This is a genomic window from Bradyrhizobium sp. CCBAU 21365 (assembly GCF_015291305.1).
Classification (GTDB): Bacteria; Pseudomonadota; Alphaproteobacteria; order Rhizobiales; family Xanthobacteraceae; genus Bradyrhizobium; species Bradyrhizobium elkanii.
This window is the reverse complement of sequence record NZ_CP030036.1, coordinates 7,941,159-7,996,413: the sequence shown is the minus strand read 5'-3', so window position 1 is coordinate 7,996,413 and position 55,255 is coordinate 7,941,159. Positions and strand designations below refer to the sequence as shown.

57 protein-coding genes (2 of these 57 only partly in view) are annotated in these 55,255 nt (G+C 65.4%); 32 read left to right on the top strand and 25 right to left on the bottom strand.

Annotation, left to right across the window (positions count from 1 at the left end; translation table 11 throughout):
- The 10 genes from XI02_RS37670 to XI02_RS37630 all read left to right on the top strand — a co-directional run.
- On the top strand, positions 1-33 hold the 3' portion of the coding sequence (locus XI02_RS37670) for an outer membrane protein (protein WP_172646855.1). Its footprint begins 816 nt before the window's first position; 33 of the gene's 849 nt are visible here — the last part of the coding sequence; the start codon falls outside the window, past its left edge; it ends in the stop codon at positions 31-33.
- 200 nt (positions 34-233) lie between these two features.
- The gene (locus tag XI02_RS37665; protein ID WP_172646856.1) at positions 234-1,055 is read left to right on the top strand and encodes an outer membrane protein; all 822 of its coding nucleotides are present in this window, start codon (positions 234-236) and stop codon (positions 1,053-1,055) included.
- Positions 1,056-1,127: 72 nt separating this feature from the next.
- Complete coding sequence (locus XI02_RS45675) at positions 1,128-1,718, top strand: glutathione S-transferase family protein (RefSeq protein ID WP_172646857.1); 591 nt, start codon at positions 1,128-1,130, stop codon at positions 1,716-1,718.
- Between the two features lie 18 nt (positions 1,719-1,736).
- On the top strand, positions 1,737-2,207 hold the full coding sequence (locus tag XI02_RS45670; protein WP_172646858.1) for a GNAT family N-acetyltransferase: 471 nt from the start codon (positions 1,737-1,739) through the stop codon (positions 2,205-2,207).
- Between the two features lie 170 nt (positions 2,208-2,377).
- Complete coding sequence (locus XI02_RS37655; RefSeq protein WP_016846671.1) at positions 2,378-2,590, top strand: hypothetical protein; 213 nt, start codon at positions 2,378-2,380, stop codon at positions 2,588-2,590.
- A gap of 78 nt (positions 2,591-2,668) precedes the next feature.
- Positions 2,669-3,841, top strand: a complete 1,173-nt coding sequence (locus XI02_RS37650) for a phosphoserine transaminase (protein WP_172646859.1) — start codon at positions 2,669-2,671, stop codon at positions 3,839-3,841.
- A 208-nt stretch (positions 3,842-4,049) separates the two neighbouring features.
- Positions 4,050-5,639, top strand: a complete 1,590-nt coding sequence (serA, locus tag XI02_RS37645; RefSeq protein ID WP_028340546.1) for a phosphoglycerate dehydrogenase — start codon at positions 4,050-4,052, stop codon at positions 5,637-5,639.
- Positions 5,640-5,900: 261 nt separating this feature from the next.
- Positions 5,901-7,073, top strand: a complete 1,173-nt coding sequence (locus XI02_RS37640) for an acetyl-CoA C-acyltransferase (protein ID WP_016846668.1) — start codon at positions 5,901-5,903, stop codon at positions 7,071-7,073.
- Positions 7,074-7,423: 350 nt separating this feature from the next.
- A complete protein-coding gene (locus XI02_RS37635; protein ID WP_172646860.1) occupies positions 7,424-9,097 on the top strand; it encodes a mucoidy inhibitor MuiA family protein in 1,674 nt (557 codons plus the stop codon).
- A 169-nt stretch (positions 9,098-9,266) separates the two neighbouring features.
- Positions 9,267-10,103, top strand: a complete 837-nt coding sequence (locus XI02_RS37630; RefSeq protein WP_016846665.1) for an enoyl-CoA hydratase-related protein — start codon at positions 9,267-9,269, stop codon at positions 10,101-10,103.
- Positions 10,104-10,380: 277 nt separating this feature from the next.
- Here XI02_RS37630 and XI02_RS37625 read toward each other — a convergent pair whose 3' ends face one another.
- The 5 genes from XI02_RS37625 to hemP form a co-directional block, all read right to left on the bottom strand.
- Entirely contained in the window at positions 10,381-11,733 is a 1,353-nt protein-coding gene (locus XI02_RS37625; RefSeq protein ID WP_172646861.1) for an esterase-like activity of phytase family protein, read from the bottom strand.
- A gap of 238 nt (positions 11,734-11,971) precedes the next feature.
- Positions 11,972-12,763 carry a heme ABC transporter ATP-binding protein gene (locus XI02_RS37620; protein WP_194483270.1) on the bottom strand — a complete coding sequence of 264 codons (792 nt, stop codon included), beginning with the start codon at positions 12,761-12,763 and terminating at the stop codon, positions 11,972-11,974.
- On the bottom strand, positions 12,760-13,860 hold the full coding sequence (locus XI02_RS37615) for an iron ABC transporter permease (RefSeq protein WP_172646862.1): 1,101 nt from the start codon (positions 13,858-13,860) through the stop codon (positions 12,760-12,762). Before XI02_RS37615 ends, XI02_RS37620 begins: the two co-directional genes overlap by 4 nt.
- On the bottom strand, positions 13,857-14,807 hold the full coding sequence (locus XI02_RS37610) for a hemin ABC transporter substrate-binding protein (RefSeq protein WP_172646863.1): 951 nt from the start codon (positions 14,805-14,807) through the stop codon (positions 13,857-13,859). Before XI02_RS37610 ends, XI02_RS37615 begins: the two co-directional genes overlap by 4 nt.
- A gap of 8 nt (positions 14,808-14,815) precedes the next feature.
- Positions 14,816-15,022 (bottom strand): hemin uptake protein HemP, encoded by a 207-nt coding sequence (gene hemP / locus XI02_RS45665; protein WP_016840569.1) that lies wholly within the window; start codon positions 15,020-15,022, stop codon positions 14,816-14,818.
- A 252-nt stretch (positions 15,023-15,274) separates the two neighbouring features.
- On the opposite strand from hemP, the gene XI02_RS37600 reads away from it, so the two are divergent.
- The 6 genes from XI02_RS37600 (at position 15,275) to XI02_RS37575 (ending at position 20,695) form a co-directional block, all read left to right on the top strand.
- Positions 15,275-17,620 carry a TonB-dependent hemoglobin/transferrin/lactoferrin family receptor gene (locus XI02_RS37600; RefSeq protein WP_172646864.1) on the top strand — a complete coding sequence of 782 codons (2,346 nt, stop codon included), beginning with the start codon at positions 15,275-15,277 and terminating at the stop codon, positions 17,618-17,620.
- A 135-nt stretch (positions 17,621-17,755) separates the two neighbouring features.
- Complete coding sequence (locus XI02_RS37595) at positions 17,756-18,088, top strand: antibiotic biosynthesis monooxygenase (protein WP_172646865.1); 333 nt, start codon at positions 17,756-17,758, stop codon at positions 18,086-18,088.
- Positions 18,088-18,609, top strand: coding sequence for a heme utilization cystosolic carrier protein HutX (gene hutX / locus XI02_RS37590; protein WP_172649056.1), 522 nt, complete (start codon positions 18,088-18,090; stop codon positions 18,607-18,609). The genes XI02_RS37595 and hutX overlap by 1 nt, the downstream gene beginning before the upstream one ends.
- Before the next feature lie 58 nt (positions 18,610-18,667).
- Positions 18,668-19,420: a tonB-system energizer ExbB gene (gene exbB / locus XI02_RS37585; protein ID WP_244981127.1), complete on the top strand. Its 753-nt coding sequence runs from the start codon at positions 18,668-18,670 to the stop codon at positions 19,418-19,420.
- A gap of 3 nt (positions 19,421-19,423) precedes the next feature.
- The gene (gene exbD, locus XI02_RS37580) at positions 19,424-19,870 is read left to right on the top strand and encodes a TonB system transport protein ExbD (RefSeq protein WP_028333496.1); all 447 of its coding nucleotides are present in this window, start codon (positions 19,424-19,426) and stop codon (positions 19,868-19,870) included.
- A 3-nt stretch (positions 19,871-19,873) separates the two neighbouring features.
- Positions 19,874-20,695 (top strand): TonB family protein, encoded by an 822-nt coding sequence (locus tag XI02_RS37575; RefSeq protein WP_069276555.1) that lies wholly within the window; start codon positions 19,874-19,876, stop codon positions 20,693-20,695.
- Between the two features lie 168 nt (positions 20,696-20,863).
- Here XI02_RS37575 and XI02_RS37570 read toward each other — a convergent pair whose 3' ends face one another.
- From XI02_RS37570 to XI02_RS37555, 4 genes are all read right to left on the bottom strand, one after another.
- Positions 20,864-21,706: a carbohydrate ABC transporter permease gene (locus XI02_RS37570; RefSeq protein WP_016840579.1), complete on the bottom strand. Its 843-nt coding sequence runs from the start codon at positions 21,704-21,706 to the stop codon at positions 20,864-20,866.
- 46 nt (positions 21,707-21,752) lie between these two features.
- Entirely contained in the window at positions 21,753-22,709 is a 957-nt protein-coding gene (locus tag XI02_RS37565; protein WP_172646867.1) for a carbohydrate ABC transporter permease, read from the bottom strand.
- Between the two features lie 128 nt (positions 22,710-22,837).
- A complete protein-coding gene (locus tag XI02_RS37560) occupies positions 22,838-24,184 on the bottom strand; it encodes an ABC transporter substrate-binding protein (RefSeq protein ID WP_069276553.1) in 1,347 nt (448 codons plus the stop codon).
- Positions 24,185-24,337: 153 nt separating this feature from the next.
- Positions 24,338-25,381: a C-terminal binding protein gene (locus XI02_RS37555; RefSeq protein ID WP_172646868.1), complete on the bottom strand. Its 1,044-nt coding sequence runs from the start codon at positions 25,379-25,381 to the stop codon at positions 24,338-24,340.
- A 283-nt stretch (positions 25,382-25,664) separates the two neighbouring features.
- Between XI02_RS37555 and XI02_RS37550 the strand changes: the two genes are divergently transcribed.
- Positions 25,665-27,350: a methyl-accepting chemotaxis protein gene (locus XI02_RS37550; RefSeq protein ID WP_172646869.1), complete on the top strand. Its 1,686-nt coding sequence runs from the start codon at positions 25,665-25,667 to the stop codon at positions 27,348-27,350.
- Between the two features lie 222 nt (positions 27,351-27,572).
- Here XI02_RS37550 and XI02_RS37545 read toward each other — a convergent pair whose 3' ends face one another.
- Positions 27,573-28,550, bottom strand: a complete 978-nt coding sequence (locus XI02_RS37545; protein WP_026193342.1) for a tripartite tricarboxylate transporter substrate binding protein — start codon at positions 28,548-28,550, stop codon at positions 27,573-27,575.
- Positions 28,551-28,807: 257 nt separating this feature from the next.
- Complete coding sequence (locus tag XI02_RS37540) at positions 28,808-29,191, bottom strand: nuclear transport factor 2 family protein (protein ID WP_172646870.1); 384 nt, start codon at positions 29,189-29,191, stop codon at positions 28,808-28,810.
- Between the two features lie 135 nt (positions 29,192-29,326).
- Here XI02_RS37540 and XI02_RS37535 point away from each other — a divergent pair, with 135 nt between their 5' ends.
- On the top strand, positions 29,327-30,283 hold the full coding sequence (locus XI02_RS37535; RefSeq protein ID WP_172646871.1) for a LysR family transcriptional regulator: 957 nt from the start codon (positions 29,327-29,329) through the stop codon (positions 30,281-30,283).
- A gap of 119 nt (positions 30,284-30,402) precedes the next feature.
- Here XI02_RS37535 and XI02_RS37530 read toward each other — a convergent pair whose 3' ends face one another.
- Both XI02_RS37530 and XI02_RS37525 read right to left on the bottom strand, forming a co-directional pair.
- Entirely contained in the window at positions 30,403-31,356 is a 954-nt protein-coding gene (locus XI02_RS37530) for a DMT family transporter (RefSeq protein ID WP_172646872.1), read from the bottom strand.
- 228 nt (positions 31,357-31,584) lie between these two features.
- Positions 31,585-32,430, bottom strand: coding sequence for a metal-dependent phosphohydrolase (locus XI02_RS37525; RefSeq protein ID WP_172646873.1), 846 nt, complete (start codon positions 32,428-32,430; stop codon positions 31,585-31,587).
- A 115-nt stretch (positions 32,431-32,545) separates the two neighbouring features.
- On the opposite strand from XI02_RS37525, the gene XI02_RS37520 reads away from it, so the two are divergent.
- On the top strand, positions 32,546-32,947 hold the full coding sequence (locus XI02_RS37520; RefSeq protein WP_028333485.1) for a DUF1330 domain-containing protein: 402 nt from the start codon (positions 32,546-32,548) through the stop codon (positions 32,945-32,947).
- 135 nt (positions 32,948-33,082) lie between these two features.
- Here the strand turns inward: XI02_RS37520 and XI02_RS37515 are convergent, their stop codons facing one another.
- On the bottom strand, positions 33,083-33,703 hold the full coding sequence (locus tag XI02_RS37515; protein WP_069276549.1) for a TetR/AcrR family transcriptional regulator: 621 nt from the start codon (positions 33,701-33,703) through the stop codon (positions 33,083-33,085).
- A 74-nt stretch (positions 33,704-33,777) separates the two neighbouring features.
- Between XI02_RS37515 and XI02_RS37510 the strand changes: the two genes are divergently transcribed.
- Entirely contained in the window at positions 33,778-34,182 is a 405-nt protein-coding gene (locus tag XI02_RS37510; protein WP_172646874.1) for a hypothetical protein, read from the top strand.
- Positions 34,183-34,338: 156 nt separating this feature from the next.
- Here the strand turns inward: XI02_RS37510 and XI02_RS37505 are convergent, their stop codons facing one another.
- The 5 genes from XI02_RS37505 to XI02_RS37485 form a co-directional block, all read right to left on the bottom strand.
- Positions 34,339-35,493, bottom strand: a complete 1,155-nt coding sequence (locus XI02_RS37505) for an alpha-hydroxy acid oxidase (protein WP_172649057.1) — start codon at positions 35,491-35,493, stop codon at positions 34,339-34,341.
- 208 nt (positions 35,494-35,701) lie between these two features.
- Positions 35,702-36,511 carry an MlaD family protein gene (locus XI02_RS37500; protein WP_172646875.1) on the bottom strand — a complete coding sequence of 270 codons (810 nt, stop codon included), beginning with the start codon at positions 36,509-36,511 and terminating at the stop codon, positions 35,702-35,704.
- Positions 36,512-36,591: 80 nt separating this feature from the next.
- Entirely contained in the window at positions 36,592-37,521 is a 930-nt protein-coding gene (locus tag XI02_RS37495) for a DMT family transporter (RefSeq protein ID WP_016842685.1), read from the bottom strand.
- Positions 37,522-37,918: 397 nt separating this feature from the next.
- Positions 37,919-38,305 (bottom strand): hypothetical protein, encoded by a 387-nt coding sequence (locus XI02_RS37490; protein WP_069276548.1) that lies wholly within the window; start codon positions 38,303-38,305, stop codon positions 37,919-37,921.
- A gap of 412 nt (positions 38,306-38,717) precedes the next feature.
- A complete protein-coding gene (locus XI02_RS37485; RefSeq protein ID WP_016842683.1) occupies positions 38,718-39,491 on the bottom strand; it encodes a LuxR family transcriptional regulator in 774 nt (257 codons plus the stop codon).
- Positions 39,492-39,569: 78 nt separating this feature from the next.
- Here XI02_RS37485 and XI02_RS37480 point away from each other — a divergent pair, with 78 nt between their 5' ends.
- The 3 genes from XI02_RS37480 to XI02_RS37470 are packed head-to-tail and all read left to right on the top strand — an operon-like array spanning position 39,570 to position 41,807.
- Complete coding sequence (locus XI02_RS37480; protein WP_172646876.1) at positions 39,570-40,226, top strand: acyl-homoserine-lactone synthase; 657 nt, start codon at positions 39,570-39,572, stop codon at positions 40,224-40,226.
- Positions 40,186-41,550 carry a cytochrome P450 gene (locus tag XI02_RS37475; RefSeq protein WP_244980999.1) on the top strand — a complete coding sequence of 455 codons (1,365 nt, stop codon included), beginning with the start codon at positions 40,186-40,188 and terminating at the stop codon, positions 41,548-41,550. Before XI02_RS37480 ends, XI02_RS37475 begins: the two co-directional genes overlap by 41 nt.
- Before the next feature lie 38 nt (positions 41,551-41,588).
- Entirely contained in the window at positions 41,589-41,807 is a 219-nt protein-coding gene (locus tag XI02_RS37470) for a hypothetical protein (RefSeq protein ID WP_016842680.1), read from the top strand.
- A 9-nt stretch (positions 41,808-41,816) separates the two neighbouring features.
- On the opposite strand, the gene ybaK is transcribed toward XI02_RS37470, so the two are convergent.
- On the bottom strand, positions 41,817-42,311 hold the full coding sequence (gene ybaK / locus XI02_RS37465) for a Cys-tRNA(Pro) deacylase (RefSeq protein ID WP_172646877.1): 495 nt from the start codon (positions 42,309-42,311) through the stop codon (positions 41,817-41,819).
- A gap of 347 nt (positions 42,312-42,658) precedes the next feature.
- Between ybaK and XI02_RS37460 the strand changes: the two genes are divergently transcribed.
- The 5 genes from XI02_RS37460 (at position 42,659) to XI02_RS37440 (ending at position 47,559) form a co-directional block, all read left to right on the top strand.
- Positions 42,659-43,951 carry an adenylosuccinate synthase gene (locus XI02_RS37460; protein ID WP_016842678.1) on the top strand — a complete coding sequence of 431 codons (1,293 nt, stop codon included), beginning with the start codon at positions 42,659-42,661 and terminating at the stop codon, positions 43,949-43,951.
- Positions 43,952-43,986: 35 nt separating this feature from the next.
- A complete protein-coding gene (locus XI02_RS37455; RefSeq protein WP_194483269.1) occupies positions 43,987-45,531 on the top strand; it encodes a hypothetical protein in 1,545 nt (514 codons plus the stop codon).
- Positions 45,532-45,729: 198 nt separating this feature from the next.
- Positions 45,730-46,164, top strand: coding sequence for a DUF5413 family protein (locus tag XI02_RS37450; RefSeq protein WP_172646879.1), 435 nt, complete (start codon positions 45,730-45,732; stop codon positions 46,162-46,164).
- A gap of 263 nt (positions 46,165-46,427) precedes the next feature.
- Entirely contained in the window at positions 46,428-46,907 is a 480-nt protein-coding gene (locus XI02_RS37445; RefSeq protein WP_069276544.1) for a Crp/Fnr family transcriptional regulator, read from the top strand.
- A gap of 94 nt (positions 46,908-47,001) precedes the next feature.
- Positions 47,002-47,559, top strand: a complete 558-nt coding sequence (locus XI02_RS37440) for a DUF4112 domain-containing protein (RefSeq protein ID WP_172646880.1) — start codon at positions 47,002-47,004, stop codon at positions 47,557-47,559.
- Between the two features lie 301 nt (positions 47,560-47,860).
- On the opposite strand, the gene XI02_RS37435 is transcribed toward XI02_RS37440, so the two are convergent.
- The 5 genes from XI02_RS37435 to XI02_RS37415 all read right to left on the bottom strand — a co-directional run bounded on the left by XI02_RS37435 (position 47,861) and on the right by XI02_RS37415 (position 51,375).
- Positions 47,861-48,151 (bottom strand): hypothetical protein, encoded by a 291-nt coding sequence (locus XI02_RS37435; protein WP_016844322.1) that lies wholly within the window; start codon positions 48,149-48,151, stop codon positions 47,861-47,863.
- A 224-nt stretch (positions 48,152-48,375) separates the two neighbouring features.
- A complete protein-coding gene (locus XI02_RS37430) occupies positions 48,376-48,540 on the bottom strand; it encodes a DUF3309 family protein (protein ID WP_016844323.1) in 165 nt (54 codons plus the stop codon).
- 198 nt (positions 48,541-48,738) lie between these two features.
- The gene (gene msrB / locus XI02_RS37425; RefSeq protein ID WP_016844324.1) at positions 48,739-49,152 is read right to left on the bottom strand and encodes a peptide-methionine (R)-S-oxide reductase MsrB; all 414 of its coding nucleotides are present in this window, start codon (positions 49,150-49,152) and stop codon (positions 48,739-48,741) included.
- Between the two features lie 21 nt (positions 49,153-49,173).
- The gene (msrA, locus tag XI02_RS37420) at positions 49,174-49,890 is read right to left on the bottom strand and encodes a peptide-methionine (S)-S-oxide reductase MsrA (RefSeq protein ID WP_018273556.1); all 717 of its coding nucleotides are present in this window, start codon (positions 49,888-49,890) and stop codon (positions 49,174-49,176) included.
- A 375-nt stretch (positions 49,891-50,265) separates the two neighbouring features.
- Positions 50,266-51,375, bottom strand: a complete 1,110-nt coding sequence (locus tag XI02_RS37415) for an ATP-dependent RecD-like DNA helicase (RefSeq protein ID WP_069276541.1) — start codon at positions 51,373-51,375, stop codon at positions 50,266-50,268.
- Between the two features lie 218 nt (positions 51,376-51,593).
- Here XI02_RS37415 and XI02_RS37410 point away from each other — a divergent pair, with 218 nt between their 5' ends.
- The 4 genes from XI02_RS37410 to ssuD all read left to right on the top strand — a co-directional run.
- Positions 51,594-52,799: an LLM class flavin-dependent oxidoreductase gene (locus XI02_RS37410; RefSeq protein ID WP_069276540.1), complete on the top strand. Its 1,206-nt coding sequence runs from the start codon at positions 51,594-51,596 to the stop codon at positions 52,797-52,799.
- Positions 52,800-53,016: 217 nt separating this feature from the next.
- Entirely contained in the window at positions 53,017-53,967 is a 951-nt protein-coding gene (locus XI02_RS37405) for an aliphatic sulfonate ABC transporter substrate-binding protein (protein WP_026193336.1), read from the top strand.
- A 40-nt stretch (positions 53,968-54,007) separates the two neighbouring features.
- Positions 54,008-54,961: a sulfonate ABC transporter substrate-binding protein gene (locus XI02_RS37400; protein ID WP_018273555.1), complete on the top strand. Its 954-nt coding sequence runs from the start codon at positions 54,008-54,010 to the stop codon at positions 54,959-54,961.
- A protein-coding gene (ssuD, locus tag XI02_RS37395) for an FMNH2-dependent alkanesulfonate monooxygenase (protein ID WP_016844330.1) crosses the window boundary here: on the top strand, positions 54,943-55,255 show its start. Its footprint extends 869 nt past the window's final position; the window shows 313 of its 1,182 coding nt (coding positions 1-313); it begins with the start codon at positions 54,943-54,945; the stop codon falls past the right edge of the window. Before XI02_RS37400 ends, ssuD begins: the two co-directional genes overlap by 19 nt.

Genomic DNA, 55,255 nt, shown 5'->3' with positions numbered 1-55,255 from the left:
CCGCCGCCGCCGCCGCTGATCCGCAAGGGTTAATTTCCAGCGTTCACGGTTAACGATTGCAACGGCGCGGGACCATCCCGCGCCGTTTTTCTTTGCCGCGTCATGTCGCGAACTTGCCGCGCCATGTGCGCACTTCTGCAACTTGTGTGCTCGAAAACGGGCGGCGACAACGATTGGTTAAGGTTAACAGGCGATGATCAACGCGAAATCGGTGCGGTGGATGGAGCGTTGCAATGCGTAGGTTGGTGCTGGCGGCGATGATGATTGGAACGGTGACCGGCGCGCAGGCTGCCGACCTGCCGGACTTTCCGATCCTGCGCGGCGGCTTCAGCGACGCGCCCAGCACACCGGTTAACTGGCGCGGCTTCTACATCGGCGGGCAGGGCGGCTACGGCTCGTCCGATGAGAATTTCCGCGGCACGAATACCAGCCTGCTCGCAGGCTTGCTGGATCACAATGTCATCCAGCAGATGGACGTCGCGAACTGGAATCTCGGGCTCGGCAAGGCATCCCAGCGCTCCTCGGCGTGGGGCGGCTTCGCCGGTTACAACTGGCAATACGACGACGTCGTTGTCGGCATTGACGCGAGCTACATGCACGGAAAGTTCGGCGGCGCTTCCGTCGCCAACAAGGAACTGGTGAGCGGGAATGCGCTCACCGACGGCAATTTCCATGACGTGCGGGTCGATTCGTCGGCGTCGATCCGGATCAACGACATGGCGACGATCCGCGGCCGCGCCGCCTATGCCTGGGGCTGCTTCCTGCCCTACATCTTCGGAGGCGTCGCGTTTGGCAATGCCGATATCTCGCGGTCCGTCACCGTCAACGACGCGGTCAGCACCAGCCAACTGGGGCCATTCACGCAGCTCGCACCACTGACCGCATCGGATGTTCAGCATAATCATCTGGTGTATGGCTACACCGGCGGTCTCGGTTTCGACGTCAATATCACGGGCGGGCTGTTCATGCGCGCCGAGTGGGAATATGTCCGCTTCACGTCCACCGTCGATACCAGCATCAATACCGTGCGCGCCGGTCTCGGTTACAAGTTCTGAGGCAAAGCCGCCCAACTTGACAGCCCATGGCGTGACTGGTCGGATATCGCTCCGCAAGCGGAGCAATCTCACATGAAAATCTACGGCGACGCCAATTCAGGCAACTGCCTGAAGGTGAAGTGGGTGTGCGACAGGCTGGCGCTGCCGTACACATGGGTCGAGATCGACACCATGAAGGGCGGCAGCCGGACCGCGGAATTCCTCAAGCGAAACGGCTGGGGCCAGGTGCCGACGGTGGAGCTGGATGACGGCCGCACGCTGGCGCAATCCAACGCCATCATTCGCTACCTCGCGCGCGGCAGCGACCTGATCCCGAGCGATCCCTATCGCGCGGCGCAGATGGATGCCTGGATGTTCTGGGAGCAGAACAGCCACGAGCCTTATGTGGCCGTCTGCCGCTTTCAGGCCGTGTATCTCGGCAAGGCCATCTCGGAGATCGATCCGAACCTCGTCAAGCGCGGCTATGTCGCGCTCGATCATCTGGAGCGGCATCTGGCGGGCACGCAATTCCTGGTCGAAGACGCGTTCTCGCTCGCCGACGTCTCGCTGCTCGCCTATACGCGTGTCGCGGAGGATGGCGGCCTCGCACTCGCGCGTTATCCCGCGATCCGTCGCTGGATCGCCGATGCCGAGCGCGTGCTCGCGCTGCCGCCGGTCCGCTGACCTCAAGCGAATGCCGCCATGACTGAAGCCTCATCCATCACGATCCGCCGCGCCCGCCGCGAAGACATCGCCGCCATCGTCGGCATGCTTGCGGACGATCCGCTCGGCAGTGCGCGCGAGCGGATCGAAGACCCGTTGCTGCAACGCTATTACGAGGCTTTCGCGCGGGTCGAGCGCGATCCCAACCTGCAACTCGTCGTCGCCGTCGACGGGGAGGGCGTCGTCGTCGGCTGTCTGCAGCTCGCGGTTCTGCCAGGCATCAGCTCGCAGGGCGGCTCGCGCGGCCTGCTCGAGGACGTTCGCGTTGCAAAGCATTGCCGCAGCCGCGGCATCGGCGAGAAGCTCGTGCAATGGGCGGTCACGGAGGCGCGCGCGCGAGGCTGCATGCTCGTCGAATTGCTGACGCATCAGACGCGGGTCGATGCGCAACGGTTCTATGAACGGCTTGGGTTCGCACGCAGCCATGTCGGGATGACGATTCGATTTTGAAAACGCGCGCGGGAAGGTTGTGCCATCTACCGGGGCAATGCCTGCGGCAGCCGTTGCTCTGCGATCCGGTTAACAGGCGATAAACTAAGCTGGCCTCCGTGATTTTACGGGTCGGAACGAGTCCGCTATGTCGGACGTCTCCCACGGGGCGCTGGCAACTGGGGATTGGAATGTCGGATTATTCGATCGTGCGGGTCGGCAACGAGTATATCGTGCAGGTCGGCGAGAAGAGTATTTTGAAAGTATCGAGCCGGCGCAGGGCGGTTAAGATCATGACTCTGGCGGCAGATTTGCTCGATCAGGAGACGATCCAGCAGGTCGAGGATGCCCCATCAATCAGCCGTGATGCCCGGATCGTTCCAGACGAGTCCGAACTTTCTTGACGTTTGGGTACCTTTCCACTATCCCCGACCGCGGGAAACCTCTCCCCACCGAGAGGCAGCTATCTGGAAGGGTAGACTATGATTGCAGCGAAGCCCGCTTCGCGGCCTGAAGTGCCGCATTTTTCCTCCGGCCCCTGTGCCAAGCGCCCCGGCTGGAACCCCAACAATCTCAAGGACGCCGCCCTCGGCCGCTCGCATCGCGCGAAAGTCGGCAAGGCCAAGCTCAAGCTTGCGATCGAACTGACGCGCGAGGTGCTTGAGGTGCCTGCCGATTACAAGATCGGCATCGTGCCGGCGTCGGATACCGGCGCGGTCGAGATGGCGTTGTGGTCGCTGCTCGGCGAGCGGCCCGTCACCACGCTCGCCTGGGAATCCTTCGGCGAGGGCTGGGTCAGCGATATCGTCAAGGAATTGAAGCTGAAGGACGTCACCAAGCTCAACGCGGCTTATGGTGAAATCCCCGATCTCTCCAAGGTCGATCCGAAGTCGGATATCGTCTTCACCTGGAACGGCACCACCTCAGGTGTGCGCGTTCCGAACGCCGACTGGATCAGCGCGGATCGCGAAGGCCTGACAATTTGCGACGCGACGTCGGCCGCCTTCGCGCAGCCGCTCGATTTCGCCAAGCTCGACGTCGTCACCTTCTCCTGGCAGAAGGCGCTTGGCGGTGAAGCCGCGCACGGCATGCTGATCCTGTCGCCGCGTGCGGTGGAACGGCTCGAGACCTACAAGCCGGCCTGGCCGCTGCCGAAGATCTTCCGCCTCACCAAGGGCGGCAAGCTCAACCAGGGCATCTTCGAGGGCGAGACCATCAACACGCCGTCGATGCTCTGCGTCGAGGACTATCTCGATGCGTTGAACTGGGCGAAGTCGATCGGCGGCCTGAAGGCGCTGATCGCCCGCGCCGATGCCAACACCAAGGCGCTCGCCGACTGGAAGGCGCGGACGCCGTGGATCGACTTCCTGGCCAAGGATCCCGCGATCCGCTCCAACACCTCGGTGTGCCTGAAGTTCACCGACCCCGCGATCACTTCGCTTCCATCCGACGCACAGGCCGACTTCTGCAAGAAGCTGGTCGCGCTGGTGGAGAGGGAGAACGCCGGCTTCGACTTCGCGTATTACCGCGACGCGCCGGCCGGTTTGCGGATCTGGTGCGGCGCCACCGTCGAAGCCAAGGATGTCGAGCTGCTGACGCAGTGGATCGACTGGGCCTTCGCCGAGACCAAGGCAGCGTTGCCCAAGGCGGCTTAAGTTTTCTTGTCACCTCTCCCCGTTCTTACGGGGAGAGGTCGGATCGCGCAGCGATCCGGGTGAGGGGCCCTCTCGGCTTGTTCCTCGCCCGTGGCTGCCCCTCACCCCAACCCTCTGCCCGCAAGAGCGGGGAGAGGGAGAAGTGATCAGAGACTTCACCACATCGGTCCAGGAGACCCGCCCGCCGCAGGGCAAAGGAACAATCGAGATGACAAAACCCAAAGTTCTGATTTCCGACGCGCTGTCTCCCGCCGCCGTGCAGATCTTCAAGGATCGCGGCGTCGAGGTCGACTTCCAGCCCAACCTCGGCAAGGACAAGGAAAAGCTCGCCGAGATCATCGGCAATTACGACGGCCTCGCGATCCGCTCGGCCACCAAGGCGACCGCCAAGCTCATCGAGAAGGCGACCAGGCTGAAGGTGATCGGCCGCGCCGGCATCGGCGTCGACAATGTCGAGATTCCGGCCGCGACCGCCAAGGGCATCATCGTGATGAACACGCCGTTCGGCAATTCGATCACGACCGCCGAGCACGCGATCACCCTGATGCTGGCGCTGGCGCGCGAGATCCCGCAGGCCGACGCCTCGACCCAGGCCGGCAAGTGGGAGAAGAACCGCTTCATGGGCGTCGAGATCACCGCCAAGACCCTCGGCGTGATCGGCTGCGGCAATATCGGCACGATCGTCGCCGACCGCGCGCTCGGCCTGCGCATGAAGGTGATCGCGTTCGATCCGTTCCTGTCGCCGGAGCGTGCCAAGGACATCGGCGTCGAGAAGGTCGAGCTCGACGATCTCTTGAAGCGCGCCGACTTCATCACGCTGCACACGCCGCTGACCGAGAAGACCCGCAACGTGATCGATGCGGCCGCGATCGCCAAGATGAAGAAGGGCGTGCGCATCATCAACTGCGCGCGCGGCGGCCTGGTCGACGAGCAGGCGCTGGTCGACGCGCTGAACTCCAAGCACGTCGCGGGCGCCGCCTTCGACGTGTTCGTCGAGGAGCCGGCGACCTCGAACGTGCTGTTCGGCCATCCCAACGTGATCTGCACTCCGCATCTCGGCGCCTCCACCACCGAAGCGCAGGAAAACGTCGCGCTGCAGGTCGCCGAGCAGATGTCGGACTATCTGCTGTCGGGCGCGATTTCCAATGCGGTCAACTTCCCTTCGATCACCGCGGAAGAGGCGCCGAAGCTGAAACCGTTCATCGAGCTCGCCGAAAAACTCGGCTCGTTCGCCGGCCAGCTCACCGAGAGCGGCATCCTCAAGACAGAGATCACCTACGAGGGCCACGTCGCCGAGATGAAGATCAAGGCGATTACCTCGGCGGTGCTATCGGGCCTGCTGCGGCCCATGCTGGGCGAGGTCAACGTCGTCTCGGCGCCGGTCGTCGCCAAGGAGCGCGGCATGGTGGTCGACGAGGTCGTCCGCGCTGCGCAGAGCGACTATGAAAGCCTGATCACGGTCACCGTCACCACCGAGCGTCAGGAGCGTTCGGTGTCCGGCACCGTCTACGCCGACGGCAAGCCGCGTCTCGTCGACATCAAGGGCATCCGCGTCGACGCCGAGTTCGGCAAGTCGATGATCTATGTGACCAACGAGGACAAGCCGGGCTTCATCGGCGCATTCGCGAGCCTCTTGGGTGATGCGAAAATCAATATCGCGACCTTCCATCTCGGCCGCGTCAAGCAAGGCGGCGACGCCATTGCGCTGGTCGAGGTCGACGGCGCGGTGCCGCCGGAGCTGCTCGCCAAGGTGCAGACGCTGCCGCAGGTGAAGCAGGCCAAGGCGCTGACGTTCTGAGCCGCTGACGTTTTAAAGGCGCTGGCGTTTCAAACGCTGTTTGAGCGGTCCTCGTCATCGCCCGGAACACCCGGGCATGACGGAGGGAAGATACCGCTCAAGCAGTCCATATTCCGATCTGCGGAACATGACGCCGTCTCCGGTCGCGGAGGCGGCGTTTGTCGTTCCGGGACGTCCGGTATTGCTGTTGCGCCCGACGAAAAATGTGTACGAACGGGCCACGACGCGCCACAATGACCGTCATCTCAGAGGGAGAAAACAATGCGTGAAGCTGTAATCGTTTCCTACGCGCGCACAGGCCTGGCGAAGTCCGGCCGTGGCGGATTCAACATCACCCCGCCGATGTCGCTCGCCGCGCACGCCATCAAGCACGCGGTCGACCGCGCCGGTGTCGACAAGGAATATGTCGAGGATTGCTATCTCGGCAATTGCGCGCATGGCGCGCCGAACATCGGCCGCCAGGCGGCGCTGCTCGCGGGCCTGCCGAAGTCGACCGCCGGCGTCTCCGTGAACCGCTTCTGCTCGTCGGGCCTGCAGACCATCGCGATGGCCGCCAACTCGATCCGTTCCGACGGTTCCGATTGCATCGTCGCCGGCGGCGTCGAGAGCATCTCGATTCCCGGCGGCGGCTCGCCGAAGGAATCGATCGATCCCGAGCTGCTCAAGACCGCGCCCGACATCTTCATGGCGATGATCGATACCGCCGATATCGTCGCCGAGCGCTACAAGCTTAGCCGCGAATACCAGGACGAGTATTCGCTGGAGTCGCAGCGCCGCATGGCGGCCGCGCAGCAGGCCAACAAGTTCAAGGACGAAATCGTCCCGATGAAGACCAAGATGAAGGTGGTCGACAAGGCGACCAAGGCCGAGTCGATCGTCGACTACGTGGTCGATCGCGACGAGTGCAACCGCCCCGAGACCACGCTGGAGGGCCTCGCCAAGCTCGAGCCGGTCAAGGGCCCGGGCAAGTTCGTCACCGCCGGCAATGCCAGCCAGCTCTCCGACGGCGCCGCCGCCGTGGTGCTGATGGAAGCCAAGGACGCCGAGAAGCGCGGCCTCAACCCGCTCGGCCGCTTCGTGGCCTGGGCCTCGGCCGGCTGCGAGCCCGACGAGATGGGCATCGGCCCGGTCTTTGCCGTGCCGAAGCTGCTCAAGCGCCATGGCCTGAAGATCGACGACATCGATCTCTGGGAGCTCAACGAGGCGTTCGCCAGCCAGTGCCTCTATTCGCGCGACCAGCTCGGCATCGATCCCGAGAAGTATAACGTCAATGGCGGCTCGATCGCGATCGGCCATCCCTTCGGCATGACCGGCGCCCGGCTCACCGGCCACCTGCTGCAGGAAGGCCGTCGCCGCAAGGCCAAGTGGGGCGTCGTGACCATGTGCATCGGCGGCGGCCAGGGCGGCGCCGGCCTGTTCGAGATCTACAGCTGAGCGCAACTCGGCTGACCGCTCAGGATTTGCAGCACGGCGCCTCAAGGGCGCCGTGCTTTTTGCGTACTCTCTCCCGCCGTCATTGCGAGCGAAGCGAAGCAATCCATTGTCACCGCACATGCGGACGGATGGATTGCGTCGTCGCTTCGCTGCTCGCAATGACGGTAATGGAGACCTTCCGACACCGCCGCGCCATGCGGCAGCCGTCGCGGCGCCATCGTCGTGCCGCAGGGAAACCTCAATCGAACCAGTCCCTTCCTCGCTGCGTCTCACCACGAGAAACGGCGCGCCGTCGAGCCCGGCGCGCCGTTCGTCTCGCGCGCCATGCGGCGTTTTTCCGGAGGGATGTCATGTGTAGGATTGCGAATTATCTTGTGACCACCAGCCTGGTGCTGGCGGGTACGCTGGTTGCCGGGCCGCTGCATGCGGCCAATCTCGATGCGGCCTCGCAGGTCGATGCCGTGACCGTCTATCCCGATGGCGCGAGCGTCACCCGCGTCATCACGCTGGATCTGCCTGCCGGCGACAACACGCTCATCGCCAGGGATTTCCCGATGGGGCTCGATCCGTCCTCGCTGCGGGTCGAGGGCGAGGGCGGAGCGAAGCTCACGATCGGCGCGATCGATACAAAGCTGCCGCAGCCCTTGCTGCCGCCAAACCTTTCCGAGATCGACAAGCGCATCGAGGCGCTGAACGATCAGCGCGCCGATTTGCAGGGACTGATCAGCGCGGCCGAGGCGCGGCGCAAGTTTGCCGAGCGGTTTGCCGAGGCGTCACCCGCGGGCCTCGGCGAAAAGGGCGAGGCGCGTCCGCTCAGCGAGTGGCGCGCGGCGTTCTCGGCGGTGGCCGACGAGGTCGCAACCGCCGACAGCGCGATCCGAGACGCCGAGCGCAAGATCCGCGTGATCGATCGCGATCTTGCGCAGCTCGCAGCCGATCGCACCAGCAAGCCGCCGAGCAGGGTCGAGGTGCGGATCGACGTCGCCTCGCAGGCGGCGACCAAGGCGACCTTGCGGGTCACCTATGCGGTTCCCAACGCGCGCTGGACGCCGCTCTATGACGCCCGGCTCGACACCGGCGCCAAAGACCGCAAGCCCGCGATCGAATTAGTGCGCCGCGCCGAGATCACCCAGTCGACCGGCGAGGACTGGTCGAACGTGGCGCTCGTCGTCTCCACCGTGCGGGTCGCGCGCGGCGGCAATGCGCCCGACCTCCGCTCGCTGATCGTGCAATATCCGCAGCCGCCGCGGCCGCTGGCGAAGCTTTCGGGAGAGGCCAGCATGCGGTCGCGCGAGGCGCTGGCACCCGCGCCGGCCGCCGACGCGGTTCAGCAGTTCCGCTTTGGTGGGGGACGCATGGACGAACTGGAAGCCACCGCCGAGGTCGGCGCCTTCCAGGCCACCTTCAGGATCCCCGGCCGCGTCAGCGTTGCCGCCAATGAGGGCGCCAAGAGTCTGCGCATCTCGACGGCGACTATCACGCCCGATCTCGCGGTTCGCGCCGTTCCGGTGATCGACCCGACCGCGTTCCTGGAAGCGAGCTTCGTGCAGGCCGACGATGCGCCGCTGCTGCAGGGGCAAATCTCGATCTACCGCGACGGCATCTTTGTCGGCCGCAGCCGGATGGCCACCGCCGCCAAGGACGAGACCGTGCGGCTCGGTTTCGGCGCCGACGACAAGGTCAAGATCGAGCGCACGGTGGTGAAGCGCAACGAGGGCTCCGCCGGCCTGATCGTGACCACGTCGAAGACCGACGAGCGCGCGTTCAAGACCACGGTGCGCAACGGCCACGACTTCCCGATCAAGGTCGCGATCCAGGATCAGCTCCCGGTCAGCGAGAGCGACGATATCGTGGTCGAGATGCTGCCGCCGTCGACGCCGGCGACGACGACCAATCTGCGCGACAAGCGCGGCGTGCTGGAATGGGCGTTCGAGGCCAAGGCCGGCGAAGTCCGTGACGTCAATTTCGCCTGGCGGATGCGTTGGCCGAAGGACAAGGGCGTCGTGATGGTGCCGGCGGGCTAGAGCCCGTGCCGGGCTCTTGCGTTGTTGCTTGACGCGTTTTCTTCACGCGAACCGGAACCCACCTCGCGTGAAAACGCTATGAGGGACCTGCGTCATCTGCCGATGACAACCCTCCCGATCTCGGGCATCACTTTGCCAAAGGCAACAAAGCCTGAGATCGGGAGGATCCATGAGCTACCAGCACATCATCGTCGATGATCCGCGTCCGCGCGTCCGCCGCATCACGCTGAACCGCCCCGAGAAGCGCAACGCGCTGAACAACCGCCTGCGCGGCGAGATCTTCGAGGTGCTGGAGCAGGCCGACCGCGATCCCGGGATTTCGATCTCGATCCTGCGCGGCGCCGGACCCTGCTTCTCGGCGGGTTACGATCTCTCCGCCGACAACCGCGTCGACCAGCCCTATCATTCGGCATCCGGCCCCGGCCAGTGGTCGCGCCATGTCGTCGAGGGCTGGTTCTCGATCTGGGATCTCGCAAAGCCCGTGATCGCGCAGGTGCACGGCTACTGCCTCGCCGGCGGCACCGAGCTCGCGACCGCCTGCGACGTGGTCTACGTCGCCGACGACGCCCAGATCGGCTATCCGCCGGTGCGGCTGATGAGCCCGCCCGACATGCAGTATCACCCTTGGCTGGTCGGCATGCGGCGCGCCATGGAATTGATGCTGACGGGCGACGCGATGTCCGGCCGCGAGGCCGCCGATTGGGGCTATGCGACCCGGTCGTTTCCGCTCGCCGAACTGGAGGCGAAGACGCTGGATTTCGCCGAGCGCGCGGCCAAGGTGCCGATCGAGCTGCAACAGCTCAACAAGCGCAGCGTCCACCGCGCGATGGAAATCATGGGCGCCCGCGCCGCGATCCGCGCCGGCACCGAGATCCAGGCGCTGGCCTTCACGACCGAGGCCAGCAAGGCCTACATGGCGGGCTTCCGCCGCGATGGCGGCAGTGTGAAGGCCCAGCTCGACCAGCGCGACACGACGTTCGGGGATTACCGGACGAAGAAGGAGTGAGGATCACGTAAGCCGCGTGCTGAGCTGTATCACCGTCACCCTGAGGCGGCCGCAAAGCGGCCGTCTCGAAGGGCGGCGGCCCGGCTGTCTCCGTGCGGCTGCATCGTGGCCCGTGCATCCTTCGAGGCTCGCCCAGCGGCGCAATTGCGCCGCAAGGCTCGCACCTACAGCGACAAAGGCGAAGCCTTTGCTTGTCCCTTGAGCTCGGGCGCCTCTGGAATACTGGGTCGCCCGGTCGAGCCGGGCGACGACACTGTTGTGGGTGGCGAGCGCCCCTTCACTTCGCCTTCAGGAAGTCGCCGACCTCGAGCAGCATGAACTCGTCGTCATCGGCCTTGTTCGGGTCGCGGCTCGACGAGAATGGCAGGTTGTTGTCGTTGCCGACGATGATGTGGGTCTCGTCGACCCGGTCGACATTCTCGATGGTGAAGAACGGGAAGGTGTAGACGCCGTCGTTGAGCGGCTTGCGGGCCTTCTTGTTGGGATCACGGATCTTCATCAGGTCGATATGGGCGATCTTGCGCACCGGCTTGCCGACGTTGGCGTCGGACAGCTCGATCTTGTAGACGCGCTTGAACTTGGCGAGGTCGGGAAAGCAGTTCTCGCCGCGCTGGCCTTGCGGGCAGGCCTTGTCGGCGGTGCCTTCGCCATTGTCGCGTTCGATGACGAGGCCCTGAGCCGGATCGATCATGTTGAAGTCGCCGATCGCATTGCCGTTCTGCTCGAACACGTACTGCCAGTAGCGTCCGGTGAACTTCTCCGCCGCGACGTCGAATTCCAGGATGCGCGAGGCTTCCTTGCCGTCGACCTTCTCCCAATCCTTCTTGTCGGCATCCCACAGCGGGCCTTCGAGCAGGCCGTAGAGGAACTTGCCGTCCTTGGAGGAAGCAAAGCCTTCATAGCCCTTGGAGCGGCGCAGGTTGACGTTGGTATAGGAGGCGCCGGGCGCGCCGGGTGACTGCACCGCCCAATGATCCGGCGAACGCACCGGCTTGCCGTCGGCGACGGTCTCGAACACGGCGAGGATCTTGCCGGTCTTGTCGGCCTTGAGGATGTAGGGCCCGAACTCGTCGCCGATCCAGAAAATGTCGTTGATGATCTGGAAGCCCTCGGTGTCGAAATCGGCACCGGTCAAATAGCGCTTGGCGGTGTCCTCGTGCACGATGCGGAACGGCACCTTCCTGTCGGGATCGTGCAGGAACACGGTCTCCTGACGCTCGATCTTGCCGTTCGCCCAGTCGATCTTGTGCCGGTTCAGGTACAGCATCGAGTCGGCCGAGTTGTAGCGCGAGCCCATGCCGTTGTCGGTGATCACCCAGAACGAGCCGTCGGGCATCACCTTGATGCCGGAATGGCCCTGCAGCGGCTGGCCCTTGAACGGTAGCGACACGCCGGTCGGCCGCTCATAGGACTTGCCCATTACGGTGCCGATGGCGTCGACGCGCTTGCCGGTGGTGTATTTTCCCGAAGTCTTCAGATCGTTCGGGGCGTCGGCGGGGGCGTCGATGAAGCTCTCCGCCGGCATCACGGCATGTCCTGCCAGTGTCGCCGGGAATTCGCCCTCGCTCTGCGCGAACGCCGATGTGGCGAGCAGGATCGAGGCGACGGAGCAGAGCAGGGACAGGCGCATGGTTGATCTCCCAAAGGATAAACGATGCGGTGTTCTCCGAGCCGCCTGTTACAACCGGCTGACAGTTTTGTGAACCGCGGATGTTGCGGCGGGATAAGGCTTGCGGCGTTACGTCGCCTCTCTCCGTCATGCCCGGCCTTGTGCCGGGCATCCACGTCTTTGTTGCAGTTAGAGAGGTAAGACGTGGATGGCCGGGACGAGCCCGGCCATGACGAATAACGGGACCATCGTGAGGCGGTTAGATCGGCCGCGTCGTTTGCGGCAGCAGGAACGGCACGCCGTCTCCGGTGTAGGCGATCGCGGCGTCGATCTCGAAGATCTCGCGCAGCGTCTCGGCTTTCATCGCCGCCGCGCGGTCGCCGTCGACGGCCAGCCGGCCGCGGTGCAGCAGCAGGACCCGGTCGGCGAACCGCATCGCGAGGTTGAGGTCGTGCAGGATCGCGATCACCGCGGTGCCGCGCGCGGCGCGCCGTCGCGCCGTTTCGACCAGGTCGATCTGGTGCCGCAGATCGAGGCTCGAGGTCGGCTCGTCCAGCAGCAACAGTCCGGGTCCATGCAGCGCTTCGCCGCAGGCGAGCTGCACCAGCACGCGGGCGAAATGCGCCCGCTGCTGCTCGCCGCCCGACAGCGTCGGCAATTGCCTGAAACGGAAACGCGCGAGCCCGACCTCGTCGAGCGCCGCCTCGACCAGCGCCCGCGCCACGGCGCGCGGGCTTTCGCCGGCGCCCATGCCGACGATTTCCTCGACGGTGAACGGGAAGGTGACGTTGACGTGTTGCGACAGCATCGCGCGGTGCTGCGCCAGCGCGCGTGGTCCGTAAGTTTGCAGGTCGCGCTGCCTCAGCCTGATCGTCCCGCGCGACGGACGCAGGTCGCCCGACAGCATCCGCAGCAGGGTCGATTTGCCGGCGCCGTTGGGACCGACGATCGCGAGCATCTCGCCGGCACCGATCTGCAGCGACACCGCATCGACCAGCGTCGTGCCGCCGACCGTCATCGACACCGACTGCGCTTCGAGCAGGGCCGTCATAGCGACACCAGTCCGCGCTGCCGCAGCGGCATGGCGAGGAAGAACGGCGCGCCGATCGCCGCGGTCAGGATGCCGATCGGCATTTCCGCGGGCGCCACGATGGTGCGCGCCACGGTGTCGGCGCCGACCAGGAGGATGGCACCGAGCAGTGCGGACGCCGGCAGCAGCAGCCGATGCGCGGGCCCGATCACCAGCCGCAACAGATGCGGCACCACGATGCCGACGAAACCGACCACGCCGCAGACCGAGACCGCGACGCCGGTCATCGCCGACACCAGCACGATCGAGATCCGCTTCAGCCGTTCGACGTCGACGCCGCTGTGAAACGCCTCGGCCTCGCCGAGCACCAGCACGTCGAGCCTGCGCGCGATCGAGAGGCAGGCGACCAGCGCCACCGCCAGCACCGGCGCCAGCGCCGTGAGCTTGCTCCAGGTCGCGCCGCTGAGCGAGCCGAGCAGCCAGAAGGTGATGTCGCGCAGCTGGCGGTCGTCGGCGACGAACACCAGAAGGCCGATGCCGGCATTGGCGATCGCGGCGATCGCAAGCCCGGCCAGCAGGAAGATCGCAATCGATGTCCGGCCGCCGCGGCTGGCGATGCCGTAAAGCACGATGGTCGTGATCAGCGAGCCGGCAAAGGCCGCGATCGGCAGCAGCTGGTGCTGCAGGAAGCGCAGGCTTTCGCCGAGATGGCTGTCGGTGAACACGATCGCAGCTGCCGCGGCGAACGCGCCGCCGGAGGAGACGCCGACCAGTGCGGGGTCGGCGAGGGGATTGCGGAACAGGCCCTGCATGATCGCGCCTGATACGGCAAGCAGTCCGCCGACCATCGCCGCCGCTGCGATCCGCGGGATGCGGATCGACCACACCACGAGCTGGTCGCGTGCGAGCTGCGGGTTGGCGACACTATCAGCCCATAGCCCAAGCGCTGCCGGAAGCCGCGCCATGGGAATGCCGGCGGCCCCGACCGTCAGGGCGACCAGCGCGGTCGCTGCGAGCGCCGCAAGCAGGCAGAGCAGGGTGAGTGTCGCCGCCGGCCGCAGCGACATGCCGGCGCGCCGTTGTTTCGCTCGTCCGCGGCGATCGGCGAGCCCGCTCATTGCCGGCAATTCGCGGTCAGCGCTGCCGGCTTGAAGCTGTCGGCCTCCGGCGCCAGCGCCGGATAGAGCTTGACCGAGAGGTCGCGTGCCGCGGCCGCAGTGCGCGGTCCGAAGCCGAGCAGATAAAGGCCTTCCATCGAGATGAAGGCCTTGTTGGCCGCGACCGGCGTCAGCGCGAAGGCCGGATGCGCGAACACGGCATCCGACGTCAGCGAGTCCTTGCCGCGATCGATCGACAGCACGACATCCGGTTTCGCCGCCACGATGGCCTCGTCATTGACCGGCTTGTAGCCGTCGTAACCGTCGATGGCGTTGACGCCGCCGGCAAGCCGGATGATCTCGTCCGCGGCGGTCTTGTGGCCCGCGGCCATCGCCCGGCCATTCAACAGCGACATCACGAACATCACGCGCACCGGCTTCGTCACCCTGGCGCGCAGCGCGCGCAGTTGCGCGAGATCGCTCCCCACCGCCGTGGTCAGGCAGGCAGCGCGCGGATCGGCACCCATGGCGTGGCCCACCAGCCTGATCTTCTCGACCAGCCCGGCCTCCGAGAACGTCTCCGGCACCAGCACCAGCGGCACCTTCGCCGCCTCGAGCACGTCCATGGTCTCCTTCGGCCCGGAGCCCTGCACTGCGAGCACCAGCGACGGGTGCAGGCCGAGCACCCCCTCCGGCGACAGCTGGCGCATGTAGCCGACGTCGGGCTTCTCGCGCAGCGCGGCCGGCGGGTAGAGGCTGGTCGCATCGACGCCGGCGATGCGGTCCTCGAAGCCGAGCGCATAGAGGATCTCGGTGATCGCGCCGCCGATCGAGACGATCCGCGACGGATTGTCGATCACGACGTCGCGGTCGCGTGCGTCATGCACGGTGATGCCCTCGGCCGTCACGGCTTCGATCGGCAGCAAGCAGGAGAAGGCGAGCAGAGCGAGCGTGCGACAAATTGTCATCGGGGCCGTCACTTCGTGAGGATCAGCTTGTTCTGCGAGGTCAGCCGCAACCGGTAATGTTCTTCGCCATGCATGATGATGATCTCGCGCTCCGCCGCGAACAGGTCGCGACTGTCGAGACGATTTCCGCGCATGATCAGCGTTTTGGCTGCGCCGGATGCAGGCTCGGTCTGCTTTCCGGCTGCGCCGATATTGTCTCCGGAAGCTGCGGACATATTGTGGTGCTGCGCCTGCGAAAATTTTCAAACGGTGTTTGCTTGTATAAGCGGGCGAAGGCGCATTCCAACGGCTGCACTTTACAATCGATATAAACAGCGCCGCCGCATTCTTGACCGTTTTGTTGCCGGCTCGTAACCAATCCTCACGCGATGCAGGCCGGTGGCTTGATCGCGATGTAGCCAGCAAGCCGCTCGTCAGAGAGCGCACGCCAGCCAAACCAGACAAGCGATGATCAGGCTGGGGCTAGAATGGCTGACGGGGCTAGGGTTTCGCGCGCCCTGATTTTGGGCGCGTCGGTGTTTTCATTTACGGCGGCACTGCCGGAGCGCGGGTTCGCACAGGCCGCCGATCCGTCGGCTGCGCGTCCTTCGACCGAGCGGCCGAAGCAGGCCAAGCGGAAGCCGAAGCCGGCGGCCGAAGCTCAGGCGGCGCCGGCGGCGATGAATGCGCAGGCGCAGATCGGCGCGGTGCCGGTGCAATCGCTCGACACCATCACGGCGGTGGCGTCCAAGACCGAGGAGCGCGCGATCGATGCGTTGGCGCCGGTCAGCTCCGTCACCCTGGAGAAGATCCAGGGCCTGCAGCCGAACCGGCTCTCCGATATTTTCTACGCCGTGCCCGGCGTCTCGGTCCAGGAGCGCGGCGACGATCCGGCGACCGTCATCAACATCCGCGGCTTGCAGGATTTCGGCCGTGTCGCTGTTGTCGTCGACGGCGCGCGGCAGAACTATCAGCGCACCGGCCACAACGCCAACGGCTCGTTCTTCCTCGATCCCGAATTGATCGGCGGCGTCGACGTGGTGCGCGGCCCGACCGCGAACATCTACGGCTCCGGCGCGATCGGCGGTGTGGTTTCGTTCCGCACCAAGGACATCGACGACGTGGTGCGTCCCGGCGAGCGCTGGGGTGTCGACATGTCGGGCTCCTACGGCACCAACAAGGACCGCGGCCTGGGCTCGGTGTTCGGCGGCGTACGCGTCGATCCGAATGTCGATGTGTTCGGCGGCGCCGTCTATCGCACCCAGGGCAATTACAAGGACGGCGCGGGCACCGAGATCGGCAACACCGGCAACGATATCGCGGCCGGCCTGATGAAGGTGACGTTGCGCCCCGCAGAAGGCCACGAGTTCAAGATCGGCGGCATCTTCCAGGACTACCAGTACGATATCGGTCAACCGAACCGCGGCCCGACCACGACGACAGCGCCGCTGGCGGCCATCGCGGGCTCCTCGGTCTACGCCTCCGACGCAAAGAACTACACGGGCACCTTGAGCTGGCGATATTCCAAGCCCGACGACATGCTGTTCGACTGGAACATCTCGGTCTACGGAAACCGCACCGACAACGACCAGGTCAAGACCTATAACAACCGCATCACCACCGGCGGCGGGGTCTGCACGCTCGCCAATCCCGGCAACAACATTTCCGGCTGCGTCGGCGACAAGCGCGGCTATTTGCTCGACACCGTCGGCGTCGACGTCAACAACACCTCGCGATTCAATTTCGGCGACTGGCGCAACGCCGTGACGTACGGCTTCGACGCCTTCCGCGACGATGTCGAGACCTTCGATTCGCGCGGCAATTCCAACATCACGACGCCGGGCGGCCAGCGCACCGTGTCCGGCGGCTTCGTGCAGCTGAAGCAGAACTATTCGACCTGGCTCGAGCTGATCAGCGCTGTCCGCTACGACCATTACGAGCTCAATTCGATCAACACCACGACCAGCGGCGACCGGCTGTCGCCGAAGATCACGCTCGGCGTCACGCCGGTTGCCGGCTTCACGCCCTATGTCAGCTATGCCGAAGGCTATCGCGCGCCTTCGATCACCGAGACCCTGATCGCGGGCGGCCACGCCACCGGCGGCGGGCCGGCGCTGTTCAATTGCCCCGACGGCACCAGCGGCCTGTTCTGCTTCCTCCCCAATGCGGCGCTGCGGCCGGAGGTCGGCAAGAACAAGGAAGGCGGCATCAATCTGAAATATGACGGCATCTTGACGGCGAGCGACTCGTTCCGCGGCAAGATCAACGTGTTCCGCAACGACGTTGACGGCTATATCGATCTCGTCGCGTCGGCGCCGACCCTGACGCCGTTCGGGCGGTTCAGCCAGTTCTATCAGTACCAGAACATCGCCCACGCCCGCATCGAGGGTTTCGAGCTCGAGACGATGTATGATGCGGGCGACTGGTTCGTCGGCGTCGCCGGCCATTTGATGCGCGGCCGGAACACCCAGACCAATGTCGGGCTCGCCACCATCACGCCGCGCAAGGTGACGACGACGGGCGGCGTCCGCCTGCTCGACCGGTCGCTGATCATGGCCGCGCAATGGTCCTCGTTCGGCGCGAACAACGACCTGCCGGCGGGCTATCTGCCCTCGACCGGCTACGAGCTTGTCAATCTCTATCTGACCTGGAACGCCACCAAGGACATCACCTTCACGGCGTCGGTCGACAACCTCTTGAACCAGTACTACCGGCCTTATGCGATCCCGGGCTCCTCGACCGACGGCACGACGCAGAACGACGTGCTGTTCTCGAGCCCAGGTCCGGGCACCGTCTACAAGGCCGGGCTCAGGATTCACCTAGGTGGAGCGTAACGCGAGACGCCGATCATTCCATCCAGGTTGCTCCGGCCGCGCTGGTGCCCCCAGCGCGGCTTTGGCGCGTTCATGCTATTAACGAGATCAGCCGGCAGGATCCAGGCATCCGCCGTCAAACAGGAGAGAGTTTTCATGTTCATCGCAATGAACCGGTTCCAGGTGATCAAGGGCAAGGAGCAGGCGTTCGAGACGGTCTGGAAGACGCGCGAATCCTATCTCGGCGATCTGCCTGGATTCATCGAGTTTCACTTGGTGAAGGGCCCCGAGGCCGAGGACCACACGCTCTATGCGACCCACACCGTGTGGGCCAGCAAGGGGGCGTTCGAGGACTGGACCAGGTCGGATGCGTTCCGCCGTGCCCATTCGCGCGCTGGCAACGAGACCGGCGGCAGCCTCTATCTCGGCCATCCCAAATTCGAGGGCTTCGAGGTGCTGATCACCGAGCGCGCGAAGAGCGCCGCGTGATGGAGGCGGTCGTGCAGAACGCGGAGCTTGCGGGATTGAAGGCCCATATGGCCGACAATCCCGGCGCGGTCATCGAGGATGTCGCTCGCGAGCGTAAGCTGACGCCGCGCGCGGTGCTCGAGGCGCTCCCCGAGAGCATGGTGCGGATCGGCCCCGGCGAGTTTGCCGCCGCGATGCAGGACATCGCGGAGTGGGGCGAGGTGACGCTGATCGTGCATACCGATGACGCGATCTTCGAGTTCACCGGCGCCATTCCGAACGGCGAGGTCGGCCGCGGCTATTTCAACCTGATGCAGCCGAAGGGCCTGCACGGCCACCTCAGGCACGAGCGCTGCGCGGCGATCGCCTTCGTCGAGCGGCCTTTCATGGGCAAGGTGTCGGCGTTCATCGCCTTCATCAATCGCGACGGCGGCATCATGTTCAAGGTGTTCGTCGGCCGCGACGAGACGCGCGCCCTGCGCGGCGATCAGCTGGTGCGCTTTCATGCGCTGGCGGACCGCCTCGCGCCGCAGCCGGGCTGACACCAACGAAGGACGGGAGGCGATCATGTCGCAGCGCTGGCTTGGGCAAGGCATCTGGATGGCGGCGTCGGCCGGGTTCGGCATGCTGCCGGGGGCGAGCCTTGCCGCAGCCGACGCCGCGCTGCTGCCGCGCAACCTCTCGCCCTGGGGCATGTTCGAAAGCGCCGACATCGTCGTGAAGGCGGTGATGGTCGGGCTCGCCTTTGCCTCGCTCGTTACCTGGACGGTCTGGCTCGCCAAGACGATCGAGATCCGCCGCAAGACCGCGCTCGCCCGGCAGCGGATCGGCCTGCTGGAACGCGACACCCAGCTTGCCGAGGTCGAGCAGGCGAGCCGCGACGGCAACGATGCGGTGGCGCAGATCGTGCAATCGGCCTCGCGCGAGGCTGCGCTGTCCGGCGGGATGTTCGACGACGGCTTCAAGGAACGCATCGCGCTGCGGCTGGAACGGGTCGAGGCAGCGATGTCGCGGCAGATCGCGCGCGGCACCGGTGTGCTGGCGACGATCGGCGCCACCGCGCCGTTCGTCGGCCTGTTCGGCACGGTGTGGGGCATCATGAATGCCTTCATCGGCATCTCCGAGACCCACACCACCAATCTCGCGGTGGTCGCGCCCGGCATCGCCGAGGCGCTGCTTGCGACCGCGCTCGGCCTGGTCGCTGCGATTCCGGCGGTCGTGATCTACAATCACCTGACCCGTTCGATCGCGTCCTACCGCGCATTGCTCGGCGACGCCTCCGTCATGGTGATGCTGCTGGTCAGCCGCGAGGGCGATCGCAGCCTGTTCCGGCTGGCGCGCGCTGCGGAGTAGGCGATGGGCGCGAAGCTTGGCACGGGCGGCGCGTTCGGCGGCAGGCGTCGCGGCGATGACGATCTGGTCGAGGCGCACGAGATCAACGTCACTCCGTTCATCGACGTGATGCTGGTGCTGCTCATCATCTTCATGGTGGCGGCGCCGCTCGCGACCGTCGATCTCGGCGTCGATCTGCCGGCCTCGACCGCCGAGCCGCAGCCGCGCCCGGACAAGCCGGTGTTCGTCACCGTGAAGCCCGACCTCTCCGTCGCGGTCGGCGAGGACGTGATCGCGCGCGAGACGCTGACGTCAACGCTCGATGGCGCCACGCAGGGCAGGAAGGACGAGCGCATCTTCCTGCGCGCCGACAAGGCGGTCAGCTATGGCGATCTGATGGAGGTGATGAACCTGCTGCGCAACGCCGGCTATCTCAAGATCGCGCTGGTCGGCCTCGACGGGCGTAGCTGATCCATGAATGCGTACGCGCTTCATGATGCGGGCGGCGAGATCCGGCTGCGGCGCTGGGGCCTGTCGGCGGCAGCGATCCTGGCGGTGCATGCGGCGCTGCTCGCGCTCGGGATGACGTGGGTCTCGGCGCCGCCGCCGGGCGTCGCCGTGCCGGCGGTGCTGGTCGACCTGACGCCGATCACCTCGGCGCCGAAGATTTCGGAGACCGAGCTGCCGCCCGGCCCGGCGATGCAGGAGGCCGACGCGTCGCCGCCGGCGCCTGCCGCCGCGCAGCCCGTGCAGCAGGAGATCGCGCCAACGCCGATGCAGGAGAAGCCCGACGTCGTCGCGCCGCCGGAGCAGAAGCAGCAGATGTCGCCGCCGCAACCCGAGCCCGCGAAAGTCGTTCCGGAGACGAAGCCCGAACCGGTCAGGCCGAAGGTGGCTCGCCGGGAAGCCAAAAAGCCGTCCGAGGCAACGCCGGCACCGCGCACCAGCGCGCCGAGCCGTGCCGAACGGCAGGCGCCGGCTGCGTCCGCGATCAGCGCCGGTGCAGCCGCGTCAGCGATCGCGGCCTATAACGCACGCGTCCGCGCGCATCTGCTGCGCTTCCATTCCTATCCCGCGGGCGGCAACGGTCAGCGCGGCGTGGTCCGCCTGGTGTTCACGCTCGGCCGCGGCGGGCAGGTGCTGTCGAGCCATCTCGGCGGCTCGTCCGGTAATCCGACCTTCGACGCGCGGGCGCTGGCGATGGTGCGCCAGGCGCAGCCGTTTCCGGCGTTTCCGTCCGAGATTACGCAGGGCTCGATGGGTTTCTCCGTGCCGGTCGCGTTCGTGCCGCGGTAGCGTCAAGTTAGCCGCACTTTCATCCCCGTCATCCTGAGGAGCGGCCAGTTGGCCGCGTCTCGAAGGATGCACGGCCCCGCCGGTGGCCGTCGATCCTTCGAGACGCGCTTCGCGCTCCTCAGGATGACGGGGATAGATCGAGTGAGCTTCAATACGCCGGAAGCTCCGTTACTCCTTCACCGCCCCCGTCAGCGACGACACGTAGTAGTCGACGAACAGCGAGTAGAACAGCGCGACCGGCAGCGAGCCGAGCAGCGAGCCGGCCATCAGCGCGCCCCACTGGTAGACGTCGCCGGTGACGAGCTCGGTCAGGATCGCGACCGGCACCGTCTTGTTGGCGCCGCTCTGGATGAAGGCGAGCGCGTAGATGAACTCGTTCCAGGACAGCGTAAAGGAGAAGATGCCGGCCGAGATCAGACCGGGCACCGCGAGCGGCAGCGTGATCCGCCACAGGATCTGCAACCGCGTCGCGCCGTCGACCAGCGCGCATTCCTCGAGCTCGTAGGGGATCGACTTGAAATAGCCGATCAGGAGCCAGGTGCAGAACGGCACCAGGAAGGTCGGATAGACCAGGATCAGCGCCAGCGGCGAGTCGAACAGCCCGAACTGCACGATCACGGTGGCGAGCGGAATGAACAGGATCGACGGCGGCACCAGATAGGCGAGGTAGATGCCGAGGCCGACATAGGGACTGCCGCGGAAGCGCAGCCGCTCGATCGCGTAGGCGGCGAGCGTCGAGGCGAACAGCGACAGGAAGGTCGAGCCGATCGCGACCAGCATGGTGGTCTTCAGCCAGCGCGGATAGGCGGTGTCGAACAACAGATGCTTGATATGCGCGAGCGTCGGCGAGGTGATCCAGAACGGATTGTGCTCCTTGTAGTTCAGGAGCTCGGCATTCGGTTTGAACGAGGTGACCGCCATCCAGTAGAACGGAAACAGCAGGATCAGGATGAAGCAGGCGAGCGGCAGATAGATCATCACCACGCGCCGGGCGCGGGAGTCCCACGCCATCGTGTCGGGCGTGGCGCTGGCGACGTTGGAGGATTGGGCTGCAACGTCAGTCATTGGCTTCTCCCTGCTGCCATTTGCGGCGCGCGAGGCCGAAGTAGCTGAACAATGTCGCGAACACCAGGAACGGGATCATCGAGACGGCGATCGCGGCACCCTCGCCGAGTTCGCCGCCGGCGATGCCGCGCTGGAACGCCAGTGTCGCGAGCAGATGGGTCGAGTTGACCGGGCCGCCGCGGGTGATGGCGTAGACCAGCTGGAAGTCGGTGAAGGTGAAGATGATCGAGAACGTCATCACGATCGCCAGGATCGGCATCATCATCGGGAAGGTGATGTAGCGGAAGCGCTGCCAGGAGGTGGCGCCGTCGAGCATCGCCGCCTCGTAGAGCGAGGGCGAGATGGTCTGCAGCCCCGCCAGCAGCGAGATCGCGACGAACGGGATGCCGCGCCAGATATTGGCGGCGATCAGCGAGAACCGCGCCGGCCAGGGCGAGCCGAGGAAGTCGACATTGCTGTCGCGCCAGTGCAGCACGTCGACCAGGAGATAGGAGATGATCGAGAACTGCGGATCGTAGATCCACCAGAACGCCAGCGCCGAGAGCACCGTCGGCACGATCCACGGCAATAGCACGATGGCGCGGATCAGGCTCTTGAACGGGAAATGGTTGTTGAGCAGCAGCGCCAGCCAGAAGCCGAGCGCGAACTTTCCGAAGGTTGCGATCGCGGTGTAGAAGATCGAATAGAACACCGCGTTCCACCACAAGGGATCCTTGAGCAGATACTGGAAGTTCTCAAGCCCGATGTAGATGCCGCGCTGGCCGATCGTGGTGTCGGTGAAGGCGAGCCAGATGCCGAGGCCCAGCGGATAGGTGAGGAACACCAGCAGCAGGCCGATCGCGGGCGCAAGGCACATCACGATCAGGAACGGCTTGTAGTCGAACAGGCGTGCGAGCCAGCCCGGCTGGTGCAGCGCCGTGCCGCGTGAGGGGAGGGTGGTGACAGACATCAGGTTCCTGTCTCGGTCCGACTTCCAGGGTCATTCCGGGATGGTGCGTTAGCACCAGACCCGGAATCTCGAGATTCCGGGTTCGATGCTACGCATCGCCCCGGAATGACAGCGGCTTGAGGTCGATCTTACCGGCCTTGCCGCCGGAAGTACCGCTTGGCGCGCTGTTCCGCTTCGGCGGCTGCGGCTTCGGGCGTTGCGGCGTCGGTCGCGACCGAGGCGCACATCTGCACCAGCACATAGTCGGCGTTGACGGCCCCGGTCGCGGTCGAGATCGGCCCCTTGTAGCCGTTGTAGTAGGGGCTCCTCATCGTGTCCTTGAAGATCGCGACCTTGGGGTCGCTCGACCACACCGCGGCGTCGGCATAGGCCGCCAGCGGCTGCGACCAGTAGCCGGAGTTGGCGTTCAGCCACGGCTCGTATTGTTCGTGCTCGAGCATGAACTGCAGGAACGCCTTCGCCGCGTTGGGATACTTGCTGTGCTTGAACACCATCGCGTTCAAGGTCAGGCCGGACATCGGAGAGGTCGGGGCCAGCCCCTTGATCAGGAACTGATGCGCGGTGTCGTCGGCGATCGCCTTGGTCGCGGGATCGTTCTTCAGCGAGAAATACAGCGAGACGCCGTTTGCGGTCAGGCCGATCTCCTGCGACGAGTAGGCGCGGTTGTTGGAAACGTCGTTCCATGACGGGGTGCCGGCGATGAAGGTCGGATAGAGCTCCTTCAGATATTTCAGCGCCGCGATCGTCTCCTTGCTGTTGATGATGATGTTGCCTTCCTCATCGAGCAGCGCGGCGTTGTGCGACCACAACAGCCAGTTGGCGAAGCCGTTGCCGTCGCCGACCGCGTTGCCGAGCGCGAAGCCCGCGGGCTTGCCGGCCGCCTTCAGCTTCTTGCAGAGTTCGAGGAAGCCGGCGTGGTCCTCCGGCACCTTGTCGAAGCCGGCGGCGTTGACCAGCGACTTGCGGTAGACCAGCGGGCCGCCCGAGGCGCCGAACGGCAGGCCGACCCAGCTCTTCGACTTCGAGCGCATGCCGTACCGGCGCGCCAGCGTGAGCCATCCGCCATAGCGCTTGTCGAGATAGTCGGCGACATCGGTCAGCTCGATCAGCTTGTCGATATAGATGTGCGGCGCGTCGCCGAAACCGATGATGATGTCGGGGCCGGCGCCGGAGTTCGAGGTCACGGCGGTCTGCTGGTTGATGTCCTCCCAGCCGACGAAGTCGACTTTGATCTCGACGCCGGTCTTGTCGGTGAATTTCTTGGCATTGGCGCGGAACACGTCTTCGTCGGCCTGGACGAAGCGCACCGGCCGCAGCATGCGCAAGGTGGCGTCCTTTTCGATCGGCAGCGACGGCGCCGCCACGTCGGCCGCCTTCACCTTCGAGGCCTCCTGCGCCGAGGCGCCGGTGACCGCCAGCGCCGCCGCGGAAGCCCCCAGCACCAGCGCATCGCGACGCGTGATCTCGTACTTCATGTCGTTCGCACTCCCGTTCTTATTGTTTCGTTGTTGTTTTTCCTTCCCGGCGTTTGGCCGCCGGTGAAGGGTCTTGTGGTCTCGGCCCGCCCGCCGCGCGAAAGGCCCGTATCATGGCGAGACGGGCCTTCGCACGAAGAACGTCGTCCCGCCCTAGCTGTTCGGACCGCGATCCATGCTGACGGGCTGCCAGCGGCGCAACGCGGTGTCTTGCAGCACCGACGGGTTGACGCAGCTTACCGGCCACATGCCTTGCAGCACTAGTGACAATTCGTAGCCCACCCGGCGCTTGCGCGCCTCGTCAAAACGTGCCGACGCCGAGGCGACATGGGCGGTCAAGGTAACATTGTCCATCCCGAGCATCGGATTGTTGTGCGACGGAGGCTCCTTTTCCAGCACGTCGAGCGCGGCGTGGGCGATCCAGCCCTCCTGCAGCGCCTTGATCAGCGATTCCTCGTCGACCGTGGCGCCGCGGCCGGTGTTGATGAAGATCGCCGACTTTTTCATCTGGCGAAAATGCTTCTCGGTCAGCATGTGGTGCACTTCGGGCCGCGCCGGGGCGTGCATCGAGACGAAATCCGACTGCGACAGGACTTCCGACAGCGTCGAGGGGATCACGCCGTGGTCGTACATCAGGGTTTCCTGGATGAAGGGATCGTAGGCCACCATCCTGAGGCCGAACGGCGCGGCGCGCTTGGCGACCGCGCGGGCGACCCGGCCGAACGAGATGAAGCCGAGCGTCTGGCCCATCAGCCGCGGAATCTTCAAAAGCGCCGGACGGCCCTCGGCCCAGCGGCCGGTGCGCACCATCTTGTCCTGCTCGATCAGGCGGCGGAAGCCGGCGAGCAGCAGCATCATGGCGTGGTCGGCGACCTCCTCGATGAAGGTGTCGGGGATGTTGGTGACCGGGATGCCGCGGGCGGTCGCGGCCTTGACGTCGACCGAGTCGACGCCGACGCTGCCGAGCGTGATCACCTTGCAGTTCTCGAGCGCGTCGATCACCGCCCTGGTGATCGGCATGCCCTTGGCGTAGATCGCGTCCGCGGTGCGTGCCGCCGCGATGAATTCGGCCTCGTTGGCCGGCGCCTCGACGATCTCGGCGCCGATCGGATCGAGCGCCTCGCGCTCATAATCGTAGCCGCCGCCGGCGACCGTGAAGCTCGCGCCCTTCGGCGTGACCACCCTGAATTTCGACATTGTCTGCTCCCGATGTGAGTCTGCTGTTCTTGCTTCTTGCTGGTTTGCTTCTTGATTTTGCTTGTTGGTCTTCTTGCTTCTTGGAGCGCGACTTGCATCACCGCCTTCCCATGCTTGTACGCGAGCCGCGCTGTTCTCTCCACAATTGCCGGTTGGTCCGCGGCCTGATTCTCCGGGCTTCTACGGGGAACCTCCGTAACCATCAGGTAAAGGGTCTCACAATACGGTGAGCCGAATCAATCCGCCAATCGCGTCGCGTTCCCCGCCTCTTCTGGAGACCCCCGTGAAGCTGTCAAATTTGAAGATCACCCCCAAGCTCGGCATTCTGGTGGGGGTGACCCTCCTGGGCCTGTGTACGGCCGGCATCCTCGCCGGTCACTTGATGCAGCGAGAGATGCTGACTGCGCGCATCGACCAGGCCAAGGCCATCGTCGAGATGGCGAAGAACATGGCGGCGGGGCTGAAGAAGGATGTCGATGCCGGCAAGCTGACCAGGGAAGCGGCACTGGCCGAGTTCGGCAAGCGCGCCAACACCCTGACCTATGACAACGGCGCCGGCTATCTGTTCGGCACCGACTACAGCGGCATCACGGTGCTGGCGCCCGATCCGAAGCAGGTCGGAACCAATCGCATGGACGTCGTGACCAATGGTCGCAAGCTCTCGCAGGAACTGATGGACGGCGTGAAGGCCAAGGGCGAGATCCTGCTGTTCTACGATTATGTGAAGCCCGGCCAGGAGACGCCGATCCGCAAGCTCGGCTACGCCGTCGCGGTGCCCGGCTTCGATATGTATCTCGGCACCGGCGCCTATCTCGACGATATCGATGCCAAGATGCGGCCGATTGCCTGGCTGCTCGGCCTCGCGATCCTCGGCATCGGCATCGTTTCCGGCTCGGTCGCCTGGCTGATCGGCCGCAGCATCTCCCGTCCGCTCAACCTGCTCGGCGCCCGCATGCGCGACATCGCCGACGGCAAGCTCGACGGTGACATCCCCGGCGTCGGCCGCGGTGACGAGGTCGGCGCGATGGCGGCGACGGTTCAGGTCTTCAAGGACAACGCGGTTCGCATCCGCGGCCTGGAACAGGCCGAGGCCGAAACCAAAGCACGCGCGGAGGCCGAGCGCCGTGGTGCGATGGAGAATATCGCCAACGATTTCGAGCGCAGCGTGAACGGCATCGTCCGCACGGTGGCCTCCGCCGCCGCCGGCATGCAGACCACGGCGCAGTCGATGACCGCGACCGCAAGCGACGCCAGCGCGCGGGCTGCGACCGTCGGCGCTGCATCCGACAGTGCCTCCAACAATGTCGGCACCGTCGCCGCGGCCGCCGAGGAGCTCTCCAGCTCGGTTGCGGAGATCTCCCGCCAGGTGGCGCGTTCCAGCGAGGTCGCGAGCCAGGCGGTGGCCGATGCCGAGCGCACCAACGCGACCGTGCAGGCGCTCTCCACCGGCGCCGAGAAGATCGGCGAGGTTGTCAAGCTGATCCACTCGATCGCGGCCCAAACCAACCTGCTTGCGCTCAACGCCACCATCGAGGCGGCGCGCGCCGGCGAATCCGGCCGCGGTTTCGCGGTGGTCGCGTCCGAAGTGAAGGCGCTGGCCAACCAGACCGCCAAGGCGACCGAGGAGATCTCGGCGCAGGTCGCGGCGATGCAGGCTTCCACCGGCGAGGCCGTGACCTCGATCGGCGGCATCACCGCGACCATCGCGCAGATGAGCGAGATCACCGCCTCGATCTCGACCGCGATCGACCAGCAGGGCGATGCGACGCGCGAGATCGCGCGCAACATCCAGCAGGTCGCGGCCGGCTCGAGCGAGATTTCCGCCCATATCGGCGGCGTCACGTCAGCGGCCACCGCCACCGGCACCGCGGCCGGCGACGTGCTGTCGAATGCCCGCGAGCTCGACACCCAGTCCGGCATGCTGCGCAACGCGGTCGACGAGTTCCTGCAGAAGGTGCGCGCGGCGTAAGCGAGCCGCGTAGGGTGGGTTAGCGGCGCTACGCCAACCAACGATTCCGCATCCCCGTCATCCTGAGGAGCGCGCTCTTGCGCGCGTCTCGAAGGATGCACGGCCACCAGTGGGGCCGTCTATCCTTCGAGACGGCCGCGTTGCGGCCTCCTCAGGATGACGGACTTGGCAGACTCCGCCGGACGAACATGAGGATATCCAGCCGGCGTCGTTTACATTCGCCTACTGCTTCTCGATCCCGGCGTCGGCGATCAGCTTCTCCCACAGCACGAGCTGCTCCTTGAGGAATGCCTCGAACTCCTCGGGCGTGCCGGAGAATGCCTCCATGCCGCGCTCGGCGAGCTGGCTCTTGATGTCCGGCCGCTCGATGATCTTGCGGATCTCCGCATTCAGCCTGACCACGACGTCCTTCGGCATGTTGGCGGGGCCGAGATAGCCCTGCCAGGAGGTGATATCGAAGCCCTTCACGGTGTCGTCCATCGTCGGCAGGTCCGGCAGCAGCGCCGACTTCCGCTTGGTGGTGACGGCGAGCGGCTTCAGCACCTTGGCGTTGACGTGCGGCAGGCCGGTCGGCACGTCGATGAACATCATCGAGATGCGGCCGGCGATGACGTCGGTCAGTGCCGGCGGTGAGCTCTTGTAGGGCACATGCAGCAGGTCGATGCCGGCGAGGCGCGCGAAGGTCGCGCCGGAGACGCTCGCCGACGACGAGCCGCTGGCGTAGCTGTACTTGCCCGGCTCCTTCTTGGCGAGCGCGATCAGCTCGGCGACCGAGTTCGCCGGGATGTCCGGATGGATCACCAGCATGAAGGGCAGGTCGCCGGTGCGCGCGATCGGCGTGAAATCCTTGATCGGATCGTAGGTCATGGTCTTGAGCAGATACGGATTGGCCGAGTGCGTCGTGTTCGTGGTGACGAACAGCGTGTAGCCGTCGGGGGCGGAGCGGGCGACATAGTTCGCCGCGATCGAGCCGTTGGCGCCGGCCCGGTTGTCGATCACCATGCCGACGCCGAGCGCAACGCCGAGCTCCTTGGAGATCAGCCGCGTCGTGGTGTCGGTACCGCTGCCGGCGGCAAACGGCAGCACCAGCGTGATGTTGCGGGTGGGATAGGTCTGGGCAAGTGCCGCCCCGGATATCGCCGCAAGCGCGGCGGCGGCTGCGGCCGCCAGGCAGCAGTATCGTCTCAATCCCATGATCATGTCGCCGTCCCCCCGCGCAGGCCCTGAACAGGCCCATGGCGGCCGAAGCTAGCCCGGCCGCCATGGCTGCGGAAGCCGTGCCGGGAGCAGCCTTTCGCCGCATGGCCACTCCGGGGCGTCGCAGGGGCGCTGCCAAAATATCGAAAACAACCCCATGCAAAGGAGCCGGGGGCGACCGGCGCCCGACCAGCCAACTTGACACGTCGGGCAAATCAGCGGCATATTCCGATATGCAGAAAACCGGTCGTGGGGCGATGCTACGATCCGGCCGGGAAGACCTGCGCGACGTGAAACGCCTTGGTGGTGATGAGCCACCGGCCGTCGATCCGATGAAACACCAGATGGTCGATGAAGCCGGTTTGGCCGGCCCTGACGCGCACCTTGGCGATCGCCAGATCGGACGCGGTCTGGTCGATGCTGATGATGGCCTCCTCGCGCGGCGATTTCATCGACGCCGGCGAGGGACGGCTGCGGATGAAGTCGCGGAATTCCGCGGCCGACCGCACCGTGTGCTTGCCGTCCCGGATGCCGTGCACGATGCAGGCATCGGCGAAGACGTCGCGGAACCGGCTATCGTCGACGTCGTACATCAGGTTGAAATATCCATCGATCGCGGATGCGATGGCCTGGATGTCGCTCATTGCAAAATCTCCCTGGCGGATGATGTGGCGGTGGCCTCACCGGATCGAACCGGTGATCTGCGCCGACAGTGGCCGATATGCTGGCGGAGTGCTACGACTGGGCGGTCATCTCTTGGATGACTGAAAGGCATCGGCATGGACGAAGTTGACGGTCGGCTGGTTGGCGGCCTGGTGGTCCTCGCGGCGCTGGCGGATGCGCGCAGTTTTGGCCGGGCCGCCGAACGGCTCGGCATGACGCAATCCGGGGTCAGCAAGGCGATCGCGAAGCTCGAGGCGCGCCTCGACGCCAGGCTGGTTCACCGCACGAGCCGCGCCGTCGAGCTCACCGAGGAAGGACGCGCGCTGTATGAACGGGTTGCCGCGCATCTGGCGGGGATCGGCGAGGCGGCGGCGGAGACCTCGAAATCGCGCGATGCGGTTCGCGGCAGGCTGCGGGTCAATGTCGACCCGCTGTTCTCCCGCATGGTGCTGTCGCCGAAGCTGAGCGAGTTCCTGCTGCAGAATCCGGGCATGGAGCTGCGTATCGAAACCCGCGACCGGATCGCGGATCTGGTCAGCGACGGTTTTGATCTGGCGGTGCGTTTTGGCGAGCCGACGCCGTCGGCGCTGATTGCGCGCCGCGTACTCGATACGCGCGTGCTCACCGTGGCCTCGCCGATCTATCTCGAACGACACGGCCGGCCGCTTGATCCGCGGGAGCTGGCAAGCCGCGACCATCAGTGCATCCATGCAATCGACGCGGCGACCGGGCGTCCCTTCGACTGGGAGTTTCGGCGTGGCGGCGAGGTCGTGCCGGTCGCGGTCAACGGGCGGCTGACCGTGACCGATTCGGGAACCAAGCTCGGCGCTTGCCTGGCCGGCTTCGGCATCGCGCAGGTGATCGATCTCGGCCTCGACGATCATCTGAGGAGCGGCGCGCTGATCGAGCTGTTTCCGGACTGGCCCGACGAGCGTTTTCCGCTCTACGTCTATTACGCCTCGCGTAACCACGTGCCGGCCAAGGTGCGGCGGTTCATCGACTTCATCACGGAAACGCTGGCGGCAAAGTCACATTCGCCGCGCAAATCCGTCGGCTTGCGCAAGGTAGGTTAGCGATCTCTCGGCGTCAGCCAGCGCGGGATGACTTTTCTTCGGATCATCATCCCGCTCTATCTTTTTGTCTTGAGCATGATCTTTTCGGAAAACCGCTACACACTTTTCCGGATCATGCTCTAGCGCTTCGCCGAACCTTTGGCGGATGCTTGCCGCGAGGCGATGATGACGCCGGCGAGCACCAGCGCGTAGCCGATCAGATGGAACGGCGCGAGCGTCTCGCCGAGCAGCAGGATCGCCATCGCCGAGCCGAACACCGGCACCAGATGGAAGAACGGCGCGGCGCGGTTCGGGCCGATCAGCGCGACGCCGCGGTTGAAGAACAGATAGGCGAGCGTGGACGGGAAGATCAGCGTGTAGCCCAGCGTGGCAAAGGTCAGGACGTCGAGCTTCAGCGTCACGCCGTTTAAGAATTCCCAGATAGCCACCGGCAGCAGCATCAGCGCACCGCAGCACGTGGTGAATGAGATCAGCGAGAGCTGATGGATTTTCGGCCGCCGCGGGATCAGCGCCGAATAGAGCCCGAACGACACCAGCGAGGCGCCGAACATGATGTCGCCCCGGTTGAAGCTGATGCTGGCGAGCGCGGACAAGTCGCCGCGCAGGATGATGGTCAGCACACCGGCCAGCGAGATCGCGATGCCGGCCAGCTGCGCCGGCGTCAGCCGCACGCCGAACAGGATCAGCGACCACAGCGCCACGAACAGCGGCCCCGCCGACTGGATCAGCAGCGCATTCAGCGCCTCGGTATACTGCATCGCCCAGTAGGAGATCGCGTTGTTGAAGGCGAAGCCGACCGCGGACAACAGCAGCATCAGTGGCAGGGCGCTGCGCAGCTTCGGCCAGTCCTGTTTCAGGTGCGGCCAGGCGAACGGCAACAGGATCAGGAACACGCCGAACCAGCGGATCGTGGTCAGCGTGACCGGCGGTACATGGCTGCCGACATGGCGCGCCAGCACGATGTTGGCGGCCCAGAACAGCGACGTCAGGCTGAGCAGCAGATAGGGCTGATTATTGAGCCAGCTGAGCGGCGAGCGGCGTGGCGTCGTGGCAGGTGCGGGCAAAGCGGTCATTATCGGGCGGATGTTGTGCCCGAATCCGCCGCCGCGACAAGACGAAAGAGCGGATTGGAGCCATGCGCCCCGTGTCGTCATCCGCAGCGCGACGAAAGCGTAATTCCGTCATCCTGAGGAGCGCGGAGCGCGTCTCGAAGGATGCGCGGCCCTACTGTGGCCGATTCATCCTTCGAGGCTCGCTTCGCTCGCACCTCAGGATGACGGGGATAGTTCTTAGCGCCCCGCCTATTTCTGCGGCCCCGACAGCGAGATGTCGCGCTCGGCGCGGAACACGTTGCTGTAGAGATTGGCGATCCATTGCCGTCCGCTGGAGGTGATGTTGAGGTAGCGGATCGCCTTCTGCACGTGCGGCGCGACGCTGTCCCAGTAGAACCGCGGATAGCGGTCGACGAGATCGGCCGGCGAATCGTAGCCGAGCTGGCGGTTCAGTCCGGCCTCCTCGAATTCGACATACAGCGCGTTGGCCTTGCGGATGTAGTGGGGATCGCCGAGCTGGCCGATCAGGTCGGCGGCCCGCAGCAAGGTGGCCTCCTCGCCGAAGTCCTCATCGTCGTCAGGGGCGCTGAGCGGAAAGCGGGTGCCTTCGATGGCACGCACAATGCGCTCCTTGTCGAGCAGGGTGACGCCCTTGAGCCGCTCCATCACGAAGATCTTGGAGCGGTCGACGTGGTAGGACATCAGCGCGGCATCCGATGAGCCGCGCGGCAGGATGATCTTGCGACCGTCGGCATCGACCAGATAGCCATCCTGGCCATCGGCCTCGAACAGCCCGCGCACATAGCCGATGTCATGGGTGAGGCAGGCGATGATGACATGGGCATAATCCTCGGCGCTCATGTGCGAGTGCAGCGCGCGGCCGCGCAGGATGTCGTGGCCGGCCAGCGTCACCAGCATGGTGTGCTCGACATTGTGATAGAGCGCGTCGCTGTTGCCGATGCATTCGAGCGCGATCCGCGCGATCGAGGGCACCATTTCGACCAGCTGGGTCTGCGAAGAGCCGAACCGGCGCTGCATGTACTCGCCGAGGAATTTGCCGAGCGCGTCGGCCGCTAGTTCTGGAAGGGTCATCACGGCCTTGACCTCCGAGAGCTGGCCTGAGCTTACGGCCCGGCGGTATTTCAGGCTAGTCCCGCGATGTGACATAATCGTTGCGGCCAGACCGATGTGCCTTGGGCGGGAGCGGGCGATGGGTGTCGATCTCTTGAACGTGAAAGGCTTGAACGAGCTGGACCGCGAGGCGCCGGTCGTGATGGTCAATCTGATGCGGTTTCGCGCGCGGTCGCTCGACGGCGACGGCTCGGGCTGGGATGCCTATTTGCGCTATAGCGCGCTCACCGTACCCATGATCAAGGCGCGCGGTGGCACGCTGCTGTGGACCGGCAGCGCCGAGACTGTCGCGCTGGGCGAGCCGGCCGGTCAGCGCTGGGATTACCTCGCGCTGGTCTATTACCCGAGCGTCGCCGCCTTCATCGACATGATGACCTCGGCCGACTACGAAGACCGCTGCGACCCGCATCGCCGCAACGGCTGCGAAGAGCACGTCATCATCGCGACGCGCGAGGCCTACAGCAAGTTCAAGGTGGGGTGACGTGGTTGAGAGCGCGACTTCGCCGTCGGGCCGCGCATTCTATCACCGTCACCCTGAGGAGCGCGAAGCGCGTCTCGAAGGGTCGACGGCCCGACTGGGGCCGATTCATCCTTCGAGACGCCGCTACGCGGCTCCTCAGGATGACGGGTTTGAGAGTGAGAGCGGGGCCAACGCCGCATGGCAGGCCGCCTGCACCACTCGGCAGACCTCATCCCCCGACCGCCCCGCACTCAGCGAGGCGAAGGTCGGATAGCTCGTCAGCGCGAAGATCAGGTCGACGGCGTCCTTGCGGGCCTGCGGTGACGCGCTCTTGCCCGCGATCCGGTCGATCAGTGCGGTGACGCCGCGGCGGCGGCGCTCGTTGCGCTCGCGCACGGCCTCGGCGAATTCGGGATCGGTCGCCATCGCGTCGTGCAGGCGGCCGACCGCGGAATCCCGGCTCCAGAATCCGCAGAAGATCTCGACCATCCGGTCGAGCGCGGCGCGCGGATCGGCCATTGTCATGGCGTCGGCGAGCTGCTGCAGCCCGCCATGGCGCGCGATCTCGTCGAACACCGCCTCGAGCAGCCCGCGCCGCGAGCCGAACTGGTTGTAGACGGTCAGCCGGGTCACGCCGGCCGCCTTCGCCACCGTATCCAGCGAGAAGCGCGCGATGCTCTCGTCGCGCAATGTGCGCGATGCGGCCTCGATCACGCGCTCGCGGGTCTCGGCGGCGGCGGCGCTGCGCGCCGGGCTCACATAGCTGCGCGGCGGCATCGGTTTGCCTTGCTTTCGTCAGATTGACTATACATTATGTATATCTAATTTCAATGCCCGTTTGGAGCGACATCATGCAGACCGCCCTCATCATAGCGCTGTCCCTTCACGTCCTGTCATCGGTGTTTTGGGCAGGCTCGAGCTTCACCCTGGCGCGCACCGGCGGCCTCGGCGGCGAAAAGCTGCTGTTTCCGCAAATCGGCGCCGCGACGGTCGCGATCGTGACCGGCGCCACGCTCTGGCGCCTGGTGCACGAAGGCTCGTTCGGGCTATCGGAGCAGATTTTGGCCGGTGGCGCGATCGCAGCGCTGGCCGCGATCGCCGTGCAGATCATCGTTGGCGGCGGCGCGGTCCGGCAGCTGTGCAGCAGCACGGGCGATACGTCAGCCGCGCGCTCGCGCCTTGCGATCGCCCAGCGCATCGCCGCCGGGCTGCTCGCGGTCACCGCGCTGTGCATGGGCGCGGCGCGCTACGCGTAATGGTTTCTTACCTCTCCCGCTTGCGGGCAGGGCGATCGCATATGGAATGAACCGATTCTTCCGCGCCGTCATGGCCGGGCTTGTCCCGGCCATCCACGTCTTTGCCCTGCCCGCAAGCGGGAGAGGGGACGTAGTCCCGTTGCGGATGCAATCGTCTCAGAACTTCCGCACCAGGTCCGGAGTGATTTCCTTCAGGCTGCGGATGCCGAGCAGCGCGAGGTCGCGGTCGATCTCGGCATGCAGGAGCGAGATCGCGCGCGCCACGCCGGCCTCGCCGGCGACCACGGCGGCATAGAGGAACGGCCGGCCGACCCAGACGAAGTCCGCGCCGAGCGCCAGCGCCTTGATCACGTCGGTGCCGCGGCGGATGCCGCCATCGACCATCACGGTCATGTTGCCCTTCTGCGCCGCGATCTCTGGCAGCGTGCGCAAGCCGGAGACGGTGTAGTCGAGCTGACGGCCGCCATGGTTGGAGACCATGACGCCGTCGCAGCCATGCTCGCGCGCCAGCCGGGCGTCTTCCGGCGCGATCAGCCCCTTGACCACGAGCTTGCCGCGCCAGCGCTTGCGGATCAGCTCGACATGCTTCCAGGCTAGCTGGTCGCGGCTGCCGATGTTGCGCATCAGGTTCTTGGACAGCACCGGCGGGCCCTGCTTGGCGTCCATGTTCTCGAAATGCGGCATGCCGTGATTGAACACGGTGCGCGCCCAGGTGTTGAGCAGCCAGTCGGGATGGGTGATGGTGTCCCAGAACACCCGCGGCGTGATCTCAAGCGGCACCTGGAAGCCGTTGCGGATGTTGTTCTCGCGGTTGGGCGGCACCGGCACGTCGGCGGTGACGACGAAGGTGTCGTAGCCGGCGGCGGCGACGCGATCGACCAGCGGCTCGATCCGCTCGGGAAGGCCGGCGAGATAGGCCTGGTACCAGGCCGAAGGATTGGCGGCGCGAACGTCCTCCAGCGTGATCAGCGAGGAGGCCGACAGGATCATCGGGATGTTGGCGGCGGAAGCGGCGCGCGTCAGCACGATATCGCCGCGATAGGCGCACAGGGCAGAGGAGCCCATCGGCGGAATGCCGAACGGCGAGGCGTAGCTCTTGCCGAACAGCGTCGTGGTCTGGTCGCGGCCGGAGACGTCCTGCAGCACGCGCGGCACGAAGCCGTATTCCTCGAACGCCCGGCGATTGTCTGACCGGGCCATATCGGTCTCGGCGCCGCCGGAAATGTAGCCGTAGAGGAATTTCGGCAGCAGCCGCCGCGCCTGCGGCTCGAAATCGTCGAGCGTGAGATAGCGCCGCAGATGCCGCGGCACGGCAGGCGCTGCGCGGTTGACGGTTGCTGGGGGCGGAGAGGGGGCTGCGGTCCGGTCGTGCACGTTGAGCGTTTCCGTTGTTCTTGGTTCTTGGTCGGAAGGTTAGACTAGAGCATGATCCGGAAAAGTGGATACCGGTTTTCCGAAAAGATCATGCTCAAACAAAGAGATGAGATCATGATGCGATTCCATGGAATCGCATCATGATCTAGCGCCTGCCGGCGGGCCCGACAAATTTCTCGTTGAACTTGTTGACGGACTGGTTGACGTCGCTGAGCGTCTTGCGGGTCTCGGCGATCATGGCGCCGGATTTCTTGTCGAAGCTCTGGATCAGCTCGCGCAGCGAGATCACGGTCGGCAGCAGCTCGCCGCCATATTTGTCGCTGCCGAAGCTCTTCAGGAACTTGTCGGCCGCGGTCATCTTGGCGTCGACCGCGCTGATGCCGTCATCGGCGGCGTCGATGAAGCCGGCGATCAGCTCGCCGTTGCCGGACAGCGAGTTGGTGAAGTTCTCGAGCCCGAGCAGCGAGTCCTTGATGTCGGCCTCGTTCTCGCTGATGACGCGGTCGACATTGCGCAACGCGACCCGCAGCTTCTCCTGGATCCCCATCGTGCCTTCGGCGTCGGCCGTCAGCTCGGGAATGCCGTCGGCGCCGAGCGTCGGCGGCGGCGCATCGTCGGTGCCGCCGGTGAAGGAGATCGAGGCGATCCCGGTCAGGCCCTGGAATTCGAGGCCGGCCTGGGTGTCCTTCCTGATCGGGGCGTTGCCTTCGATCCGCGTCATCGCCACCACGCGGTGCCGGTCGAGCCTGATCGAGACCACCTCGCCGATCCGCACGCCGGCGAAGTTGACGCTGCCGCCGCGGCGCAGGCCGGAGGCCGAGCCCTCGAAGATGACACGGAACGGCACCATCCGCTTGATGCCGGCATAGCGCTGATAGCCCAGCCAGCCGCCGAGCGAGCCGGCGACCAGGGCCAGCGTCAGGGTGCCGATCAAGAGATTGCTGGCGCGCGCCATGCGTAAAACCCGTCTGCGAAGCAGACCCTAGGAGATAGCGGATTTGCCGCCGATAGTCACCGCACCTCTAGCGGGCGGGATCACGCCGACTGCTTCCGTGACGCCGCGAAGACGCCGGCCAGCACCAGCGCGAAGCCGATGAAATGGAAGGCCTGCGGATGCTCGCCGATGAACACGATCGACATGATGGTACCGAACACCGGAACCATGTGGAAGAACGGCGCGGCGCGGTTGGCGCCGATCAGCTGCACACCGCGGTTGAAGCACAGATAGGCCAGTGTCGAGGGGAACACCGCGACATAGAACAGCGACAGCAGATTGTTGATCGTGAGCTGCATCACCGGACGCGCGCCGAGTTCCCAGATGTAGAGCGGGATCAGGACCAGCGCGCCGCAGCCGAAGGTGAAGGCGGCGACCGACAGGCCGTGGATGTTGGGCCGCTTCAAGGTCAGCACCGAATACAGCGCGAAGATCACCAATGCGACGATGAAGATCAGATCGCCCTTGTTGAACTCGATCCTCGACAGCGTCGTGAGATCGCCGTGCAGCAGGATCACCAGCACGCCGGCGAGCGACAGCAGCACGCCGAACAATTGTGCCAGCGTCAGCCGTGCGCCGAGCAGGATCAGCGACCACAGCGCGACCACCAGCGGTGCCGCGGATTGCAGCAGCAGCGTGTTGAGCGCCTGGGTGTGCTCGAGCGCCCAGTATTGCAGCGTGTTGAAGGCGCTGATGCCGGTGATCGACATCAGCACCATGATGCCGAGATTGTTGCGGATCACGGGCCAGTCGCGGACGAGGTGCTTCCAGGCAAACGGCAGGATGATCAGGAATGCCGCCGACCAGCGCAGGAACGACAGCGTCACCGGCGGAATGTGGCCGGCGGCGAGGCGGCCGACGATCGCATTGCCGGCCCAGCATGTCGCGGTGATGCAGAGCAGCAGATAGGGCTGGTTGGCGATCCAGGAGCCGGCCGCAGGCGTTGATGTGGTGGAATCGGAGGCAGACATAAAGAGGGCCCGTGTTCACGACGCCGCGGCCTGCCCGGCTGGCACCGCCGGGCCGGTATGGATCTCCCCGGCTCGGATCACAGACACGGATTTCGTCATTCCATCAATGGGGACAGACGCATCGCGACCATGCGCGAAGGCGGCCTTCTTGGAGGCCCGACGGCGCTTTGCTCGGGCCGGCGTGCGCCTCTAAGGCCTGATGAGACAAGGTTGGCGGCATCGGAAGCTCACCTCTCCCTTGGGAGAGGTCGATTTGCGCAGCAAATCGGGTGAGGGGTTACGCTCTATCGAGAGAGCAAGAACCCTCACCCGGATTGCTTCGCAATCCGACCTCTCCCCAACGGGGAGAGGTGAACCGAGATCGCGCCAAGCCGATTCAACCAAGACTTATCCCGCCCTAGCCGGTCTCCGGCGGCGTGGTCTGGCGCTTGACGATCTGCTCGGCGAGCTCGATCAGGATCCGCTTGGTGTCGGGGTCCTGCACGTCGCGAAACACCCGCAGCATGCGCAGTTCGAGCAGGGACTGCAGCGATTCCGCCGTCTGGCCGGCTTGTGTCGGCGCTGCCGTGGCCGGCCGGCGATTGAGGATGTCGGCGGCGATTCCGAGCATCTCGGCGACGGTCGCCAGGCGACCGGTATCGATTTTCACCGTGCCGTCCACGCCGTTCTTTTGCAGGGAGGCCCCGGCGCACAGGATCGCGGCGAGATCCGCCTGCGACAGCCCGATGGCGCGCCAGCGCGCCTGCACCAATTGGTCGATCTGGTCGTCCTGTGATGTGCTCATGATGCGTTCAGACCATCTCCAGCTCGGTCCGTGGACAGCATTTCCGCTACGAAGGTTGGTAGCAAATGAACCAGCGGTTCGTCGCGATGGGACTTCTACGGATCATGCGGCTGGACAACGGGTCCTGCCGTACCGGGCAACGTGCAGGATGATCCGCGCCTCTACGCCAGCCGGGCAGTCGCGCCGGACGGGCACCGGAGTGCGCACCCTGGTCTGGGATGCGCATGTCAGCGTCATCCGGCCCTGGCCTTATTATCAAGACCGTGCGCGAATGCAATCAGGGGGCGACCGGGGAGATGAACCCAACCCGGATGTGTGACCGCGCCACAGATCGCGGTGTCTGGTCGTGGCAGGGCGATGCGGTCGGCATGGCGGCAGCCCCGCGAGCACCGCCACGGCTGCGCGGCGCCGCTCACAAATCGATGATCCCGAGCGCGATGCTCTTGGCCACCCCGTGGGTCTTGTTGGAAGCCTCGAGCTTGCGCAGCGCCTGCTTGATGAAGCCTTCCACCGTCTCCGGCGAAATGCCGAGGATCTGCGCGGTGTCGGCCACGGTCTTGCCGCGCGCCGCCCAGGCGATCACTTCCTTTTCCCGCCCGGTGAGCTTGATGGTCTCGGCGGCGTCCGCGGGTTTGAGGATGGTCGGCGCGTTGCGCTGGTCGCGGTTGACGATATCCATCGCCCGCTGCACCCAGTAGATCATCAACAGATGTAGTTCATGGCGATGGCAGACGAACAGCTTGTCGAAGTCGCGCGGCTCGTCTTCCCAGAAGAACACCGTCGAGCTCGAATGCACGGCGCCGAGCCGGTCGCGATAGTGGAACGGCACGACGAAGCCGTCCTTGAATCCGAACTCCCGGGCGGCGTCCATCGTCTTGACCTCGGGCGGTCGCTTGCGTCCGCTTCGCTCCGGCAGCTTCAGGCTGCTCCAGCTGAACGGCGTGTTGGTGCGTCGCGACCGCGCCAGCGCCGGATCGGCATGAACGAATTCGTTCTGCACATACGCCCGCTTCCAGGCGTCGGGAAATGTGCCGATATGGTAGGGCAGATCGAGGTCGGGCCGGCCGGCATCGACAAAGGCAAAGCCCGAGAAGCCGTAATTCTGGACAACGCGATGCAATGACGAGCTGAGCTCGTCGATGGTATCCGACGCCTCGATGGTCGAAATCGCGTCTACCAGGCCCATTACTAAAACCCCCGGTTTCCGGGGGTACCACAGTTAACCCCTTTCGTTCCAGATGTTCTGCATTTGGAGGAAGGGATAATGCCGCATTTATTGGACGGCTATCATGCACTCATCACCAGGGAAGAGCTTGATCCGGCGCATGTCGGGGCGATGTTGCGGCTGCGCAAACGCCTGTTCGTCGACCATTGCGGCTGGCTTCTGACCACGGTCGGGGATGCCGAACGCGATCAGTTCGACTGCTGGTATACCGAGCACTGCCTGTTGTTCTCCGGCGTCGAGCTCGTCGGCGGCTTCCGGGCAATCCGCACCGATTATCCCTACCTCACCGCGTCGGTCTTCCCGCAGCTTGCGGTGCGCCGCTTTCCGAGCCGTCGCGATGCCTGGGAGATCAGCCGTTTCGGCGTGCTGCCTGATGTCGCGAGGTCGCAGACCGCACGCGTGACCTATGCGCTGATGTTCCGTTTCGCGGAGCTGCGCGGAGCGAAGGCGCTGGTGGCGCTGGCCGACCTCTCCTATGAGCGTTTTCTCACCCGCATGGACATCCGCACCCGCCGCTACGGCCCGCCGCAGGTGATCGGCAATGATCGCATGGGCCGCCCGCTGACGGCGCTCGCCGGAGAAATCCCGCTCGGTCTCGCCGCCAATCCCGGCCTGACCAAATTCCTCGACCTTGGACGGCAATTGGAGATCCACGATGCCTCACATGTTCTCGGACGTTCGAGCATTCCAGCGTGATCCGCTGCGTCTGCTGTTGACGCGCGGCAACGAGTCCGCGCTGGGGCTGGTGCCGCTGCGGCTCGGTCCTGCGCCCGTCTTCCTGGTGAACGATCCGGATCTGCTGCGCCCGATCCTGAAGGCGCCGGAGACCGACATCGGAAAGGGCAAGCTGATCAAGAAGCTTTCGCCGGTGCTCGGCCGCAGCTCGCTGATGCTGAGCGGCGAGGAGCACAAGCGGCGGCGGGCGGTGCTGCAGAAGCACATGGCCAAGGGCAGCGTCGAGAAATTCCTGCCGCATATGTGCGCCGAGATCCGCGCGGTCGGCGCCAGCCTGGCGCGGCTCGGATCGTTCGATCCGCACCATGTCACCGCGATGCTGGCGCTGCGGACGATCTGCGTCGCGATCTTCGGCTCCCAGGTGATGTCGTCCGGCGACGAGGAAGCCCTGGTTCAGGCGGTGGGCGCGATCGAGGACGATCTGGCGGAAGAGATGTTCCGCGCGTTGCCGTTCGGTCCGGTGGCCTGGTATCGGCGGCGCAAGAACCGCGTCTGTGCCAAGCTTGCGATGTCGACGGTGGTGCAGCGGCTGCGCCGCAAGGCGGGCTCGAGCAGCGCGCTGCGCGATCTCGAGGCGCTCGGCCTGACCGATCGCGATCTCGAGGACGAGATCCTGACATTGCTGCTGGCCGGCCATCACACCACAGGTTCGACTGCGGCGTGGATGTTCTACCAGATGGCTGCCGATCCCGCCCTGATGGACGAGATTGCCGACGAGGCGGCGGAGTGCCTCGGCGACGACGGCGAACTGCGGCTCGACGCGGTGAAGCGCGCCAATCTCAGCGCGACGCTGGTCAAGGAGGTTTGCCGGCTCTACCCCAGCGCCTGGTGGTTCTCGCGCGAGGTGATGCAGCCGGTGACGATCGGCGGGCGCGACCTCAAGGTCGGCACTTCGCTGTTGATCTGCCCCTGGCAGCTGCAGCGCGATCCCCGGCATTTCGAGGATCCGGGCCGCTTCCTGATGACGCGGCGCTACAACACCGACGCCTACATCCCGTTCGGGGCCGGCCCGCGCGCCTGCGCCGGGATGGGGGTTGCGATGCTCGAGCTGCAACTGCTCGCGCTCGAGATCGCCGCGGCCTATCGCTTCACCGGCGTCAGCCCGAATCCGGCGCCGTGGCCGAAAGCCTCGGTGACGCTGATTCCCCCGCCGATGACCATCGACATCGAAATCCGCGAGACGCGCCCCCGCATCCCGCATCTCGGCGAGGAAGCCGAGCATCTGCCGTACATCCCAGCCGTGGGTGCGGCGTCCATCAGCACACTACAATCGGTATCCCAATGACAACTCAGCTAACAACGGCCAGCGCCGGGCAAAGGGCCATGGATCAAGTGCAAGTGCGCAGTTTGCGCGACGTCATCGCTGTCCTGATCGAGCAGCGCAGCATCGTGAGGGCGGCCGGCGCAAGCTTCGCCGCGCATCTGCTCGACCTCGCGATCATGCAGCTGCGACTCAACGTCAACGATATTACGGCGGAGGAATTATCCGGTCTGTCCGACTTCGTCGGCGCGGAGTTCATGAGGGACAAATCCTCGCATTGATCGCGGCGATCAGTCTTCGGATCGGTCCTGCGTCGCCACCAGCGCCTTCATCATGGCGCCGGCGGCGAGCGCGGCGTCGTTCGGATCGATCTCGATCTGCAGGCCGCGCTGGCCGCCATTGACGAAGACCGTGACGTGGGTGAGGGCGGTCTCGTCGATCGCGGTCGGGACCTTCTTCTTCTGGCCGAACGGGCTGATGCCGCCGACATGATAGCCGGTCAGCCGCTCGGCATCGGCCGGGCGCATCATCCTGGCCGACTTGCCGCCGAGGGCGGCGGCAAGCTTCTTCATGCTGACCTCGCAGTCGGACGGCACCACGGCGCAGACCGGCTTGCCGTCGACCTCCGCCATCAGCGTCTTGAGCATGCGGTTCGGGTCGACGCCGAGCGCCTCGGCCGCCTGCAGCCCGATGCTCTCGGCGCTGGAATCGTAGACATAGGTGTGAAGCTTGAAGGCAATGCCGAGCTTGCGCAGCGCCATCGTCGCTTGTGTCGAATTGGGCATGGACCCTGCCGGTTAATCTAGGTGAATGATCGCCGTAATAAGAGCTGCGATCAATCCGCAGCACGTCCGGCGTCACATTGCCGTAACATTAAATTCCAGCCAGCCCGGCGCGGCCGGGCGCCGCATGGAATTTAATGGGGATATCAAAGGGTTGTAGCTCGTCTAAAAGGCGTAAACGGGCCCCTTCTTGCTTGCGCAGCCGAGCCGCTTCCGTTATCCGGTAGGCGCCTTGCGTGTGCGCGGCCGGGCGCCGCGATTTGGGCTGGGCATATCAATGCAGGTCGCTGTGGGCGGACGCGTTTTCGCCGCGATCATGGTCTGAAACACCTGAAGGGAACATCTTCGCAATGGCCAATGTTGTCGTCGTCGGCGCCCAATGGGGTGACGAAGGGAAGGGCAAGATCGTCGACTGGCTGTCGGAACAGGCCGACATCGTCGTGCGCTTCCAGGGCGGCCACAATGCCGGCCATACGCTTGTGATCAATGGCGAGACCTACAAGCTGGCGCTGCTGCCCTCCGGCGTGCTGCGCCCGAACAAGCTCGCGGTGATCGGCAATGGCGTGGTGTTCGATCCGCAGGCCTTCCTCGACGAAGTCGCCAAGCTGAAGGGGCAGGGCGTTGCGGTCGGACCGGACAATCTGCGGATCGCCGAGAACGTCACGCTGATCCTGCCGCTGCATCGCGAGCTCGACGCCCTGCGCGAATCATCCAACGCCATCACCTCGATCGGCACCACCCGCCGCGGCATCGGCCCGGCCTATGAGGACAAGGTCGGCCGGAGAGCCATCCGCCTGATGGACCTCGCCGACCTCGACACCCTGCCGCACAAGATCGAACGCCTGCTGGCGCATCACAATGCGCTGCGCCGCGGCCTCAACCTCGCGGAGATCGACGGCAAGAGCATCCTGAGCGAGCTGTCGGCGATGGCGCCGAAGCTGTTGCCCTATGCCGAGACGGTGTGGCGGCTCCTGGACCTCAAGCGCCGCGAGGGCAAGCGCATCCTGTTCGAGGGCGCGCAGGGCGCGCTGCTCGACGTCGACCACGGCACCTATCCCTATGTGACGTCGTCCAACACGGTGGCGGCGCAGGCCGCGACCGGCACCGGCCTCGGCCCGGGCGCGGTCGGCTATGTGCTGGGCATCTGCAAGGCCTACACCACCCGGGTCGGCCAGGGTCCGTTCCCGACCGAGCTGAACGACGAGATCGGCGAGGAAATCGGCCGTCGCGGCAAGGAATTCGGCGTCAATACCGGGCGCAAGCGCCGGGTCGGCTGGTTCGATGCCATGCTGGTGCGACAGACTGTCCGCACCTGCGGAATTGCCGGGCTGGCGCTGACCAAGCTCGATATTCTCGACGGGTTCGACAGCATCAAGGTCTGCATCGGCTACAAGCTCGACGGCAAGGAAATCGACCATCTGCCGGCGGGTGAGGGCGCACAGGCCCGGGTCGAGCCGATCTATGAGATCATCGAGGGCTGGAAGCAGCCGACGGCCAATGCGCGGTCCTGGGCGGACCTGCCGGCCCAGGCCATCAAATACGTTCGCCGGGTCGAGGAACTGGTGGGGTGTCCGATCGCCCTGCTGTCCACCAGCCCGGAGCGTGAAGATACTATTCTGGTACAGAATCCGTTCGAGGCTTAACGGGATATTACCTATATCCCTCCAATTGTGTGGAAATGGCTGACTACTACCCGCTGATCGCCCGCGCCATCGCCGGATTGGACCCCAACGCCCCCGGCGAAGCCCGCCGTGCGCTGTATGCGCGGGCGCGAACGGCGTTGATCCAGCAGCTTCGCGGCGTGCAGCCGCCGCTCTCCGAATCCGAGATCACCCGCGAACGGCTGTCGCTGGAAGAGGCCGTTCGCAAGGTCGAGTCCGAGGCCGCGCAGCGCGCCCGCGAGGCCTCGCGCCCCGGCGGCGCGGCCGCTGCCCGCGGCAGCCGCGCCAATGCCCGGCCGCCCGAGGCCAGCCCCGCCGACACTGCCGCGCGCCCACGGCCCCCGGCCGAACCCCGTCCGCCGCGCAATTTGCGCCCCGACGCGCCGCCGCCGGCCCCGCCGCGGCCGCAGAACCCGCCCGGTCCCGAGACCCAGGCGCCGCCGGCCCGGCCGGGCCCGCCCCGCCGCGGTCCGGAAGGCGCGCCGCCGCCGGTGCCGCCCGCCGCGCCGGGCGTGCGCGGCTTCCGCGACATCACCGCCGATGCCGACGATCTCGGCCGTGCCGCGGCGCAAGCCAGCCGCAACGCGCGCAAGACCTACGCCAACGTGCCGTCGCCCTCGCCGGAATTCGACCGGCTCGAGCCGAGCCTCGAGAATCGCGGCGGCGATCCCGAGGCGCCGTATTCCTACGACGAGTCGATCGAGGAGGCCGAGCGCTACACCCCGCAGCCGCCGCAGGGTCCGCCGCCGCAGCGGTCGCGGGGCGGCAACGGCGAGCGCGAGCCGAAGAAGCCGCCGCGCGTCGGGTCGATGTTCCCGTTCAAGACCGCGATCGTGATCGGCATCCTGCTGATCCTGGTCGGCACCGGCATCCTGTTCCGGCAGCAGGCCATGACCCTTGTCAGCAGCCTGCTCAAATCCTCGGCCCCGGTCGAGGCGCCGAAGGATGCCGCGTCGACGCCTGCGAGCAAGAAGATCACCGACCGCGTCGGCCAGCCCTCGTCGGGCGAGACGGTCGCCCCGGTGGCGCAGCGCGTGGTGCTGTATGACGAGGATCCGTCCGATCCGAAGGGCAAGCAGTATGTCGGTTCGGTGGTCTGGCGCACCGAGCAGGTCAAGGGATCGGGCAACCAGAAGCCCGACATCGCCGTGCGCGCCGACATCGACATCCCCGATCGCAAGTTCAAGATGACGATGTCGTTCCGCCGCAACACCGATTCATCGCTGCCGGCGAGCCACACCGCGGAATTGACCTTCATCCTGCCGCAGGACTTCGCCAATGGCGGCGTCGGCAACGTGCCGGGCATCCTGATGAAGTCCAACGAGCAGGCGCGCGGCACGCCGCTGGCCGGGCTCGCGGTCAAGGTCACCGACGGCTTCTTCCTGGTCGGCCTCTCCAATGTCGACGCCGACCGCTCGCGCAACCTGCAACTCTTGAAGGAGCGCTCGTGGTTCGACGTGCCGCTGGTCTACACCAACCAGCGCCGCGCCATCATCGCGATCGAAAAGGGCGCCCCCGGCGAGCGGGCCTTCAACGAGGCATTCGCCGCGTGGGGTGAGTAGCGGCCTTAGCTCTTGCCTCGGTTGCCAGCAATGTCATCGCCCGGCTTCGTCCGGGCGATTCCGTATCGCAGCAAGATCAGCGGCTGTTGCAGCGCGTTCGACGCGCAGAACTCCGGAACATCGCCGCAGCTTTCGATTTTTCCCTAGAACCGTCGCGCGACCGCGTTACACTTGGCTGAGGTCGGGCAAGGGCACGCCATGAAACGCTATCTGATCTTCGCAGCCATCGGGCCGTTCATCGGCGGCTTCCTGCTGCTGCTCATGACCACCTATCAGTCCGGCTACTGGACCGAGACCAGTGGCGGCGAGGTGACCAAGCTGCTCGTCGTGTTCGTGAAGTCGCTGCAATATAACTATCTGTTCGGCATCGTGCCGTCGCTGATGTTTGGTGCGATCGACGACATCCTGATGCATGTGAAGCGGATCGCGCCGGTGGTGCGGATGCTGGTCGTCGGCGCGGTGGCGTTCGTCGGCGCGGCGCTGACCTACGCCTCGCACGGCTCCGAAAGCGGCGCGGTGCAGTTCATCCTGTACGGAATGGTCGGCTTCATCCCGGGCGTGATCACGTCCTGGCTGGCGCACAAATATGCCGAAGAGCTGCACGCGCCGGCGCAGCCGGCTTCGCAGCACTAGGCGTCTGCTCATTGCCAAGAGAAAAGCAGAAGTCGTGACCGGCGACGTCAGGCCCAACGGCGAATGATCGCATCGGGATCGGACAGGGCCGCGCTCAACGCACGGCGCGGAATAGATCACCTATTGCGGTAGTCTTGTCAGCGCACCAGACGGCCGGAGGGCCAGCGCGCTTCACATAACTGTCATATCATCGTCACGCAAACGTAGTCCCAATGTCATGCCCGCGTCGTCCTCGCGACCCGCGGCCGCCCGGGGCAGCGGCGATGCTGATCTCGGGCCTGCTCTATTCCGTGTTCGCGCATTTATTTCAGCCGTCGCTGCAGACGACCGGGACGCACGGGATCTGCGTCCGGATTCGGGGAAAGGAATTTCGAGTGGCAGATGCAAGCTTCAGCCTTCTGACAGGCAACAGTATCGAAACGCGCCTGGTCCGGGCCGGCGGCGTGATCTTTCGCGAGGGCGAGCAGGCCAACGAGCTCTTCGTGATCAAGAGCGGCTATGTGCGCATTCAGGTCGGCAACAAGACCATGGCGGACCTCGCGCCCGACACGATCTTTGGCGAAATGGCGTTGATCGACAACGAGCCGAGGAGCGCGACAGCCACGGCGCTCACGGATGTCGAGCTCGTCCCGGTCTCGGAAAAGCAGTTTCTCTTCCTTGTGAGCCAGACGCCGCATTTTGCCCTGAAGGTCATGCGGACGCTGGCGCAGCGACTCAGAACCATGAACAAGGGCGTCTACTGAACGCGAGCACGGCAGAGCGTTGAGGTAACAGGCCTTGAAGGTGACACAGTGGTAATGTGACGCAACTTGAACCGCCTGCCTGCGTTACCATGTGATGGCCATGCCCGACGACATCTTCACGCCCAACGCCGCGCGATCACGGCCGCCTTTTGGCGGCGCGCAGGCGCGCGGCAAGGTCATCGACCAGGACGGGCGCGAGCTCGTCGATGGCCCGCTGCATCCGCAGTTCCAAGGTTTTCAGGGAGCCTTTCCGGAAGGCTTCCGGTTCGACTTCCGCAACTCCACCGCCAATCCGTTCGGCGATCTGACCCGCGAGCAGCGGCTGCAGCGGCTGGAGACGATCGCAAAGCTGCTCGACGTCGCCTTCATCGTGCCGGGCACCAATGTGCGCTACGGCATCGATGGGCTGATCGGCCTGATCCCCGTGGTGGGCGATATCATCACCACCGCGATCTCGCTGTGGCTGGTGCGTGAGGCCCGCTTGCTGGGCGCGCCCTGGCACATCACCGCGCGGATGCTCGCCAACGTCGCCGTCGACGGCGTGATCGGCATGGTGCCGGTGGCGGGCGATGCCTTCGACGTGATGTTCCGCGCCAATATCCGCAATGTGCGGATGCTGCGGCGCTGGCTCGACAAGCAGCCGCGGTTCTAGAGTATGATGATTTTTGGTTGAAGCAGTCGAGCCGCAGACCCGCTTCGCCTCTCCCGCTTGCGGGGGAGGCCGACGCGCTCGGCAGCGCTCTTGCGCGCCTGAGCGCGGCGGGTGGGGGCTCTCTCCGCGATGCGACTCGCGGCGAGAGCCCCCACCCCAGCCCTCCCCCGCAAGCGGGAGAGGGAGCGCAGCATCGTTGCGGTCGCAGCTCAGCCCAACTCATCTTGCTTTAACGCATCTCGCTAAAACAAAAGCCCCCGGATCTATCCGAGGGCTTTTCGTTGAGCGAACGGCAGAAAGCTTATGCGGCGTCGGCGTCGGTCTGGCTGGCGGCCGGGCGCGGACGACGCGGCAGCGGGAAGGCCTCGCTCTCATAGAGCGAGCGGATGCCGTTCTGGTCGAAACGGGCTTCCTCGACCTGGAGATAAGCGCCGTTCAGCGAGTCCGCCGGCAGCTGCTCCATCGCGAACTGCACGGCCTCGGCAGCGGTGCCGAAACGGCGGTAGGCGAAACCCGCCCGCTTCTTCTTGCGGATCGCGGCAGGGAACAGTTCGGCAGATGTGTTATAGTTGAACGGACGCAGGGGACGCATGGTCGACGACCTCTTGTGTTCTTGTCAGTTGGCGTTGCGAAAGGGATTTTGGGGGACGGCGGCCTATTATCGGCGGCGCGCCGTACACGTCATTTCGACCCCTAATATAGGCCTCTTTGACAAAAATGCGACCCCAGAAGCGCCCCCGACAGGGCACATGCTGAATCCGCGCATAGCACGGGGTCCGGCCAGATAAGTCCTTTTGTTTCAATAGTTTATGGTGCTCAAATCTTGTCGAGCCAGGCCAGGATCGCGACCACGATCAAAATCACCCCGAAAAGGCCCATTCCGGAGTGGCCGAGGCCATAGCCGTAGCCGCGAATTCGGCCGCTGTAGCCGCCCAGCAGGATAATCAGCAGAAGGATGATGAGGATCAGTCCAAGCGACATGGCGCCCTCCTCAGAACGGGCGGCAGCCGCACGGCGAGACGCCTACGGCCCCGCGAAAACCGAGCAAAGCACATTCCGGCCTGCGAGTCGTTAAGGCCGTCAGCCAATCACGAGGATGTTGCCGGGGGGCCGGAGCCAAAACAAAGCCCCACGCGACCGGCCTGTTGGTCGCGTGGGGCGCGGCGTGGTGGGGCGGCGTTACTTCTTCTCGTTGAGCTTCAGCGCCGCCGAGTTGATGCAGTAGCGCAGGCCGGTCGGGCCGGGGCCGTCGTTGAAGACGTGGCCGAGATGGCCGTCGCATTTCGAGCACAGCACCTCGGTGCGGATCATGCCGTGGCTCATGTCGCGCTCCTCGTCGACATGGCTCTCGATCGCGGGCTTGGAGAAGCTCGGCCAGCCGCAGCCGGAATCGAACTTCTGGTCGGACTCGAACAGCGTCTGCCCGCAGCCGGCGCAGACATAGGTGCCCTTGCGGGGATCATGCTCGTATTCGCCGGTGAAGGGCCGCTCGGTCGCTTTCTCGCGCAGCACGGCGTACTGGATCGGCGTCAATTCCTTGCGCCACTCGGTCTCACTCTTGCGGACCTTGCCGTCGGTCTTGGTATCGGACATTCAACCTCCTTTGCGAGATGCTCAGTTGGTGACCTTGGTGCTGCCCACCAGCGTCGGCTTCTCGATGTAGTTCTCCGCGAAGATCTTCTTCAGGTTCTCGACCTTCGGGATGTCGTTATACGCAATATAGGGCTGGTTCGGGTGCAGCGTCAGATAGTCCTGGTGGTAGGCCTCGGCCGGATAGAACGCCTCCAGCGCGCCGACCTTGGTGACGATCGGCTTCTTGTAGACCTTGGCGGCGTTGAGCTGGGCGATATAGGCGTCCGCCACCTTCTTCTGCTCGTCGCTGGTGGTGAAGATCGCCGAGCGATATTGCGTGCCGGAATCCGGGCCCTGGCGGTTCAGCTGGGTCGGGTCGTGCACGACGGAGAAGAAGATCTGCAGGATCTTGCCGTAGGAGATCTTCTGCGGGTCGTACTTGATCTCGACCGATTCCGCATGGCCGGTCGTGCCGGTCGAGACTTTCTCGTAATCGGCGTTCGCCTTGCTGCCGCCGGAGTAGCCGGACACCGCGCTGACGATGCCGGCGGTGTGCTGGAATACGCCCTGCACACCCCAGAAGCAGCCGCCGGCCAGCACCGCGGTCTTGATGCCGGATTCCGGCGCGCTCGCGGCCGGCGGCGGGATGATCACGGCGTCCTCGGCGGCAAGCGAGGGCGCAACGGCAAAAGCTGTGACGGCCAGCGCGCCGATCGCGGCGGCGCACAGCGAGAGGCGGCTGAGGGAGCTTTTGGGCATGGGTTCCTCGTGGGATCGCAGGTGGGGCCAGTCTAGAGCGGGAGCCGCCATTGGCCAATCAGGCCGGGCGGCTCCGACGCTTCAAAATACGGGCGAGGGGGCGTTTTGTTACGGCGCCGGCCACACGGTTTCGTGAGGGAAATCAGCGAGGTTCAGGGATGACGGTGATGGATTTTTGCCCGCGGCCTCTCCACGTCGTCCTGGCGAAAGCCAGTACCCATAACCACCAAATGTAACTTTAGGCGGCATCGTGGCCCAGCGTCCCGCAGCAACAAGCAGCCGGGGTAATGGGTCCTGGCTTTCGCCAGGACGACGCTGAATGTTGGTGTCACACACTCGTCTGCTGTCAGGATAACGTGAGCGCCGGCGGGACGATCACACCACCACGCTGAGTCGCTTCGCCGCCCGCGTAATCCCCGTGTAGAGCCACCTCGCGCGCGAGTCCTGGAACGCAAAACTCTCGTCGAACAGCACGACGTCGTCCCATTGCGAGCCCTGCGACTTGTGCACGGTCAGCACATAGCCGTAGTCGAACTCGTCATAGGGTTTGCGCTGCTCCCACGGCACGCTCTCGACGCCGCCATCGAAGCATTCGCCGCGCACCGAGACCTTGGTGACCTTGTAGCCGAAGTCCTCGTCCGGCATCACGCGCATGGTGATGATCCTGGATTTCGACTGCGCGCGCGCCTTGACCCGCCACAGGCCGCCGTTGAACAGGCCCTTCTTGCGGTTGTTGCGCAGGCAGACCAGCTTGTCGCCGGCAACCGGCAGCGGATCCTCGATGTTCTGCCGCTGCCGCACCCGCATGTTGTAGGCGCGGCGGGTGTTGTTGCGGCCGACCAGCACCTGGTCGGCGCTCATCACGCGGTCCGGATCGAGCTCCTTGCGCGACACCACCTCGCTCTCGCCGTGGCGGCCGATCTCGAGCTCGCGGCCCTCGCGGATATCCATCGACATCCGCACGATCGGATCGTCCTGCGCCTGGCGGTGCACCTCGGTCAGCATCGCGTCCGGCTCGGCATCGGTGAAGAAACCGCCGCCCTGGATCGGCGGCAATTGCGCGGGATCGCCGAGCACCAGCAGCGGGCAGTCGAACGACATCAAATCGCGGCCGAGCTCGGCATCGACCATCGAGCACTCGTCGATCACGATCAGCTTGGCCTTCGATGCGGGCGCATCGTCCCAGAGCTCGAAGCTCGGCTGCTCGACGCCGGACTCGCGGGCGCGATAGATCAAGGAATGGATCGTCGAGGCGCTGTCGCAGCCCTTGTTGCGCATGACGAGCGCCGCCTTGCCGGTGAAGGCCGCGAACTTCACCTCGCCATCGACGCCTTCGGCGATGTGGCGGGCGAGCGTGGTCTTGCCGGTTCCGGCATAGCCGAACAGGCGGAACACCGGCGGCGTGCCGTTCTTGCCGGGCTTGGCCTTCAGCCAGTCGGCGACGGCTTTCAGCGCAGTGTCCTGATGCGGCGTGAAGGTGGTCATGAGCTTTCGGACGAGTGAGCGCGCGACCGATAGCGCCGCGACTCAGGCCAGCACAAGCTAAACATTCATGCATTCCGATCAAGCCGTCTCCCGCTGCGCGGAATTGGGGTTTCGCCCCCGAGGCTAGACTTGATCCGGGGCGCCACTAGACTGCCCCAAAACAACAAGCGGTCGGCACCACGACAAGTGGTCGAGGAAGCGACCTTGGGAGTGACTCCATGAAATTCGGCATCTTTTACGAGCTGCAATTGCCGCGCCCCTGGAACGACGGCGACGAGCTCAGGCTCTACCAGAACGCGCTGACGCAACTGGAAACCGCCGACCGGCTCGCCTACGACTACGCCTGGGTCGTGGAGCACCACTTCCTCGAGGAATATTCGCACTCGCCGGCGCCGGAATCCTTCCTCGCCGCCGCGAGCCAGCGCACCAAGAACATCCGGCTCGGCCACGGCATCTTCCAGCTCACCACCAATCATCCGGCCCGCGTCGCCGAGCGGGTCGCGGTGCTCGATCTCTTGAGCAACGGCCGCTGCGAGTTCGGCATGGGCGAGAGTGCCTCGATCACCGAGCTGACGCCGTTCGGCCGCGACATGGAGACCAAGCGCGAGGTGTTCGAGGAGGCCGTGCAGGCGATCTTCCCGATGTTCAGCAAGGTCGGCACCGAGCATCACGGCAAGTATTTCGATATACCCTTGCGCAATGTCGTGCCGAAGCCGGTGCAGAAGCCGCATCCGCCGCTCTGGATGGCGTGCTCGCAACTGCCGACCATCGAACGCGCCGGGCAGAACGGGTTTGGCGCGCTCGGCTTTCAGTTCGTCAGCGCCGAGGCGGCGCATGCCTGGGTGCACGCCTATTACAACGCGATCACCAAGCGGCTGAAGAAGCTCGCCGACTACGAGATCAATCCGAACATGGCGCTGGTCTCGTTCTTCATGTGCGCGAAGACCGACGAGGAAGCGCGCCGGCGCGCCGACGGCGCGACCTTCTTCCAGTTCGCGCTGCGCTATTACGGCCAGGCACAGAACCGGCAGCGGCCGGCGCCCGGCACCGTCAACATGTGGAACGAGTACAACAAGTGGAAGCGCGACAACCCGGAGGCGCAGGAGGCCGCGCTGCGCGGCGGCCTGATCGGCTCGCCCGAGACCTTGCGCAAGAAGCTGCGGCGCTTCCGCTCATCGCATATCGACCAGGTGATCCTGCTCAACCAGGCCGGCAAGAACACGCATGAGCACATCTGCGAGTCGCTCGAGCTGTTCGCGAAAGAAGTGATGCCGGAGTTCCAGCACGATCCCGAGCACGATGCCTGGAAGAAGGGCGTGCTGGACGGCTCGATCCAGCTCGAGGAGATCGACACCCAGGCGTTCACGGACCGCTATGGTAAACTGGCGGTCAATGTCGGCTCAAAGGCAGCCGCCGCGGGCTGATCGATTGTTGTACAGCGACCTCGCGTTTCCGTGAGGAAAATAATTCGCTACGCGCGATCCGCGCCTTAAAAGAAACGGCACGCGCGATGCCGGCACCGAAGTGCTGGCATCGCTATTTTTGTGCGGTGCTCGACAGCTTCATTCGCGCGCCCCATCATCCTGACATCGCATGATCGTGCAGCGCGACAGCGCGCTTGATCGTCAGGAGAGTCTTGGAATGAAGCGTCGTGAGTTCCTCCAGCTGTCGCTCGTCACAGCCGCCGCCGCTGCGCTGTCACGCGGTGCGCAGGCGCAGGCGGACGCGAAGGAAATTCGTATCGGCTACCAGAAGAACGGCGTGCTCGTTATCACGCGGCAGCGCGAGGCCTTGGAAAATCATTTCAAGCCGCAGGGCATCAGCGTGAAATGGGTCGAGTTCTCCTCGGGCCCGCCGATGATGGAAGCGATGAATGTCGGCAGCGTCGATTACGGCGCGGTCGGCGATTCCCCGCCGATCTTCGCGCAGGCCGCGGGCGCCGCCGTCGTCTATGCCGCGGCCCAGCCCATCATCAACGGCTCCGGCATCCTGGTGCCGCAGAATTCGGCGATCGCGTCAATCGCCGATCTCAAAGGCAAGCGCGTCGGCTTCACCAAGGGTTCGAGCGCCCATAACGTCGTGATCCAGACGCTGGAGAAGGCCGGGCTGACTTATGACGACATCACGCCGGTCTATCTGACGCCGCCGGACGCCGGTCCCGCTTTCGCCAATGGCGGCATCGATGCCTGGGCGATCTGGGATCCGTATTTCGCGATCGCCGAGACCAAGCAGAACGGCCGCATTCTGGTCAAGACGCGCGACATCACCAAGACCAACTCGTTCTACATCGCCAACCGCGACTTCGCCCGCAATCGCGGCGCGGTCCTGCAGCAGATCGTCGATGTCACGACGTCGAGCGCGGCATGGGCGCAGGCGCATCCTGATGAGGTCGCCAAATCGCTGGCCGCCATCACCGGCGTGCCGCTCGATATCCAGACCATCGCGGCGAAGCGGGCGGGCTTCTCGGTCGGGCCCGTGACCGACGACATCATCGCGACCCAGCAGGGCGTCGCCGACCGCTTCTTCAAGCTCGGCCTGATCCCGAAGCAGATCGCGATCCGCGACATCGTCTGGCGCAATCCCCAGACCTGATCGGCGCGCGTTTGGTCGTTTCAATGCAGAGGATAGTCCCATGACGCGTTTATTTCGACGCTGGATCGCCCGCGGGGTGCTGTCGCTCAGCATCGTCGCCGCAACCGTCAGCGCCTCCTACGGCGAGGACAAGGTGGTCCGCATCGGTTACCAGAAATACGGCAAGCTGGTGCTGCTCAAGAGCAAGGGCTCGCTCGAGGAAAAGCTGAAGGCGGTCGGCACCAAGGTGGTGTGGGCCGAGTTTCCGTCCGGGCCGCCGCTGCTCGAGGCGCTCAATGTCGGCGCGATCGATTTCGGCAACACCGGCGAGGCGCCGCCGATCTTCGCGCAGGCCGCCGGCGCGCCGATCCAGTATGTCGCGTATGAGCCGCCGGCGCCGAAGGGCGAGGCGATCCTGGTGCCGAAGGACAGCGCGATCAAGTCGGTCGCCGACCTGAAGGGCAAGAAGGTCGCGCTGAACAAGGGCTCCAACGTCCACTACCTCTTGGTGAAGGCGCTCGAGAAGGCCGGCGTCAAATATTCCGAGATCGAGCCGGTGTTCCTGGCGCCGGCCGATGCGCGCGCGGCGTTCGAGCGCGGCGCGGTCGATGCCTGGGTGATCTGGGATCCGTTCCAGGCCGCGGCGGAAGCTGCGACCGGCGCCCGCACCGTCGCCGACGGCACCGGCATCGTCGCGAACTATCAGTTCTACTTCGCCTCGAAGAAATTCCTGCAGGCCGATCCGAAAATCGTCGAGCTCGTGCTGGCGCAGCTGAGCGAGGTCGACGACTGGGCCAAGGGCGACATCCATGCCGTTGCCGAGCAGCTGGCGCCGAGCATCGGCCTGTCGGTGCCGGTGGTCGAGGTCGCGTTGAAGCGGCAGGCCTACGGCATCAAGCCGGTCACCGATGCGGTGGTCGCGGACCAGCAGCAGGTCGCCGACACGTTCTTCGCGCTCGGCCTGATCCCGAAACAAATCAAGATTTCCGACGTCGCATGGAGGCCGGGCACGTGAGCACCCCAACCAACGCCAACATCCTCTGGTTCCTGCCGACCCACGGCGACAGCCGCTACCTCGGCACGTCGATCGGCGGCCGCGAGGTGAACTTCAATTATCTGCGCCAGATCGCGCAGGCCGCGGATCAGCTCGGCTATTACGGCGTGCTGCTGCCGACCGGGCGGAGCTGCGAGGATTCCTGGGTGGTGGCCTCGGCCGTCGCGCCCTGGACCGAACGCCTGCGCTATCTCGTGGCGGTGAGGCCCGGCCTGCAGTCGCCGAGCGTCGCCGCACGCATGACCGCGACGCTGG

Excerpts from the sequence above, each read along its gene's own strand:
- XI02_RS37555 (WP_172646868.1), bottom strand. The coding sequence starts at position 25,381 with ATGTCGAAATTCAGGGTGGTCACGCCGAAGGGCGCGAGCTTCACGGTC.
- XI02_RS37440 (WP_172646880.1), top strand. The coding sequence starts at position 47,002 with ATGGCCATGCCCGACGACATCTTCACGCCCAACGCCGCGCGATCACGG.
- XI02_RS37665 (WP_172646856.1), top strand. The coding sequence starts at position 234 with ATGCGTAGGTTGGTGCTGGCGGCGATGATGATTGGAACGGTGACCGGC.
- XI02_RS37570 (WP_016840579.1), bottom strand. The coding sequence starts at position 21,706 with ATGGCGTGGGACTCCCGCGCCCGGCGCGTGGTGATGATCTATCTGCCG.
- XI02_RS37600 (WP_172646864.1), top strand. The coding sequence starts at position 15,275 with ATGGCTGACGGGGCTAGGGTTTCGCGCGCCCTGATTTTGGGCGCGTCG.
- XI02_RS37430 (WP_016844323.1), bottom strand. The coding sequence starts at position 48,540 with ATGTCGCTTGGACTGATCCTCATCATCCTTCTGCTGATTATCCTGCTG.
- XI02_RS37540 (WP_172646870.1), bottom strand. The coding sequence starts at position 29,191 with ATGAGCGACATCCAGGCCATCGCATCCGCGATCGATGGATATTTCAAC.
- XI02_RS37495 (WP_016842685.1), bottom strand. The coding sequence starts at position 37,521 with ATGTCTGCCTCCGATTCCACCACATCAACGCCTGCGGCCGGCTCCTGG.
- XI02_RS37475 (WP_244980999.1), top strand. The coding sequence starts at position 40,186 with ATGCCTCACATGTTCTCGGACGTTCGAGCATTCCAGCGTGATCCGCTG.
- XI02_RS37560 (WP_069276553.1), bottom strand. The coding sequence starts at position 24,184 with ATGAAGTACGAGATCACGCGTCGCGATGCGCTGGTGCTGGGGGCTTCC.
- XI02_RS37510 (WP_172646874.1), top strand. The coding sequence starts at position 33,778 with ATGCAGACCGCCCTCATCATAGCGCTGTCCCTTCACGTCCTGTCATCG.
- XI02_RS37460 (WP_016842678.1), top strand. The coding sequence starts at position 42,659 with ATGGCCAATGTTGTCGTCGTCGGCGCCCAATGGGGTGACGAAGGGAAG.
- XI02_RS37610 (WP_172646863.1), bottom strand. The coding sequence starts at position 14,807 with ATGACAATTTGTCGCACGCTCGCTCTGCTCGCCTTCTCCTGCTTGCTG.
- XI02_RS37620 (WP_194483270.1), bottom strand. The coding sequence starts at position 12,763 with ATGACGGCCCTGCTCGAAGCGCAGTCGGTGTCGATGACGGTCGGCGGC.
- hemP (WP_016840569.1), bottom strand. The coding sequence starts at position 15,022 with ATGTCCGCAGCTTCCGGAGACAATATCGGCGCAGCCGGAAAGCAGACC.
- XI02_RS37435 (WP_016844322.1), bottom strand. The coding sequence starts at position 48,151 with ATGCGTCCCCTGCGTCCGTTCAACTATAACACATCTGCCGAACTGTTC.
- ybaK (WP_172646877.1), bottom strand. The coding sequence starts at position 42,311 with ATGCCCAATTCGACACAAGCGACGATGGCGCTGCGCAAGCTCGGCATT.
- XI02_RS37595 (WP_172646865.1), top strand. The coding sequence starts at position 17,756 with ATGTTCATCGCAATGAACCGGTTCCAGGTGATCAAGGGCAAGGAGCAG.
- XI02_RS45670 (WP_172646858.1), top strand. The coding sequence starts at position 1,737 with ATGACTGAAGCCTCATCCATCACGATCCGCCGCGCCCGCCGCGAAGAC.
- XI02_RS37625 (WP_172646861.1), bottom strand. The coding sequence starts at position 11,733 with ATGCGCCTGTCCCTGCTCTGCTCCGTCGCCTCGATCCTGCTCGCCACA.
- XI02_RS37545 (WP_026193342.1), bottom strand. The coding sequence starts at position 28,550 with ATGATCATGGGATTGAGACGATACTGCTGCCTGGCGGCCGCAGCCGCC.
- hutX (WP_172649056.1), top strand. The coding sequence starts at position 18,088 with ATGGAGGCGGTCGTGCAGAACGCGGAGCTTGCGGGATTGAAGGCCCAT.
- XI02_RS37500 (WP_172646875.1), bottom strand. The coding sequence starts at position 36,511 with ATGGCGCGCGCCAGCAATCTCTTGATCGGCACCCTGACGCTGGCCCTG.
- msrA (WP_018273556.1), bottom strand. The coding sequence starts at position 49,890 with ATGCCCAAAAGCTCCCTCAGCCGCCTCTCGCTGTGCGCCGCCGCGATC.
- XI02_RS37520 (WP_028333485.1), top strand. The coding sequence starts at position 32,546 with ATGGGTGTCGATCTCTTGAACGTGAAAGGCTTGAACGAGCTGGACCGC.
- XI02_RS37630 (WP_016846665.1), top strand. The coding sequence starts at position 9,267 with ATGAGCTACCAGCACATCATCGTCGATGATCCGCGTCCGCGCGTCCGC.
- XI02_RS37480 (WP_172646876.1), top strand. The coding sequence starts at position 39,570 with ATGCCGCATTTATTGGACGGCTATCATGCACTCATCACCAGGGAAGAG.
- XI02_RS37515 (WP_069276549.1), bottom strand. The coding sequence starts at position 33,703 with ATGCCGCCGCGCAGCTATGTGAGCCCGGCGCGCAGCGCCGCCGCCGCC.
- XI02_RS37650 (WP_172646859.1), top strand. The coding sequence starts at position 2,669 with ATGATTGCAGCGAAGCCCGCTTCGCGGCCTGAAGTGCCGCATTTTTCC.
- XI02_RS37410 (WP_069276540.1), top strand. The coding sequence starts at position 51,594 with ATGAAATTCGGCATCTTTTACGAGCTGCAATTGCCGCGCCCCTGGAAC.
- XI02_RS37655 (WP_016846671.1), top strand. The coding sequence starts at position 2,378 with ATGTCGGATTATTCGATCGTGCGGGTCGGCAACGAGTATATCGTGCAG.
- msrB (WP_016844324.1), bottom strand. The coding sequence starts at position 49,152 with ATGTCCGATACCAAGACCGACGGCAAGGTCCGCAAGAGTGAGACCGAG.
- XI02_RS37565 (WP_172646867.1), bottom strand. The coding sequence starts at position 22,709 with ATGTCTGTCACCACCCTCCCCTCACGCGGCACGGCGCTGCACCAGCCG.
- XI02_RS37485 (WP_016842683.1), bottom strand. The coding sequence starts at position 39,491 with ATGGGCCTGGTAGACGCGATTTCGACCATCGAGGCGTCGGATACCATC.
- serA (WP_028340546.1), top strand. The coding sequence starts at position 4,050 with ATGACAAAACCCAAAGTTCTGATTTCCGACGCGCTGTCTCCCGCCGCC.
- XI02_RS37535 (WP_172646871.1), top strand. The coding sequence starts at position 29,327 with ATGGACGAAGTTGACGGTCGGCTGGTTGGCGGCCTGGTGGTCCTCGCG.
- XI02_RS37415 (WP_069276541.1), bottom strand. The coding sequence starts at position 51,375 with ATGACCACCTTCACGCCGCATCAGGACACTGCGCTGAAAGCCGTCGCC.
- XI02_RS37640 (WP_016846668.1), top strand. The coding sequence starts at position 5,901 with ATGCGTGAAGCTGTAATCGTTTCCTACGCGCGCACAGGCCTGGCGAAG.
- XI02_RS37490 (WP_069276548.1), bottom strand. The coding sequence starts at position 38,305 with ATGAGCACATCACAGGACGACCAGATCGACCAATTGGTGCAGGCGCGC.
- exbB (WP_244981127.1), top strand. The coding sequence starts at position 18,668 with ATGGCGGCGTCGGCCGGGTTCGGCATGCTGCCGGGGGCGAGCCTTGCC.
- XI02_RS37445 (WP_069276544.1), top strand. The coding sequence starts at position 46,428 with ATGCTGATCTCGGGCCTGCTCTATTCCGTGTTCGCGCATTTATTTCAG.
- exbD (WP_028333496.1), top strand. The coding sequence starts at position 19,424 with ATGGGCGCGAAGCTTGGCACGGGCGGCGCGTTCGGCGGCAGGCGTCGC.
- XI02_RS37455 (WP_194483269.1), top strand. The coding sequence starts at position 43,987 with ATGGCTGACTACTACCCGCTGATCGCCCGCGCCATCGCCGGATTGGAC.
- XI02_RS45675 (WP_172646857.1), top strand. The coding sequence starts at position 1,128 with ATGAAAATCTACGGCGACGCCAATTCAGGCAACTGCCTGAAGGTGAAG.
- XI02_RS37470 (WP_016842680.1), top strand. The coding sequence starts at position 41,589 with ATGGATCAAGTGCAAGTGCGCAGTTTGCGCGACGTCATCGCTGTCCTG.
- XI02_RS37400 (WP_018273555.1), top strand. The coding sequence starts at position 54,008 with ATGACGCGTTTATTTCGACGCTGGATCGCCCGCGGGGTGCTGTCGCTC.
- XI02_RS37635 (WP_172646860.1), top strand. The coding sequence starts at position 7,424 with ATGTGTAGGATTGCGAATTATCTTGTGACCACCAGCCTGGTGCTGGCG.
- XI02_RS37575 (WP_069276555.1), top strand. The coding sequence starts at position 19,874 with ATGAATGCGTACGCGCTTCATGATGCGGGCGGCGAGATCCGGCTGCGG.
- XI02_RS37615 (WP_172646862.1), bottom strand. The coding sequence starts at position 13,860 with ATGAGCGGGCTCGCCGATCGCCGCGGACGAGCGAAACAACGGCGCGCC.
- XI02_RS37405 (WP_026193336.1), top strand. The coding sequence starts at position 53,017 with ATGAAGCGTCGTGAGTTCCTCCAGCTGTCGCTCGTCACAGCCGCCGCC.
- XI02_RS37450 (WP_172646879.1), top strand. The coding sequence starts at position 45,730 with ATGAAACGCTATCTGATCTTCGCAGCCATCGGGCCGTTCATCGGCGGC.
- XI02_RS37530 (WP_172646872.1), bottom strand. The coding sequence starts at position 31,356 with ATGACCGCTTTGCCCGCACCTGCCACGACGCCACGCCGCTCGCCGCTC.